Raw genomic sequence first — 54,467 nt, 5'->3', positions numbered from 1 at the left:
CACCATGATCCGCGCCATCCGCGATTACCAAGACCGCACCGGCATCAAGGTCGGCTACAAACCCGCGGGCGGCATTGCCAAGGCCAAAGATGCGCTGCTGTATCTGGCGCTGATGAAAGATGAACTCGGCCACGCTTGGCTGCAACCCGATCTGTTCCGCTTCGGCGCGTCCTCCTTGCTGGGCGATATCGAGCGTCAGCTGGAACACCACCTGACCGGCCAATACTCGGCGTCCAACCGCCACGCGATGGGGTAACCTGATGCCCGCCCTCCCAATTTCATCTTGGCCCAAATATTCCCGCCGGAGGCGCACGCCTGCCGCACCCGCTCCCGCTCAAAGCCTGCCGCCCTGCCAAAGGACAATGCCATGACCACTCCCACCGTCCGCGAGATCTTCGACAGCATGGCATATGGCCCCGCCCCCGAAAGCAATGCCGAGGTGATGGCTTGGCTGACCAAACACCAAAGCTTCGGCCACTGGATCGACGGCGCGTTCACCAAACTCGGCGAGGTGTTTGAGACGAAAAACCCCGCCACCGCGAAACCGCTCGCGCTTGTCACCCAAGGCAGCGCCAGCGATGTCGATGCGGCAGTCAAAGCCGCCCGCCATGCCCAGCCGAAATGGGCGAAACTGCCCGGCCATGCCCGCGCCAAAGCCCTCTACGCCCTCGCCCGGCTGGTGCAGAAACATGCCCGCCTGCTCGCCGTGCTGGAAACCATGGACAACGGCAAACCGATCCGCGAATCGCGCGATATCGACATCCCGCTTGTCGCGCGGCATTTCTACTATCACGCGGGCCTTGCGCAACTGATCGACGCCGAACTGCCCGGCCAAGCGCCCCTCGGTGTGTGCGGAGCCGTCATCCCGTGGAACTTCCCGCTGCTGATGCTGGCATGGAAAGTCGCCCCCGCCCTCGCCGCAGGCAACGCTGTGGTACTGAAACCCGCCGAATACACCCCGCTCACCGCTTTGCTGTTTGCAGAGCTGACCCGTGAGGCTGGTCTGCCGAAGGGCGTTTTGAACATCGTCACCGGCGACGGCGACACCGGGGCTGCCCTCGTCAACCACCCCGATGTGAATAAAATCGCCTTCACCGGATCGACCGTCGTGGGCCGCAAAATCCGCGAGGCCACCGCAGGCTCTGGCAAGGCCCTGACCTTGGAACTTGGTGGAAAATCCCCCTATATCGTGTTCGACGACGCCGATGTGGACAGCGCCATCGAGGGCCTCGTCGATGCGATCTGGTTCAACCAAGGCCAGGTTTGCTGCGCCGGAAGCCGCCTGTTGATCCAGGAAGGCATTGCGGATCGTTTCTACGAAAAGCTGAAACGCCGGATGGATGGGCTGCGCCTTGGTGACCCCTTGGACAAATGCATCGACGTGGGGGCCATCGTCGACCCGGCGCAACTCGCCACGATCAAGAGCATGGTGGACACCAACCAAGACGGCGAAACCTACCACGCCGCCTGCACCGTGCCTGATGGCTGCTTCTACCCGCCCACCCTGATCACCGGGCTTTCCGCCGCTTCCACCCTGATGCAGGAAGAAATCTTCGGCCCCGTGCTGGTCGCCATGACCTTCCGCACCCCGACCGAAGCTGTAGAGCTGGCGAATAACACCAAATACGGTCTCGCCGCGACCATCTGGTCGGAAAACATCAACCTCGCCCTCGACGTGGCCCCGAAGATCAAGGCGGGCGTGGTCTGGGTCAACGCCACCAACCTGTTCGACGCCGCCGCTGGTTTTGGCGGTGTGCGCGAAAGCGGTTTTGGCCGTGAGGGCGGCTGGGAGGGTCTGATGGCCTATCTCAAACCCATCCGCGCGACCAAACCGCTGAGCCCGATCAAAGCCTTTGCGCCCCCCGCCATCATCGAGGCCTCCAGCATCGACCGCACCGCCAAACTCTACATCGCAGGCAAACAAGCCCGCCCCGATGGCGGCTACTCGCTTCCCATTTGGTCGCCGAAAGGCAAGCTCTTGGGCCACGCGGGCCTCGGCAACCGCAAGGACATCCGCAACGCGGTCGAGGCCGCCCATGCCGCGAAATCCTGGGCCAAAACCACCGCCCATGCCCGCGCGCAAATCCTGTTCTACATCGCCGAAAACCTCTCCGCCCGTGCGACAGAGTTCGCGGGCCGCCTTCGCGACCTGACCGGACGCTCCGGCGAGGCCGAGGTTGAGGCTTCCATCGCCCGCCTGTTCAGCTATGCCGCTTGGGCCGATAAATTCGACGGCGCGGTGAAATCCGTGCCCCTGCGCGGCGTGGCGCTGGCGATGAATGAGCCCTGCGGCGTCATTGGCGCGCTCTGCCCCGACGATGCGCCCCTACTTGGTCTGATCTCGCTGATGGCCCCCGCCATCGCGATGGGTAACACCTGCATCCTCGTGCCGTCCGAGCCGTTCCCGCTGGCCGCCACCGATTTCTACCAAGTGCTCGACACCTCAGACCTGCCCGCAGGCGTCGTCAACATCGTCACCGGCGCGCACACCGAACTCGCCAAACCCCTCGCAGGCCACCGCGATATTGACGCCGTATGGAGCTTCTCCGCCAGCAACCTCTCCACCCTGATCGAGAAAGAGTCCGCCGGAAACATCAAGCGCACATGGGTCAACAACGGCCACTCCCGCGATTGGATCACCGAGGGCGAAGGCCGCACTTTCCTGCGCGCCGCGACGGATGTGAAAACAATTTGGGTGCCCTATGGCGCGTAACTGGCAAATCTCCGGTATAAACTGCCGGAATACGGCCATTTTGTTCACTCGGACGGAAAATTCCCCCTGATCGGGTCGAAAAGCTGTGGCATATTGCGTGCGTTACGCGATGTCGCGGGCACCCAATCACGCCGAAACGGCGGAAACAGCCAAGGGAACAGTAAATGATTAACGAATTCAAGACCTTCATCATGAAGGGCAATGTGATGGACCTCGCCGTAGGTATCATCATCGGCGCTGCCTTCACCGCGATTGTCGGCAGCCTTGTGGCAGACATGATCAACCCGATTATCGGCCTGATTTTGGGCAACGTCGATCTGAGTAACATGTACGTGGTGCTTAAGGGCACTGTTCCCGAAGGCGCAAGCCTTGCAGCGGCACGCGATTCAGGCGCTGCTGTGTTGGCTTATGGCTCTTTCATCACCGCTGTAATCAACTTTCTGATCATTGCCTTTGTTGTGTTCATGCTGGTGAAGTCCATGAACAGACTGATGCCGAAGAAGGCAGAGGCCCCGGCGGCTCCGGCTGGCCCGACCGAACTTGACGTGCTGAAAGACATTCTGACTGCTGTGAAAAAGTAAGTCAGCCTCTGGCTGCTGGCAAAAAAGCCGACCACCCCACGCAAAAGGCCCCCGATCTTGTCGGGGGCCTTTTCATCGTGCCATTGTATAAGCAAGCCCGGCAGCGCGTTTGCGGCGGGCTCGATGCCCGCCGCAAACGCACCTGTTTTCAGATTGCCAAAGCCTCGACCCCGGTGATCACCGGCAAGCCCAAAGCCGCCCCGACCGCCGCATAAGTCAGCTTACCGGCATGGACGTTCAACCCGGCCAGCAGGTGTTTGTCCTCGGCGCAAGCCCGCTTCCAGCCTTTGTTCGCCAAGGCCAGCAGGAACGGCATCGTCGCATTGCCCAAAGCCAAAGTCGAAGTCCGCGCCACCGCCCCCGGCATGTTGGCCACGCAGTAATGCATGATGCCATCGACTTCATAGATCGGATCTTGGTGCGTGGTCGCCCGCGAAGTCTCAAAACAGCCGCCCTGATCAATCGCCACATCGACCAGTGCTGCGCCCGGCTTCAACTCGGCCAGTTGCGCGCGTGAGATCAGTTTGGGTGCCGCCGCCCCCGGAATAAGCACCGCGCCGATGATCAGATCAGCTTGCCGCGCCAGCTCAATCGTCGTCGCCGCATCGGCGTAGCCGCATTTGAACTGCCCGCCGAACACATCATCCAGATAGCGCAGCCGATTGACCGAGCGGTCCAGCACCGTCACATCCGCACCCATGCCGGCCGAGATTTTCGCGGCATGGGTGCCCACCACCCCGCCGCCGATCACCAGCACGCGCGCAGGCAACACGCCCGGCACGCCGCCCATCAACACGCCGCGCCCGCCATTGGCCTTCTGCAAGGTCCACGCCCCGACTTGGGGTGCCAGCCGCCCTGCCACTTCCGACATTGGCGCCAGCAGCGGCAACCCACCGCGATCATCCGTCACCGTCTCATAGGCGATGCAAGTGGCACCTGAGGCCAGCAAATCCCGCGTCTGATCCGGGTCTGGGGCCAGATGCAGATAGGTGAACAACATCTGTCCCGCACGCAGCATCGCGCGTTCCACCGGCTGCGGCTCTTTCACCTTCACGATCATATCGGCGGCGGCAAACACTTCCGCTGCCGTGCCGACAATCGCCGCCCCCGCTGCAATATAATCGCCATCGGTAAACCCAGCGCCATTGCCGGCCCCGGTTTCGATCATCACAGCATGACCCGCAAGCACCGCTTCGCGCGCGGCATTCGGCGTCATGCCAACGCGAAATTCTTGCGGTTTGATTTCCTTCGGACATCCGATTTTCATAAGCTCTCTCCCTGATGGACTCTGCGTCCCTGCCCGTCAGCTTGAACCTGATCCGTTGCAAATGCTTTGAAACTTTAATGACGCCCAGCTTGATCCGTGATAGATTCTGCGAAGAAATACCGCTGATAGAAAGATTTCCACCATGGCCACCGATCTGGACGCCACCGACCGCCGCATCCTCGGGGTTTTGCAAAAAGACGGCCGCATTACCAATGCCGATCTGTCGGAACGGGTAAACCTGTCGCCTTCCGCCTGTCACCGCCGCGTGCAGCTGCTGGAGGAAGCGGGCTATATCGACGGCTATGTCGCTTTGCTGAACACCCGCCGCATGGGCAAACCCACCACGGTATTCGTCGAGATCACCCTGCAGTCTCAGGCCGAAGATCTGCTTGATGCCTTCGAGCGCGAAGTCGCCAAAGTCCCCGACATCCTCGAATGTCATCTGATGGCAGGCACCGCAGATTACCTGATCAAGATCATGGCCGAAGATACCGAGGATTTCGCCCGCATCCACCGCCAACACCTGTCGCGCCTGCCCGGTGTGCGCCAGATGCAATCCAGCTTCGCGTTGCGCACTGTGGTGAAAACCACCGCGATCGCGGTCTGACCTGCCGCATTCTTCGCCAAGCTGCGCGCATCACCCGCGCGTTACACGCCCGCGCTAGCCTCAAGTAGCACAGCCAGAGGAATCTCCAGTCATGACCAACACCCCTGAAAATCTGCACAACCGCGCCAGCAACACCCCGATGCGCGATATCATTGCCGACCGCTCCCGCCGCAGCTTTCTGAAAAGCGCCGGAGCCACGCTTGGCGCTGTCGCCGCCCAAGGCTTTGTCGGCTCGCTGTTTTCCACCCAAGCCTATGCGGCGGCGGCACAATCCAGCCTGCAATTCAGCGAACTGACCCGCATCTATGACAAGATGCACCATGTGGCCGAGGGCTATAAGGCCGATGTTGTGGTCGCTTGGGGCGATGCGATGAAGGCCGGGCAAGAGGCTTTTGACCCCACCAAGATCGACGCCGCTTCGCAGGCCGACCGATTCGGCTATAACTGCGATTACATCGCTTTCATGCCGCTGCCGCGCGGCTCGCAAACCTCGGATCACGGGCTTCTTTGTGTGAACAACGAATATGTCTCGCCCAACGTGATGTTTGCGGACATGACCGAAGATGACGCGCGCGCGAAGATGACCGAAGCGCAGGTGGCTTTGTGCAACATGGCGATCGGCCATTCCATCGTCGAAATTATCCGCAAGGATGGCGTCTGGAGTGTGGTGCAAGACAGCCCGCTGAACCGCCGCATCACGCTTGAGACGCCGATGACCATCTCGGGCCCGGCGGCTGGCAATGCGCATCTGAAAACCTCGGCTGACCCCACGGGCACGATGGCCAAGGGCACTACCTACAACTGCTCGGGCGGTGTGACGCCTTGGGGCACCGTGCTGACCTGTGAGGAAGGTGCGTCGGATACCTTTGGCGGATCGACCGAGGGCAATCCCGAAGCCGCTGTGCTGGAGCGCTACGGCTATGACGGCTCGGATTATTACGGTCGCGCGCGCTTCGATACCCGCTTTGATATGAGCAAAGAACCCAACGAGCCGAACCGCTTTGACTGGGTGGTTGAGATCGACCCCTATGATGCCACCTCGACCCCGGTCAAGCGCACCGCTTTGGGCCGGATGTCACACGAAGCCTCGACCGTTGTGCTGAACAAAGACGGACGCGTTGTGGTCTATATGGGCGATGACGATTACTTCGAATACGTCTACCGCTTTGTCACGGAAGCGAAATACGATCCTGCCAACCCGGCCTCTGGCAAGGATTTGCTGGATGCGGGCACGCTTTCGGTTGCGCGTTATGATGCCGATGGCACGCTGACATGGCTGCCACTGACCCATGGCGCGGGCGGGCTGACCGCCGAGGCGGGCTTTGCCGATCAGGCTGATGTGGTGCGCAAGGCCCGGATGGCGGCAGACATTCTGGGGGCGACGCCGATGGACCGCCCGGAAGATATGGAAACCAACCCGGTGACGGGCCGCGTTTATGCTGTGATGACCAAGAACAAGAAAATCACCCAAGACAAGCTGAACGCCGCCAACACCCGCCCGGAAAACCTGTGGGGCCATATTGTCGAGATGATCCCACCGGGCGGCGCTGGCATGGATGCCGACCATACCGCCGAGAAATACGGCTGGGATCTGTTCGTGCTGGCGGGCAACCCGAAAGACCCGGCGACGGGTTCTACCTTCAGCCCGGATACCTCGGAAAACGGCTGGTTCGTGAACCCCGACAACCTGACCTTCGACCCCAAGGGCCGGATGTTTGTGTCGACCGATGGCGCGAATGATTTCGACATCGCCGATGGGGTTTACGGCGTTGATACCGAAGGCCCAGCGCGCGGTCTTCCGAAACTGTTGTTCGCCTGCCCGATTGGGGCCGAAGCCTCTGGCCCCTGCTTCACCCCGGATGGCACAACCTTGTTCATCTCGGTCCAGCATCCGGCTGAGAATGCCGAAACCTTGGACAAAGTCGAAACCCTCTGGCCCGATTTCAAAGACGGCGGGCTGCCGCGCCCCGCAGTTGTGGCGATCCAGCGCAATGACGGTGCCGAAGTCGCAAGCTGACATACCGCCGCCCACCTGCAGTGCGGGTGGGCGGCACTACCTAAGCGTCTAGGCGGGCACTTCCTCCGCCCAAACCGTAAACTTCTGCAACACATGCGGCCCAAACGAGTGGATCAGCGGCACATCCGCCGCATCCCGCCCGTAAGCCACCTCTACCCGGCCAATCCGCGGCACATTGTTGCGCGGATCAAAGGTATGCCAGCCGCCATCCAGATAAACCTGCATCCAAGCCGCGAAATCCATCGGCCCGGTCACTGGCACGCCGATATCCGGGATATAGCCGTTCACATAGCGCGTCGGGATGTTCATGCAGCGGCAGAGCGTAATCGCCAGATGCGCGAAATCGCGGCACACTCCGGTGCCCTCTTGCCAGCCCTCATAAGCCGTCCGCGTCACCCGCGCGTTCATATAATCAAACCGGATGTGGTTATGCACATAATCACAAATCGCCTGCACCTGCGCATAACCGGGCGCGATATGGCCAAACATATCCCAAGCGATCTGGCTCAGCTTATCGGTCTCGCAATAGCGACTGCCGACCAGATAGATCAAAACCTCATCCGGTAGGTCCGCCAGCGGTGTTGGCCGCAACCACGGCTGCACCGGATCGGGCAAGCCGCTGACCTCTATCGTGCAATCGCTGCGCAGAGAGAACAGGCCGGGCTGCGCCACCATCCGCCGGCAGGTGTTGCCGAACAGATCGCTATAGACTGTCGTCGCCACCTCAGGCGTCGTCGCCATCGCGGATTGTACGCGCAACGCTTCCCGCAACTCATCGCGCACCGACATCATACAGATCATCGGCGTCTCATAGGCACAGGACACCGAGATGTCGTAGCCAAACCTCATAAGCATAGACAGCCCTTTCGCTGTGATCGTTTCCAGCTAAACGCCGATGCCCGCTTTCGGTTGCCAGATTGCTGCGAAGACACGCGACTCGGGTTGAATATGCCCAATATGCGCATATCACAGGCGATATGCCTTAAATATAATCGCAATGAAAAACCCCCGACCTGTGAAGGGCGGGGGTCAATCGGGGTGAGGATCGCTCCTCCAGTGTCGCTAACGTTTGGCAATCTTCGGGAACCCGAAAATTACATCCCGCCTTCGCGCTGAAGCTTCTTCCGCGCGAGCTTGCGCGCACGGCGCACGGCTTCGGCGGATTCGCGAGCTTTCTTGACGGAGGGTTTCTCGAAATGTTGCTTAAGCTTCATTTCGCGGAACACGCCTTCGCGCTGGAGCTTTTTCTTGAGGGCGCGAAGCGCTTGCTCAACGTTATTGTCGCGGACGCTGACCTGCATGTGGTTGTCACCACCTTCCTAAGTTAGAGTTGCACTGAATGTGCAGGCTTGGCGCGCATAGCAAAGCCCCGCAGCTTTGTCTACCATATGCAGGGAAGGGGACCGAAATGGACGATAAAAACACCGCGGAACACAGCATGGAAGCCGCTAAAAGCCTTATTCTGCAAGCCGCCCTGCCGCATGCGGCCTTTGATGGCTGGTCAGAAACCACCCTGCACGCCGCCCTGACCGATTCGGGCATAGTCCCAGGCTTGGGCCGCGCCTTGTTCCCGCGCGGCGGTATCGACCTTGCCGTCGCCTATCATCAGCTGGGCGACCATGCGATGACCGAAGCCCTTGCCGCCGCTGATCTGACTGCGTTGCGTTACACGGGCCGCGTCGCGTTGGCGATCAAACTGCGCTTGTCTGGGGCCGATAAAGAACTCGTCCGCCGTGGCACCACGCTGTTCAGCCTGCCGCACCACGCCCCCGAAGGCGCGAAACTGATCTGGGGCACGTCTGATGCAATCTGGAAAGCCTTGGGCGATACCTCGAACGATCTGAACTGGTATTCCAAACGCGCCACGCTTTCGGCGGTCTATTCCACCACCGTGCTGTTCTGGCTCGGCGATCAATCGGATGACAATGCCGATACTTGGGCGTTTCTGGATCGCCGCTTGGCCAATGTCACAACGTTTGAGAAAACCAAGACCGCGATAAACAACAACCCGATCGCCAAAGCCCTGCTGGCTGGCCCGCTGAAACTGCTGGAGAAAATCCGCGCCCCGCAACCACACGATCTTCCCGGCCAAACCAAACAGTAAGAGGCTCCGCCAATGACGCTTTCCACCTCGATGCTGGCAATGGAAATCTCTGCCCCCGGCGGCCCGGATGTGCTGGTGCCCGCCTCATTGCCGGTCCCGGTGCCGGGTCACGGCCAGATCATCATCCATCTCGCCTATGCCGGGGTGAACCGCCCCGACGCCTTGCAACGCGCAGGCTCCTACGCGCCGCCCGCCTCTGCCTCTCCCCTGCCGGGATTGGAAGGCGCAGGCACCGTCGTCGCGATGGGCCCCGGCGTCAGCCGCTGGCAGATCGGTGACAAGGTTTGCGCCCTGTTGCCCGGTGGCGGCTATGCCGAATACGTCGCCTGCAACGAATCCCACGCTTTACCGATCCCCGAGGGCCTGTCTTTGCGCGAAGCCGCCTGCCTGCCGGAAACCTGTTTCACCGTCTGGTCGAACATGGTGATGCGGGGGAGATTAAAAGCAGGCGAGCGTTTCCTTGTCCACGGCGGATCGTCCGGCATCGGCACCACAGCGGTGCAGATCGCCGCCGCTTTAGGGGCCCGCGTCTTCGCCACCGCTGGCAGTGATGAGAAATGCCGCGCGGTTGAGGCTTTGGGCGCAGAAGCGTGCTTCAACTACAAATCCAGCGATTTCAGCGAAGAAGCCAAAAAGCTCGGCGGCTTCGATCTGATCCTCGATATGGTCGGCGGCCCCTATCTGCCCCGCAACGTCCGCGCGCTGTGCGATGATGGCCGCCTCGTGCAGATCGCTTTCCTGCAAGGCCCCAAAGTGGAGCTCAACTTCGCCGAGATGATGATGCGCCGCCTGACCCTGACCGGATCGACCCTGCGCCCGCAATCCGACGCCGCCAAAGCCGCCATCGCGCATCAGGTCGAAACCCACATCTGGCCGATGATCGCAGCGGGCAGCTTCCGCGTGGTGATTGACAGCGAATACGCCCTGACCGAAGCCCCCGCCGCACATTGGCGGATGGAAAGCTCGGGTCACATCGGCAAAATCGTGATGAAAATACCTGACTGACCCCTCATCCGGCCTTACAGCCGTCTTCGCTATGCCACGTCCCAGCGAAGACGGCTGTAAGGCCGGATGAGCGCGCCGTTAGTCGCCCAGTTTGGCATGCACCTCATCCAGATCCACCTCGGCCAAAGGCATCTTGTTGCCCGGATTGTCGAAATCATACTTGAACAACTGGAAATCCCGCTTGTAAATTTCCCAAACCAGATGCCGCGACAGATCGTCAAAGTAATCCTCAACCGGGTGCAGCCGCTTTGGCCCATGGCCTTCGCTCTCGTTGAACTTCGGGATCTTCTTCAGATCAACCTTATGCTTTACCTTGATTTTTTTCAGCACCGCGCCCATGCCCTCATCGAATTTCTCGGTGAAGAAAATCTTGTCATAGCGCCCGCCGTTGACGATATAGGTCGAGACATGGCCCGCCATCGCTGACCAATGAATGTCGGGCTCCATTGGCTTTTTGAACCGGATGGTGTCACGCGCAAACAGCAAAAACCGCCGGAAGCTTTCGATCTGATCGAACGCGCCCTGCCCGTCATCACCGCCGACCTGCACGCCGTATTTCTGCACCAGAAGCGGCACCAGATTGCCGCGATAGCGCTTGCCGTTGCGCTGAATGCCGCAAATCTTATCGAAAAATGACGATAGAATCCGCGTGTAGGGGTTGCGCACGCAAGTAAAGGCGTAAGACTTATGCGTCTTGACGTTGCGCTCTATCAGCGGCTGGCTCGCCTCAATCGCCCATTTGTGCATGCCCCCCGTCGCATCATGGATATCACCATCGAAAAACCTGCCGTGATCCGAGTAAAACATGATCTGCCCGATGGTCGAGCAGGCGCATTTCGGCACCACCCGGTAGACCACCGATTCCGACTCTGTCATCCAAGTTCCGGGGAAACCCATCCGCACTCTCCCAAACGCCCGCGCCTTATCCGGCACAAACTCAATCCAGCACAAAAAAGCAAACAAACTCTGTCTTTTCAATGTGTCTTCAAGGTATTTAGGGAAACAATGACGCGTTCAAGGGTTTAATGTTCACCAAATGGCCAGAATCGCCTACATCCTGCTTTGCCACAAAGATCCCGAGGGGATTATCGCTCAGGCCCAGCGGCTGACAGCGGTCGGTGATTTCGTGGCCATCCATTTCGATGGTCGCGCCAAGCCGTCGGATTTCGATAAAATCCGAAGCGTTCTCACCGCCAACCCCAACGTCACCTTCACCAAACGCCGCGCCAAATGCGGCTGGGGCGAATGGTCGCTGGTCGAAGCCACCCTGATGGCCGTCGAGGCCGCAGTTGAGGCCTTCCCGCGCGCTACCCATTTCTACATGCTGTCGGGCGACTGCATGCCGATCAAATCCGCAGAATTCGCCCATAAATTTCTCGACCGCGAAGAAGTCGATTACATCGAAAGCGTCGATTTCTTCAACTCCGACTGGATCAAGACCGGCATCAAGGAAGAACGCCTGATCTACCGCCATTACTTCAATGAGCGCACCCACAAGGCGCTGTTCTACGCCTCGATGAAGTGGCAAGACAAACTCGGCCTGACCCGCCACGTCCCCGCCGACATCGCCATGCAGATCGGCAGCCAGTGGTGGTGCCTGCGCCGCCGCACCGTGGAATCGGTGCTGGAGTTCACCAAAAAACGCCGCGACGTGATGCGGTTCTTCCGCACCACCTGGATACCCGATGAGACGTTTTTCCAAACCATCGTCCGCCATCTGGTGCCTGAGGCAGAACTGCGCACCCGCACCCTGACCTTCCTGATGTTCACCGATTACGGTATGCCGGTGACCTTCTATAACGACAATTACGACCTGCTGATCAGTCAGGATTACCTGTTCGCCCGCAAAATCAGCCCGGATGCCGCCGATCTGAAAGACCGGCTCGGCAAGCTTTACGCCGCAAAAGGCGTGCGCTTTGCGATCTCAAACGAGGGCCGCAGCCTGTTCAAATTCATCTCGGGCAGGGGTCGCGTCGGCCGCCGTTTCGCGCCAAGGTTCTGGGAAACCGAAAGCTCTCTGGGCCGCCACCGCACGCTGATGATGGTCACCTGCAAGAAATGGCATGTCGCGAAACGCTTGGTCGAACGCGTGCGCCAAGTCACCAACCTGCCCGCGCTGGATTATCTGTTCAATGAGGCCTCGACCCCGCTGCCCGACCTGGGCGGCATCCAATCCACCTTGGAAAAGCGCACCCGCCACCGCCGCGCGCTGATGCGGGTGTTGTTCGATTACTGGCAAACCGATCAGTTGGTGATCTGCATTGACCCCGCCAATGTCGATCTGATGCAGGATTTCTACAACGACAAGGCCAAGGTCCGCCTGCTTGAGATTGAGTGTGACTTCACCGATGACTATCTGATCGGCCATGCGATACGCGTTGGTCTGGCCTCTGACAGCACCCCCAAAGACACCATCGAACGGTTGCTGCCCACCATACGCTATGATGTGAAATTTGAGGGAGACCGCATCCGCGACGCGGGCTTCCCCAATCTGCTGCGCGTCCGCCAAAGTGCCAGCATTGACGAAAACACCGTGCCTCTGGCCGAATTCCTTGATATCTCGCCAGAGAAGGCGCGCGAAATTGCCGCTACCGAATATCTGTTTGTGGATTGACCGATGCAATACGCCTATGACCCGCAAAACATCTTCGCCCGCATCCTGCGCGGCGAAATCCCCAACAAAACCGTGCTGGAAACGCCGCATAGTTTGGCCTTCCACGACATCGCCCCGCATGCTCCGGTGCATGTGCTGGTGATCCCGAAAGGCCCCTACGCTACGTTTGATGACTTCGCGGCCAATGCCAGCGCCGAGGAGATCGTGGATTTCCACCGCGCCTGCGCCAAGGTCTGCGAGATCGTCGGCGTCGCCCCCGGCATGGGCTACCGCGCCATCACCAACGCAGGCCCGCATGGCATGCAAGAGGTGCCGCATTACCACCTGCATATCTTGGGCGGCAAAGTCATGGGTCCGCTGATCGCGCGTTAAGGCGGTTTGGCTTTGCGCTGCAGTCTCATCAAGATCATCAGACTCCGTCCGCTCTGGGGGTCAATTCCGATCAAGGATAAAGCAGATTCCTTAACCGCAGGTTCCGGGTCGCCTGAAACCCCCTCGCAGCGCTATCTGGCCCCATCCTAACCCAGAGGCCCCAAATGATCCGCTTCACCCCGATCCCCACCGAAACCGCTCGCGCCTTTCAAGTCGGCGGCCCAGACGCCAACGGCCAAAAACCCGAGCGCCACATCTCCGACGGCACAGGCAACCCCTGCCGCCATTGCCTGCAGATGATCCCCAAAGGCGCAGGCATGTTGATCCTCGCCCACCGCCCCTTCCCCGCGCCGCAGCCTTATGCCGAACTCGGCCCGATCTTCCTCTGCGCCGAGGCTTGCGCAGCAGGCGGCAGCTCCGACATCCCCGAAATCCTCGCCTCGCCCGATTACATCATAAGGGGCTATTCCACCGAGAACCGCATCGTCTACGGCACCGGCGCCGTCGTCGCCACCGCGACGATTGCTGCCGAGGCCGAGACCCGCCTGAACGATCCGCGCATCGCCTATGTCCACATCCGCTCTGCGCGCAACAACTGCTACCAACTCCGCGTCGAGCGCGCCTGATCGCTTATCGGCCCTGACGGGCGCTCTGCGCTGCCCGCAGCGCAGAGCGCCCGTCAGGAAGCGATAAGCGGCCCCTCGCCCCGCGTCAGTTTTGCGATGAACTCCGCCAGCCGCTTGGCACGGGTTTCCGGGCGCTTCGCCGTGGTCAGCCGATAGTAAATCGCATAGCGCCCCTTCGCATCCAAAGTCGCAAACTGATCCCGCGCTGACTGCGGTGCCGCCGCCAAAGCCTCCAGAAAATCCAGCGGCAAATCAGCGCCTTTGCCTCCCGAATAGGTCGCTTCCCACCGCCCATTGGCTTTCGCCACCGCAACCGCCGCCAACCCCGCCGCCTGCATCCGCCCCTCAGCCATCAACCGCTCTGCATGGGCGCGGTTGATCTGGCTCCACGCCGACCCCGCCTTGCGCGGCGTAAACCGCTGAATCCATTGAGTCTCAGACTGCGTCTTACGCACACCGTCAATCCAGCCCCAAACCAATGCTTCCACCACCGCCTGTTGCCAGTCGATCGAGGCCACGCCCGCGCCCTTTTTGTGATACAAAACCCAAACTTCGCTGGCGTGATCGTGGTTCACCGCCAGCCACGCATGCCACTTCGCAGACGTTGCAAAAGCCAGCAGCGTCATCGCGCATCCCAGTCCTTCAAAAACCGCTTCGGTGCCGCATCGCGCCACTGCTGCAACAGCCGCGCCTGCGCCCAACCCGGATCAATCCGGCCACCCCGCACCAACACAAGGTTATACGGCGCATAATGCGGATGCAGAAAGAACGTTGCAGGCTCTGCCGCCATCAACATCTCGCGTTCATCGCGGCTGGCTTTGAACACCGCCGCGTCTTCGTAATACGACCAATAGCACCACATCTTGCCAAAAGCCTTCAACGCCTCATGCCCCCAAGGCGTCGCCAACGTGATCTCGGGCAAGTCCATGCCCAGAGCAAAAGCCTTCAACTCTGCCCAGTTCTGGATCACCTCGGTCATCCTCTCTGCTCAAATATCCTCGGGGTCTGGGGGGCGAGCCCCCCAGCCTTCACCTAATGCGCCGCAGCCCAAGTAGCACCAACCCCAGCCTCAACAGTCAACGGCACCTTCAGATGCACGGCGGGGTGCGAGGCCCCCTCCATCACATCCTTCGCCACCTTGATCAGCGCCTGCGCCGCGCCTTCTTCAACCTCGAACAGCAATTCGTCATGCACCTGCAACAGCATCGTGGCGGGCAAATCGGCAATCGCCGCCGGCATACGGATCATCGCCCGCCGGATCACATCCGCAGCCGTGCCCTGAATCGGCGCATTGATCGCCGCGCGCTTGGCAAACCCCGCCCCCGGCCCCTTGGCATTGATCTCGGGCGTGTGGATTTTGCGGCCAAACAGAGTCTGCACAAAGCCGTTCTTCTGCGCAAACGCCACGGTTTCTGACATATATTCCTTGATACCCGGAAACCGCTCAAAATACCGATCAATAAATCCCTGCGCTTCCGCCCGTGGGATCCGCAAATTCCGCGCGAGGCCAAACCCCGAAATCCCGTAGATCACCCCAAAGTTGATCGCCTTGGCCCTACGGCGAATATCCGAGGTCATCTGATCAAGCGGCACATTGAACATCTCGCTCGCCGTCAGCGCGTGAATATCAATGCCGTCCTTGAACGCCTGTTGCAGCGCGCCAAGATCCGCCACATGTGCCAAAATCCGCAGCTCGATCTGGCTATAGTCCAGCGAGACCAGTACCTTGCCGTTCGGGGCCACAAACGCTTCCCTGATCCGCCGCCCCTCCTCGGACCGGATCGGAATGTTCTGCAAATTCGGATCGGTCGAGGCCAGACGCCCGGTCACCGCTCCGGTGATCGAATACGAGGTATGCACCCGCCCGGTGTCCGCATTGATATGATCCTGCAACGCATCGGTATAGGTCGATTTCAGCTTGGCCAACTGCCGCCAATCCAGCACCAAGCCCGGCAGCTTATGCTCGGTCGCCAGATCCTCCAACACATCCGCCCCGGTGGCATAAGCCCCGGTCTTGCCCTTCTCGCCACCCGGCAGGCCCAGCTTGTCGAACAGGATCTCGCCCAACTGCTTGGGGGAGCCCACATTAAACGGCTGCCCAGCCACCTGTTGAATCTCCGCCTCCAACCCCGCCATCTTCTGCGCAAAGGCGTTCGACATCCGGCTCAAAGTATCGCGGTCCACCTGAACGCCGGCCATCTCCATCCGCGCCAGCACCGGCACCAAGGGCCGCTCCAAGGTCTCATACACCGTCGTCACCCGCGCCCGATGCAACTGAGGCTTGAACAACGCCCACAGCCGCAAGGTGACATCCGCATCCTCCGCCGCATACTTAACGGCATCGTCGACCGAAACCCGATCAAACGTCACCGCCGACTTGCCCGAGCCGATCAACTGCTTGATCGGAATACAGATATGCCCCAGATACTTCTCGGACAAAGCATCCATGCCATGCCCATTCAGCCCCGCCTGCATTGCCGAACTCATCAGCATGGTGTCGTCAAACGGCCCGACCTCGACGCCATAGCGCTTGAAAATCTTCCAGTCATATTTCATGTTTTGGCCGATTTTCAGGATCGAAGCATCTTCCAATATTGGCTTCAACGCCGCCAGCACCGCCTCAAGCCCCAACTGCCCCGCCACCAGTTCCGACGATCCAAACAGATCGCCGCCGCCCTGCTTATGCCCCAGCGGAATATAGGCAGCCTTCCCGGCATCGACGCACAAAGAAATCCCCACCAGTTCCGCCTTCATCTCATCCAAGCTGGTGGTCTCGGTATCCACCGCCACATGCCCAACCTCAACAATCCGCGCGATCCAAGCGCCCAGCGCCGCCATCGTGTCGATCTTCTCATACCCGGCCACATCGAACGGCAGCTGCACCGCCGCCTCCACCTCAACCGCCTCAGCCAGCGTCACAGGATCAGCGACCGGAGCCGCCACTTTCAAGCGCTCCGACACCCGCTTGGTCAGGGTGGTGAATTCCATCTCTTGCAGGAAGCCCATCACTACCTCGGCCTCAACTGGCTTCACCTCCAATGCGTCAAGGCTAACATCCAGCGGCATATCGCCGTCCAACTGCACCAAGCGTTTGGAAATCCTGATCAGGTCGGCGTTATCCACCAAAGCCTCGCGCCGCTTGGGCTGTTTGATCTCACCCGCGCGCTCCAGCAGAGTTTCCAGATCGCCATATTCCTGGATCAATAAAGCCGCCGTCTTGATGCCAATCCCCGGCGCACCCGGCACGTTGTCGACCGAATCCCCCGCCAAGGCCTGCACATCGACCACGCGATTGGGGGCCACGCCGAACTTTTCAAACACCTCATCCAGCCCAAGCCGCTTGTTTTTCATCGGATCGTGCATATCGACGCCGTCACCGATCAACTGCATCAGGTCTTTGTCTGACGAGATGATCGTCACCGTGCCCCCGGCTTCCCGCGCACGGCGCGCGAAAGTGGCGATGATATCGTCGGCCTCATAGCCGTCCTGTTCGATACAGGCGACGTTGAACGCCTTGGTGGCTTTGCGGGTGTAGATGAATTGCGGGCGCAAATCCTCGGGCAATTCGGGGCGGTTTGCTTTGTATTTGTCATAGATCGCATTGCGGAAAGTGATCGAGCCTGCATCAAAAATCACCGCCAGATGCGTTGGTGCGGCCTCTTTGCGGGTTGAGGTTAACTCGCTCCACAAAAGGTTACAAAACCCCGCCACCGCCCCCACCGGCAGGCCATCCGACTTCCGCGTCAGCGGCGGCAGCGCATGATAAGCCCGGAAAATAAACGCCGAGCCGTCGATCAGATGCAGGTGGTTGCCCTTGCCGAATGTCATGATCTGCCCGCCCCTTTAACCATTACCGGGGCCAGTATTGCCACGAAGCGGCCCGGCGTTCTAGAGCGTGTCAGGTTTTGATAGAAGCCCGCTTATCGAAAAACGCGTTCGAGCGGATGCGAGAGGCAGCGGTTTTCGATTCAATCTAAACCTGACACGCTTAGCCTTGATGCCAACGTAAAGACAGTTCCACCGCTTGCGGCGTCGGTGTCCAAATCCCAAACGGCACCCCCGCCGCGCGCAAAGTCTCGCCCAGCCAAGCATTGCACGGATGCAGGATGTTGAAATCACCTTTCGCCGCGAAAAATGCGTCGTGATCATTGAAATGCGCCGTCAAAGCCAGCGGAGCCCCGGTCTGATCGCGCTGAAAATTCGCCTCCAGACTGGCCAGCAGCGCCTGATATTGCGCATCCGACAGGGTGAAATACTCAATCCCCGCAACCGAGGCGACATCCCCCGCCACATCCAGATGCAACACGGCTTTATCGCCGGTGATCGCGGTAAACACCGCCCCCGGCTGCATATCCGCGTAACTGCCAGCCGTGGTGTAAAACGCTTGCGATCCCCAACCGACCAGCAACCACTCCGCCTCTGGCGCATGGATCGGCACTCCTGCGCTTGCTGCAAAGCCATAGCGCGCGCGCAACTCGGGCGACATCGGCAGCAAAAAATCATAGTGGATCGGCGCGCGGGCAAGCCCGATCAATACATCGGTGCCGGGGGCCAAGTCGGCATGTTTGCCGGGGATCAGCGCGCCAACGAAACCCACCACGAAATACAATAACGGCAGGCAGATCAGCACCGTGATTGCCCGCAACAAAATCCGGGCGCGCAAACGCTTAGACCTCAGTGATCGTCATGCGCATGGGCGCGGTCGATCTCAAAGCGCTTGTCGCAATAGCCACATTCGACAAAGCCGGTAGCTTCCGGGATGGTCAACCAGACCCGCGGATGGCCCAAAGCCGCCTCACCGCCATCGCAGGCGATTTTCCAATGGGTGACAATCTGGGTTTCCGGGGCGTTGATCGACATGGATGCGTCCTTGGCTGGGGTTGCCTGCATTGTAACCGCAACCGCCCCACGGGCAAGGGGCGCTGCGGCTGAAATCGCGGAACGCTCCGCGGGGAGTATTTTTGCCAAGATGAAACTGCTCCAATTTCATCTTGGCCTAAATACTCCCGCCGGAGGCTTCAACATTTGAGTCGGCGCGCGTTAACAAACCACTAACCATAGCCCGTTTGCCTTAATGTTTCCCTTACAAAACAATGGTCCCGAGTTGGGACCGCTCACGAAACCCGCTTCGGCACCTCTCCGCCAAGTGAACGCGAGGGGGGTGCAGGTGCGCCTACGATGCCATATATAGAAGCTATGAAACCGCTTCGCACCCTCCTCGCCCCGCTCGCCCTGATCCTGTCGGTCGTCCCCGCTTGGGCCGATAAAATCCCGTTGAACGATCTTTCCGCCTATCTGAACAGCCTGACGTCGGTGGAAACTCCGTTCACCCAAGTCAACGCGGATGGGTCGATTGCGACGGGAAAGCTGATCATCAAACGCCCCGGTCGGGTCCGCTTTGAATATGCCCCGCCGGATAAATCCTTGGTGCTGGCCTCCAGCGGCAACGTCGCGATTTTTGATGCGAAGTCAAACCAAGCGCCGGAACAGTATCCTTTGAAGCGCACGCCGCTGAACCTGATCCTCGCCGCCAACGTCAATCTCGGCAGCGCCAAAACCGTGGTCGCCCATACCGAGGATAAGAACGCCACCCAGGTCACAGCCCAAGACCCACAGCATCCCGAATACGGCCAGATCGCGCTGGTGTTCACCGCCAACCCGGTCACGCTGCGGCAATGGGTGATCACCGATGATCTTGGCCAGCAAACCACTGTGATCTTGGGCGATCTGAAAACCGGCGGCAATTACAGCGCCAGCCTGTTCAATATCACCGACGAGATCGAACGACGCGGCAAACGCTAGCGGCAGTAGCTCAACTGTTGCTGATACATCGTCGCCCGCCGCCCAATCGCGGCGGCGACATCGACCAGCCAGGGCTTATCCAGATAGGATTGCTTGGCATATCCCGTGCGCCCCTCATGGTAGGCCAGATACTGTGCCTCGGCGTCGCTGCGCGAAATCCCCAGCTTGTCGCTGCTCTCGCTCATGTACCAGCCCATGAAATCCGTCGCATCGCCAATCCGGTCGCGCTTGGCACCATGGCGACGCTGTTCCTTTTGGTATTCTTCCCAAGTGCCATCCAGCGCCTGACTGTAACCATAGGCCGAAGATTGCCGCCCCATCGGGATCACCCCCAGCGCAAACTGGTGTGGGGTGCGCGCATTGCCGATAAACTTCGATTCCTGATAAATCGCAGCCATCTGCACATGCACCGGCACGCCCCATTTCCGCTCGGTCGCCCGCATCGCGCTGAAATACGCCGGACGCTGCCGCACAATCGCGCAGGCGTCATCCATATTTTTCGGCGCCGATGAGTTTCCACCCCCGCAAGATGCAAGGGCCAACAACAGGATCGACGCACGGAGAGTTCTGCTCATTTGCCCCTCGCGTTTTTATTTTGTCGCAAGGATACGAGAAAATCACTTCGGATGAAATGGGCATGTCTGCGTTTTCACATGACAATCCCGTGCTAAACCCGGTTTCGGCGGATTTTCGGTCGGCAAGGCACAGCCAGACTAGGCCGCAGCCCAATACAGACTGTTTCCCCCGCAGCGCGCCTGTGGAATAGACACCGCCTGCGCAACGGATTACTAACTCTTATGGGGGCACATATGCTATGCTGAAGACTGCGGCCAAATATCACATCGGTCAGGTGCTTCGTCATCGCAAGCATCCATTTCGCGGTGTGGTGTTCGATGTGGACGCGATGTTTTCCAACACCGAGGAATGGTATTATGCCATCCCGGAAGACGCCCGCCCCTCGCGCAATCAGCCGTTTTACCACCTGCTGGCCGAGAATGACCAAAGCTATTATGTCGCCTATGTGTCGGAGCAGAATCTCGTGCCCGATGAGACGGGCGAGCCGATCACCCATCCCGATCTGCCCGATCTGTTCGGTGATTTTGAGAATGGTCGCTATCCGCTGCAATTCCAGCTGAATTAATTCCGCTATTACAGCCGCCGCTTACCGATCAGTAACCTCTTGCGCCTAAGCTGAGCCCAGTTTTCCAACAAAGGGGCCAAGCAGATGCAGCTTGTGGCAGAACAACGTGGCGAAATGATTGTGGTCAGCGCTTTGGGCGACCGTATCGACGCCGCAGGCGCGATCCAGTTCAAAGATCGGATGCGCGAACTTACCCAAACGCCGTCGCTGCGGGTGATCCTGGATATGTCGCGGGTGGCGTTTCTGGACAGCAGCGGTCTGGGCGCGGTGGTGGCGGTGATGAAGGCTTTAGGGCCGGATCGGAAGCTAGAGCTTTCCGGTCTGACCGCCACGGTGCAAAAGGTGTTCCGGCTGACCCGGATGGACAGTATTTTCACCATCCATGATCAGCTGCCCGACGGTTTGCGGCAGGTGGGGTAGACCGATGGACGCCAATGCCGTCGAATTCTCCTCCAGCACCCGGTTGACGATTCCGGGGCGGCAAACGGCGGTGCGCGATGGCTTGCGCGCCCTGCTGGACACGCTGTTGCTGCAAAGCCTGCCCGAAGACGGTCGCGGCACCGCCGAAATCGTGCTGGCAGAGGCGTTGAACAACACCGTTGAACATGCCTATGCCCATCATGATGGCGAAATCGAAATCTCGCTGCAACTGCGGCGGAACGAATTGCTGTGCTTGATCTCGGACACCGGTCTGCCGATGCCCGACGGTCAACTGCCCGCAGGTGTGCTTGCCCCGCTTGCGGATTTTGCTGATCTGCCCGAAGGCGGCTTCGGTTGGCATTTGATTCGCAGCCTGTCGAAAGACCTATGCTATCGTCGGGAAGGCGGGCGCAACCTGCTCAGCTTCCGGTTAGACACGCAACAATCGCCCGCTTGATCTGCGATTGTTTCAACTTCGTCAGAACTGCCATCCATTTGCCGAAATTTCCCCCTAATACAGCCGCCGATAATGCCGATACTGGGCCTGTAGCTGCATAAAGCTTCCCTCGGCGCTGCGGATATTGCCCCCGCCCAGTTCGTGGCGCCGAGGTTCATCTCTCTCTTGGAAGTCCTGCAACAACTCCCTAGGTTTGCCGCCAACAGGAGGTTTTTTCATGCGCGATTTTCAGGCTCCGGGCCGCTCGGCGATTTATGCCAGCAATGGCATCTGCGCCACCTCACATCCCTTGGCCGCCAAAGTCGCGGTTGAGGTGCTGGAGGCGGGCGGCAACGCGGTGGATGCCGCCATCGCAGGCGCTATTTTGCTGGGGATATGCGAGCCGCAGATGACCGGCATCGGCGGCGATTGCTTTGCGCTGATCAAGCCCGCTGGCGAAGAACGCATTGTCGCGCTGAACGGCTCTGGTCGCGCGCCGAAAGCCTATTCGGCGCAAGCGATACGCGACCGTGGTCTTAATGCCGTGCCGCTGCGCGGCGTCGATCCGGTCACAGTGCCCGGTGCGATGGACGCGTTTTGCCGGCTGTCCACCGATTGGGGCAAACTGGACCTCGACCGTGTGCTGGCCCCGGCGATTCGCTATGCCGATGAAGGTGTTCCCGTTGCCCCCCGCGTGGCCTTTGACTGGGCTGCGGATGGCCCGGAACTGACAGGCGACGCCCGCAAGTTTTACCTGCTGGATGGTCAGGTGCCAAAAATCGGCCAAGCGTTCCGCGCCCCCGGTCAAGCCGAAGTGCTGCGCCGCATTGCCCGCGAAGGCCGCGCCGGGTTCTACGAAGGCGAAATCGCCGAAGATATGGTGAGCTCTCTGCAAGCCATGGGCGGCAGCCACACTATGGAAGATTTTGCAGCCACCGCTTGCACTTACACCGACCCTATCGCGTGCGAATACAAGGGGGTCGAACTGGTCGAGCATCCGCCAAACGGTCAGGGTGCCACCGCGATCTTGCTGCTGAACATCCTCAAGCACTTTGACCTCGCCGCGATGGACCCGTTCGGCACCCAGCGCGCCCATATTGAGGCCGAGGCCGCCAAGCTGGCCTACGATGCCCGCAACCGCTTTATTGCCGAGGCCACACCGCGTCTTGATCACATGCTGTCGCCAGAAACCGCAGCCAAACTGGCCGCGCTGATCGACCCCAAACGCGCGATGCCAGCGGCGCCCCCGCTGAGCGAAGCTGTCCACAAAGACACCATCTACATCACGGTGGTGGACCGCGACCGCATGGCGGTGTCGCTGATATATTCGATTTTCTGGGGCTTTGGCGCGGGTATCGCATCGCAGAAATTTGGCATCAACTTCCAGAATCGCGGCGCGGGCTTCAGCCTTCAGTCCGGCCATCCGAATGAGGCAGGCGGCGGCAAGCGCCCGATGCACACGATCATTCCGGGCATGTTGCGCAAAAATGGCAAAGTTATCATGCCGTTCGGCGTGATGGGCGGGGCCTACCAACCCTGCGGTCACGCGCGGTTTGTCACCAATATGGTCGATTACGGCTTGCAGGCCCAAGCCGCCATCGACGCGCCACGCTGTTTTTCGGGGGCCGAGGGCATGTTGGTGGAAAGCGGATACTCGGGCCAAGTCCGCACCGAACTGACGCAGATCGGGCATCAGGTGTCGCTGTCGCCCGAGCCGATCGGCGGCGCGCAAAGCATCCTGATCGACGAATCCGGCATCCTGATCGGCGCGTCAGACCCACGCAAAGACGGCTGCGCTTTGGGGTATTGATATGCAAGACGTAACCAACAGCATCCGCGCCCTGACCCATGGTGAAACCGACACCGTGGCGCTGATGGCCACCGTGGCGTGCGAGTTGCACCACGCCCACCCCTTCGCCGATTGGACTGGGTTTTACCGTGTCACTGAACCTAACATGTTGAAAATAGGCCCCTATCAAGGTGGTCACGGTTGCCTTGTCATCCCATTTTCGCGCGGCGTTTGCGGGGCTTGCGCGCGCACAGGGCAGGTACAAAACGTGCCGGATGTCGATGTCTTCCCCGGCCATATCGCCTGCGCCAGCTCGACAAAATCCGAACTGGTGCTGCCGGTCTGGAACGGTGCCGGGCAGCTTTTGGGTGTCTTGGACATCGACAGCAACACCCCTGCCGCCTTCACCAAGGCCGATGAGGATTGGCTGGTGCCACTGTTGGCCGAAGTGTTCAGGCACGCAGAATGAAGGGCGGGTGTCTCTGCGGTCAGGTGCGGTTTGAGGCAGACGCGCCCTTGCGCGATGTGTTCGCCTGCCACTGTTCGCAATGCCGCAAAACCTCGGGGCATTTCTGGGCCGCCACTTCGGTGCCGCTCGACCGCTTCCGGCTAACCGAATCCGCAGGCCTGCGCTGGTTCCAATCCTCGACCCAAGCCCGACGCGGATTTTGTGGCACTTGCGGTTCCAGCCTGTTCTGGGAGCCCGTCGGTGAAGGCCGCATCAGCATCGCCGCTGGTGCGTTAGACGGTGACACGGGGCTCTCTATCACCCAGCATTGGTGCGTCGAGGATAAAGGCGATTACTACGACATTTCAACGCCTTAAGCCGGAGCTGTCATGTGGGATATCATCAACGGCATCGGTCTGCATAACATGCTTGCCTTCATTGGCGGCGGCTTGCTGGTGAACCTGACGCCCGGACAGGATGTGTTTTTCGCCACCGCTTCGGGCATTCAAGGCGGGCCACGCGCGGGCGTGATGGCGGGGCTGGGCGTCGGCCTTGGTGCGTTGTGGCATGTGGCGCTTTCGGCGCTTGGCCTCTCGGCGCTGATTGCCGCCAACCCCGGGGCGCTAAGTGCAATTAAATACACAGGGGCTGGCTATCTGCTTTATATCGCTTGGAAATCTTGGCGCGACAGTGGCGAGATCGCCCCCGGCAAGGGCCAACGCACGGGCTGGACGGCGTTCCGCAAGGGCGCATTCACCAACATGCTGAACCCAAAGCCGATTCTGTTCATGCTGGCCTTTCTGCCGCAATTCGTGAACCCCGGCCTTGGCCCGGTTTGGCAGCAAATCCTGCTACTCGGTACGATCTTCGGCATCACGGGCACGATCATCACCGCCAGTTATGGCTATTTGGCAGGGCGCGCAGGCCATGCTATGGGCGCACGTATGGGCGTGTTGAACAAACTCGCAGCGGTGCTTTTTGCGGGTCTGGCGGCCCGGTTGATCACGGAGTGAATGATGCAGATTACCCTTCTCGATGGCGGCATGGGCCAGGAACTGATCGCGCGCTCGGGCGATGATCCAACGCCGCTGTGGGCCACCCGCGTGATGATCGACCATCCCGGCTTGGTGAAGGCCATCCACGACGATTACTTCGCGGCGGGCGCTTCGGTCGCCACCACCAACACCTATAACATCCTGCATGATCGGCTGGAGGGTGTGGGTCTGGATGTGCTTTACCACGCGCTGCACCTGCGCGCCCTGATGGAAGCGCATGAGGCAAAAGCCCAAGCCGGACGCGGGATGATCGCCGGGTCAATGGGCCCGTTAGGCGAATCCTACCGCCCCGATCTGACGCCGCCTGTATCGGTTTCCGCCCCGCTTTACGCCGAAAAAGCCCGCATCCTCGCGCCACATGTCGACGTGATCCTGCTGGAAACCATGTCATCACTGGACCTTGCGCGCGGCGCGTTACAGGGCGCGCAAGCCGCTGGCCTGCCGGTCTGGCTGTCGGTTTCAGTGCATGACCGTGACGGCAGCCGCTTGCGCTCGGGTGAACCCATCGCTGGCCTGCGCGATCTGATTGCCGAACACCCCACCGCCGCCGTTCTGGCAAACTGCTCGATGCCCGAGGCGATGTTGGCCGCGCTGCACGAACTGTCTACCATGGGCTTGCCCTTCGGCGCCTATGCCAATGGCTTTAGCGAAATCTCCGGCCTGCCTTTGCCCGATGCAGTTGCCGCCCCCGATTACACCCAACGCCATGATCTGTCGCCCGAGAAATACACCGCTTTCGTGATGGAATGGATCGCCCTTGGGGCCACCATCGTCGGCGGTTGCTGCGAGGTTGGCCCCGCCCATATCCGCCACCTTGCCGCCAGCCTGAAAGCCGCAGGCCACAGCATCTTATGATCCCGGACTTTATCTATAATCCACCGGATGTGCCGCTGGATATCCTGTTTCAGGATGCGCAGATCATCGTGGTGAACAAACCTGCGGGCCTGCTGTCGGTGCCGGGCAAGCTGGAAGGGCGCGAGGATTGCCTGACCTCTCGCCTGCAAGCGGCGCATTGGGATACTTTGCTGGTGCATCGTCTGGATTGTGACACCTCTGGCGTGATGATTTTTGCCCGCACCAAACAAGCGCAAGGCTTTCTGGGACAGGAATTTGAAAAACGGCGCGCCAGGAAAACCTACATCGCAGAAGTTTACGGGCAGTTAACGCCGGATCAGGGCCATATCGACTTGCCGCTGTGTACCGATTGGCCAAACCGTCCGCGCCAAATGGTGGATCACACCCACGGTCGCCCTGCCCAAACCGATTGGCAGGTGATCTCGCGCGGCCCTGACACCACCCGGGTCCGCCTGTTTCCCCTCACCGGGCGCAGCCATCAGTTGCGGGTGCACATGCTGGCGCAGGGCTGCCCGATCTTGGGCGATCCGATCTATGCCACGGGAAAGGCGCGTGATTTTCCGCGCCTGATGCTGCATGCCGAAAGCCTGTCGCTGCACCATCCCGAGACCAAAGACTGCATCAGCTTCAGCGCCCCGCTGCCATTTTAATGTGACAAGACTTTGTGACATTCCGGCGTTAACCTGACGGCAATTTATTTGGCGCTAGATGGCGGTCAGAGGGCTGCCCAAAGGATCATGATGCAATTTCTGCGCTATCCGTTCGAGCCTCGCTATTCTGTGATGACGCTGTGTGTGGTGCTTGCCGTGGTTTTTGCCGCCCTCAGCCAACGCTGGCTGGCCTATGCCGACGTGTTGGAACTGCTGAGCGTGGTGATGCTGGGGCTGGTGGCTTTGGGGGTCCATGATCTGCGGCAAACCCGCCACGCCATCTTACGCAATTACCCGATCGTGGCGCATATGCGGTTTCTGCTGGAAGACATCCGCCCCGAATTGCGGCAATATTTCTTTGAGGGCGATAAAGACGGCGCGCCTTTCGCCCGCGACCAACGTGCCATCGTCTATCAACGCGCGAAGAAAGAGCTGGATAAACGCCCGTTCGGCACGATGTATGACGTGTATCAGGAACAATACGAATGGCTGCATCACTCGATAGCTCCCAAACCAGCCGCCGCGATTGACGCGATGCGGGTTGATATCGGCCTTGGCCCGCGCGCCTATTCGGCCTCGCTTTTGAACATTTCCGCGATGAGTTACGGCGCGCTTTCGGCCAATGCGATCCGGTCGCTGAACAAAGGCGCGCGATCTGGCGGCTTTTTTCACGATACGGGCGAGGGTGGGGTTTCGCCCTACCACCGCGAATTTGGCGGCGATCTGGTGTGGGAATTGGGCTCGGGCTATTTCGGCGCGCGCAATCTGGCGGGCGGCTTTGATGCGACCTTGTTCGCCGAGGCCGCTGCCGATCCGCAGATCAAAATGGTCGAATTGAAACTATCGCAGGGCGCAAAACCCGGTCATGGCGGCGTGCTGCCAGCAGCGAAAGTCACCGAAGAAATCTCACGTATTCGCGGCGTACCGATGGGGCAGGATTGCGTCTCGCCCGCAAGTCATAGCGAATTTTCGACCCCTGCGGGCCTGTTGGAGTTTACCGCCCGGATGCGGGAATTGTCGGGCGGCAAGCCTGCCGGATTTAAGCTGTGTATCGGCCATCCGTGGGAGTTTATGGCGATCTGCAAGGCGATGTTGGAAACCGGCATCACCCCGGATTTCATCGTGATTGACGGTAAAGAGGGCGGCACCGGGGCGGCACCGCTGAAGTTTATGGATCATGTCGGCATGCCGTTGCGTGACGGATTATCCTTTGTCCACAATGCTTTGGTGGGTGTCGGTTTGCGTGAGAAAATCAAGATCGGCGCGTCGGGCAAGATCACCTCAGCCTTCGATATGGCCAAGGTGATGGCTTTGGGCGCCGATTGGTGCAACGCCGCGCGCGGCTTCATGTTCGCGGTCGGCTGCATCCAAGCGCAGTCTTGTCATACCGGGCTGTGCCCCACCGGCGTCACCTCGCAAGACCCCGCCCGTCAGCGCGCCATCGTGGTGCCGGATAAGGCGCAAAGGGTGGCGAATTTCCACCACAACACCCTGCACGCTTTGGCCGAACTGGTCGCCGCCGCAGGGCTTTCGCATCCGCAAGAGCTGCGCCCACATCATTTCCAGCGCCGCGCTTCCTCCGACAAAGTGATCTCGTTTGCCGAACAATATGAGCAGCTGAAACCCGGTCAACTGCTCGCCGATCCAGCCTCCTCGCCGCATTTCCGTGACGCTTGGGCGCTGTCTTCGGCCAGTAGCTTTGCGCGGGTTGGTTAAAGCGAAAGCGCCAGCTTGCGGCCTTCGTGAAACGCATAGGCCGCAAGCCGGGGGGCCACGCAATCGCCAATCCGCAGCACCTTCTTGCCCGGAAATGTCTCGGGGAACGGATCAAACGCCCGGTTCGTCGTGGCCATCACCAGACCCGAGGCGGCCATAACCTCCTCGTCTTTGGTCAGCAGGTTCAACACCGTCGCCCCATTGCCATGCCAGCGCGCGATGCAAGCTTCGGTTTTGAACACCACCCCCAGCTTTGCCAACCTGCGCCGCGCCGCGCCATCTGCCGCCGTCCGGGCAATTTCTTTGCCGACAAACGCTTCCGGCGTCACGATCGTCACTTGCTTGCCCGCCTCGGCCAAAGCCCAAGCCGTGCCAACCCCGCGCCAGTTTGACCCCTCATCATAGACGATCACCGCATCGCCCAACCGCGCCTCGCGCCGCATCACCTCCTCCGGCGACCACACGCCGCCCAACTCCAACCCCGGCAGGCTTTCCAGATGCGGCAACCAGCGTTGAAAGGCTTTTTCATCTGGCAAAGATCCCGTCGCCAGCACCACCACATCCGCCGGGTGCGCTGCGATCTCATCCGCATCTAGATAGGTGTTCAACCGCAAGGTCACAGCCAGCTTGGTAAACTGCCGCTCATACCAATCCAACAGATCCAAAATCTGCGCCCGGCGCGGCTGCATCCCGGCCAGCCGGAACTGCCCGCCGACCACCGGCAAAGCCTCTACGATTTCAACGCGGTAGCCACGCTCTGCCGCCCCACGCGCGGCCTCTAACCCAGCCGGACCGGCCCCCACCACCAGCACCGATTTCGGCACGACAGCCGCCCGAAACCGATCCCCGCCCCATTCAAACTCTCGCCCCACCGAAGGGTTAACCAAGCAGGAAATCCAATAATCCCGGCTGCGTCGGCCCCAGCACATCTGATTGCACGAGATACAACCGCGAATATCCTCGGCCCGACCTTCCGTCGCTTTGCGCGCCAAATGTGGATCGGCAATCTGCCCGCGCACGATAGACACCAGATCAGCTTCGCCCGCCGCGATGATCGCCTCGCCGTTTTCCGGTGTCCGCACCCCGGCCTCTGAGGTGATTTTGGCGTGCTTCACCAGCGCTTTAAGCTGTGCTGTCAGCGGCGTCGTCAGTTTTTCACCATGGGTGAACGGCGGAATGATCGCGTCAAATTCCAGATAGCTGCCGGCACCGACGGTGACATAATCCAGATGCCCCGTCGCATCATGCAAGGCGATGATTTCACATAGATTCTCGCCCGATAGCGTCGCAGAATAGGCGGTCGAATAGCTCACCGCCATCCCGACAATAAAATCTTCGCCACAGGCACGGCGGATATTTTCGATCAGAATCCGCGAAAACCGCGTTCGGTTCTCCAGCGAACCGCCCCATTTATCATCCCTCTGGTTCGACCACGGCGTCCAGAATTGATCCAGAAGCGAGTGGTATGCCGCCCAAACCTCGACCCCCTGAAAGCCGGATTTCTGCGCCCGCACCGCCGCCGCCAGATGCGCCGCAAGCAGTTCTTCAATCTCGGCTTCGGTCATTTTATGCGAGCCGTCGCTGTCGTGATACGACGGCCCGCCCGAGGGCGACCAATGCGGCGCAAAGCTGAGGTCGGAATCGCCATGCGCGCCGACATGATAAAGCTGCTGGCAAATCACCGCGCCTGCGTCTTTCACCTTTTCAGTAATACGCTGGAAATGCGGGATAATCTCATCAGAGCCATGCAGCATATTGCCGCGTGTCAGCACCCCGGTGCGATGCACCGGCACAGGTTCGGTCACGATCATGCCTGCACCACCTAAAGCACGTTCCAGGAAATAGCCCTCCATCCGCGCACCCGGCAGACCCTGATCGGCCATATTGTTGGTATGGGCACCGAAGACGATCCGATTGCGCAGGGTCTGGCCCCGCATTTGCAACGGCGAAAGCAAACGGGGATGCGACGTCATGTTGGCTCCTGCTGTGGCTAATCTCAGCAAAACCCGAATCGACATATGTGTCAAGTTTTACCATCGCCGCAGAAACGCAAAACGCCGCCCGGTGAGGGGCGGCGTTCTGGCTATGCGTCAAGCTTAGGCCAGTTCAGAATCCCAGCCCGAGATCGCCTTGGCCTCAAGGAACTCCTCAAGCCCCCAATGGCCGCCCTCACGCGCCCGACCCGAGGCTTTCACGCCACCAAAAGGCGATCCTGCCCCGCGTGACTTGCCGTTCATCTCGACCATGCCAGACCGCAAGCGCCGCGAAAGCCGATTGCGCCGCGCCCCATCACTCGATTGCACATAATTGGCTAAGCCATATGGCGTATCATTGGCGATCCGCACGGCGTCTTCTTCGGTATCGAAAGGAATGATCGACAGCACCGGGCCAAAGATTTCTTCGCGCTCAATCGTCATGCCCGGCACCACATCCGCGAACACCGTCGGCTTCACGTAATAGCCCCGGTTGAAGCCCTCTGGCAGACCCGGACCACCCGCCACCAGCCGTGCCCCCTCGTCGATGCCTTTCTGGATATAGCCCTGAATCTGCTCCCACTGGCGTTTGTTCACCACCGGGCCGATGTGCTTGCCCGCATCATGTGCCGAGCCAACCTGAATGGAATCGGCCACCCGCGCAGCAATCTCAACCGCGCGGTCGTAAATAGGGCGCTCCACCAGCATCCGGCTGGGCGCATTACAGCTTTGCCCCGAATTGTTCATCATATGCCGGACGCCACGCTCCACCGCTTTGTCATCGGCATCGGCGAAAATCAGGTTCGCACCTTTGCCGCCCAATTCCAGCGTCACGCGCTTCAACGTCTGCGCTGCGGCCGCCGAAATCGCCCGGCCAGCCCGAGTCGACCCCGTGAAGGAAATCATCTCAACATCCGGGTGCGCCGACAGCACCGCGCCCACCCCCGGCCCATCGCCATTTACCAAGTTGAACACGCCGGCGGGCACTCCAGCGTCATGGCAGAACTCGGCGAACAACAGTGCGTTCAGCGGGCTTTCTTCAGACGGCTTCAGCACGCATGTGCAGCCCGCCAAAATCGCCGGGATCACCTTCAGCGCGATCTGATTCATCGGCCAATTCCAAGGCGTGATCAGGCCCACCACGCCAATCGGCTCCAGCGCAATCCGGTCGTTCGGCGCATGCGGCCCCAGCGGGCGCACCCATTCCAGCGCATCAAACGCGGTCAGGAAATTCGTCGCATGCCACGGCAGGCAGGGCGCTTGGCTGTTGCGCGCCATATCAATCGGCGCACCCATTTCAACCGCGATGGCATGGGCGAGTTCTTCCAGCCGCAGTTCGTACTGCTGCAATATCTTCACCACAACCTCGCGCCGCACCGCAGGCGGGGTCGCAGCCCAAGCCGGAAATGCCGCCTTCGCCGCAGCCACCGCCGCATTGGTATCGGCTTCCGAGCCCAGCGAGATCACCGCACAGGGTTCTTCGGTGGAAGGATCAATCACCTCGCAATCGCGCGGGATGACGGGGGCGACCCATGTGCCGTTGATGTAAAAATCGCGCTTGATGATCATGCCAGTCTCCTAAGATTTGATCATAATATGGCAGCGGAAACCCATCCGCACAAGGGTGCCCCCGACAGCAAATGTCGCGAAACACCATCCGCAAACCAAGGCAGCTTTCCCGGCGGCGCAGCGCAAACAGAATTTCCTTCCCTTCTGGCGGCAAAGCCTCGCGGCATAGTGAAATTCCGTTCCAAATCGCTTACATAAACTGCATCAGACAGCTGCAGGAGAAAACATGTCTATCCGCATCAACGACATTGCCCCCGATTTCACCGCCGAATCCACCGCTGGCACCATCCATTTTCATGATTGGCTGGCAGGCGGCTATGCGATCATCTTCAGCCATCCGCGCGATTTCACCCCGGTTTGCACCACCGAATTCGGTGCGGTCGCCCAGCTGGCCCCCGAATGGGCCAAGCGCAACACCAAGGTAATCGGCGTTTCGGTGGATTCGGTCGCCGATCATGGCAAATGGAAGCGCGATATTGAGGCGTTTGGCGGTGCCCCTGCCGATTTTCCGATCATCGACGACACCAGCCTGACCGTCGCCAAAGCTTTTGATATGCTGCCCGCCGACTACTACCTGCCGACCGAAGGCCGCACCCCGGCCAACACCGCCACCGTCCGCACCGTCTATATCATCGGCCCGGATAAAAAGGTCCGCCTGTCGATGACCTATCCGATGTCGGTAGGCCGCAACTTCGCCGAAATTCTGCGGGCGTTGGATGCCGTGCAAGCCACCGACGGCGTGCCGATTGCCACCCCGGCCAACTGGCAGCCCGGTCAGGATGTGATTGTCGCCCTCAGCCTGAACAACGAGCAAGCCACCGAGAAATTCGGAGCACTGGATATCAAACTGCCCTATCTGCGGTTTGCGAAACAGCCGAAGTGACCATCGGGGCTATGCCGTCCCATCGTTGGATTTCGGCAAGCATGACCGGATTGCACTGTGGTCCGACTGACTGAATAAAATAGGGGCGGTGCTGTGCAAAGCGCCGCTCTTTCGATTTTTTCAGAAAGGGGAAATTCAGCGGCAGCCACACCGAAGGGTGTAGCAGTAGAATGAATTTGCGGAATTTTGCCGAGTTGATGTAGGCCTCGACCTCCGCACGCCAGCCGGGCTGGCCATGCCGGGCAACCAGCGGGCCGATCACCTCGCCACGTTTTTGTTCCAGTTTCGCCTCCAACTGAAGCACGGCAATCAAATCAGCATCCCCGAGTTGACCCAACGCCTTCTCGACATCCGGGAAATCCCAGCGCGCGCCAATCTTGTAGCCAGCAGAGCGGAAAACAGCGGTCATTTTGCGCTCACAGCGGCGGATGGTCCACTCCCGGTCACTTTGCAGATTTAACCGCTGCCAGTAGCGCTTGAACAAAGCCGTTCCGAACAGTTTACCACTGAACGCAAAGGCATAGGATTGCACATAGCGGTCGCTCACATGACGTTTGCGCTGTGACATGATCGCGCCGTAAAGATCGCAATCGCTGGCAAGAAGGTGCGCCAGAAAATCCTCACCGGGCAAGGTCGGGAACCAGACAGAATCATTCAGCAGCAGCAAGCGCGTCACGGGTCCCGGATTATCCAACAGCCACAGAATACCATCGCGATAGCCGCCAAAATCATAGCCGAAATTCGGGCGTTCGATCATGGCAAAACAATACGGAGCAAGCGCTTGTCGATCCGCTTCCGCAAGCGGCGTGTTCGACACGATCAACGTTGAAAACCCCTTCGCGGCAAGATGCTGGCAGGTTTCAAAGGTTGAGGTCAGCAGAGCGTCTTTCTGATGCAACAGATACAACGCCAGTTGCGCACCACGCGGCTGCAAACCCGGTGTAAAACGGCTGTTCTGGGCTTTGCTGCGGTCATGCAGGTAGCGCTGGATCGGCGCAGCAATGGCATAGAATGGGAATTTCAGATGCCGTGCGCTGCGCGCCAATTCACGTTTGATCACCCATTTCTGTACCATTATAAGTCTCACTTCCCGCATCCGTCCGTGTGCAGGCTTATCGCAATGACGCCAACAGTCCAAGCGCACAGGCATCGCATATGCAAAACGGCGCCAGAAGCCTCTGGCGCCGTTTGATCTGTCACAAAAGCTTACGCTTCAGCTTCTTCTTTGCTTTCAGAGATTTCCAGACCAGTTTCCTGATCCACCATCTTCATGCCCAAACGCACCTTGCCGCGATCGTCAAAGCCCAAAAGCTTGACCTTCACTTCCTGGCCTTCTTTCAGGATTTCGTTCGGATGGTTCAGACGCTTGTTGGCGATTTGGCTGACATGCACCAGACCATCACGCTTGCCGAAGAAGTTCACGAACGCCCCGAAATCGACCAGTTTCACCACTTTGCCAGTGTAAACTTGGCCTTCTTCCGGCTCTGCCACGATCGACCAGATCATGTCATAGGCCTTCTTGATGTTCTCGGCGGAAGACGACGCGATCTTGATGATGCCTTCGTCGTTGATATCAACCTTGGCACCCGACAGCTCGACGATCTCACGGATCACTTTGCCGCCCGAACCGATGACTTCACGGATTTTGTCGGTCGGGATTTTCAGGGTTTCGATTTTCGGCGCGTATTCCGAGAAGCCTTGCGGCGCGGAAAGTGCCTTGTTCATCTCTTCCAGGATGTGCAAACGCCCGTCTTTGGCCTGCGCCAAAGCCTGCGCCATGATCTCCGGCGTGATGCCAGCAACCTTGATATCCATCTGCATCGTGGTGATGCCGTTGGCGGTGCCTGCAACCTTGAAGTCCATATCGCCCAAGTGATCTTCATCACCCAGAATGTCGGTCAGAACAGCAAAGCGGCCATCATCTTCCAGAATCAGACCCATAGCGACGCCAGCCACCGGCGATTTCAGCGGAACGCCCGCATCCATCATCGACAGCGAACCACCGCAAACCGAAGCCATCGACGACGAGCCGTTCGATTCCGTGATCTCGGACACCAAACGGATGGTGTAAGGGAAGTCGGTCGAAGCTGGCAGAACCGCCTGCAACGCGCGCCATGCCAGTTTGCCATGACCAATCTCACGACGGCCCGGCGAGCCCACACGGCCCACTTCGCCGACCGAATAGGGAGGGAAGTTATAGTGCAGCAGGAAGTTCGAGCGCGAGTTGCCATGCAAAGCGTCGATGATTTGCTCATCTTCGCCAGTGCCCAAAGTGGTCACAACCAAGCCTTGGGTTTCGCCGCGGGTGAACAAAGCCGAACCATGGGTACGCGGCAGGATGCCGGTTTCCGACACGATCGGACGCACGGTTTTGTTGTCACGCCCGTCAATCCGCGCGCCACCGTTGATGATATCGCCGCGCAGGATCGAGGCTTCCAGCTTTTTGATCGCCGAACCGAGGTTTGCATCGGCCTTGTCCTCGTCAGACAACACGCCTTTGATCGCCGCAACAGCCGCCGAAATCGCCGAGGTCCGCTCTTGCTTGTCACGAATAGCAAACGCCGCGCGCATCTGCACTTCGCCCGCCGCTTTCACGCGACCATAAAGCTCGGAGTAATCCGGCGCATTGAAGTCGAACGGCTCTTTGGCGCAATCTTCGGCGAAGTCGATGATCAGGTCGATCACCGGCTGCATCGCAGCGTGGCCGAACTTCACAGCGCCCAGCATTTCTTCTTCGGTCAGCTCATAAGCTTCCGATTCCACCATCATCACGGCGTCTTTGGTGCCAGCGATAACCAGATCCAAGCGCTGATCCGGGTTGTTGCGCAGCTGATGCATATCATCAACCGATGGGTTCAGCTTGTATGCACCACCCGAGAAACCAACCCGCGCGGCGCCAATCGGCCCCATGAACGGCACGCCAGAAATCGTCAGCGCCGCCGAAACAGCGATCATCGCAACGATATCCGGGTCATTCTCAAGGTCATGGCTCAGCACAGTTGCCATCACCAGAACTTCGTTCTTGAAGCCTTCAACAAACAGCGGACGGCAAGGACGGTCGATCAGACGCGAGGTCAGCGTCTCTTTCTCGCTGGGCCGTGCTTCGCGTTTGAAAAAGCCGCCCGGAATTTTCCCAGCGGCGTAGTATTTCTCTTGATAATGCACGGTCAGTGGGAAGAAATCCTGCCCCGGTTTCGCCGCGCGCGCATAGGTCACGTTGGCCATGACGCTGGTTTCGCCCAGAGTGGCGATGACCGAGCCGTCAGCCTGACGGGCAACCTTGCCCGATTCCAGCGTCAGCGTATCTTCGCCCCACTGGATTGATTTTTTAGTCACGTTGAACATCTATCGTTCCCTGTATGGAAGCACCCATGGCCCCTGCCACGTCTTCCTTTTGAATCGCGGCCCCATTGCCGCCGCCCCCAATCCTAATGCATGCGGCCGGGGGCAGGCCTCATATCGCAGATTGCGCGCGTCTACAGGAAATTGGGGCGTTTGGGAAGGGGGAGTGGCTGTTTGACATCCTGCGCCAACAACGCCAATCTGATGGAATGGGCACGTTCACTATCCTTATCCGGCTCGATAAAACCTAGATTGAGATGCAGACCTAAAGATAGGCGATTTTCCAATGGCCGCGACTACATGCGCAAGCTGATCCGGTGCCATCAAACCCGGCAAGCGTCTTTGGCCGAGATGCAAGCCATGATCGACGCGGGGTTAGGATCAGGCCCGGCGCAGGCTTTTGATATGCAGGCATTCATCACCGAGCAAAAGTGCGGCGAGCGGCAATGAAATATGATGATGCAAGTTGGCATGCTGGGGGCGACTTTCCTGCAACCTCACCGGAAGAATACGGCGGCACCCATATCGCGCTGTTTATGAAGTGGTGTTTCATCAAAGGGTGGGCAGGCCAACTCCATCTGGATGAGTGGCCAGAAGATGTCGCTCAAGTCATAAATGGCGAAATGCCCGCCACCGAGTTTCTCTTCAAAAATCTGGACGGCAAGTTCACCGATGAAGACCTGACCGAAGAAGGAAATCGCTTTGCCAGTGCTTACTACGGCGAAAAAGCTAACTATCTTACCGATTATGCGGCGGCCTTTGGCCCGCTCTTGTATATGGCTCCAGAAAGCGACCATGACTTTGCACGCTTCTCGCAAATGATGGAAAAACAATAGGTTGCGCTTAACAAGCCGCAACAATCCCAAAGCAAGCCGTGGTGGAAAATCTGGTAAGCCCCCAAAAGCAAAACGCCCGCAGCTTTCACCACGGGCGTTCCAACTACCAAACCGAAAAGCTTAGCGACGCAGGCCGAGGCGTGCGATCAGCGAAGCGTAACGGGACTCATCTTTGCCCTTCAGATAGTCCAACAGCTTACGACGCTGAGCAACCTGCATCAGCAGACCGCGGCGCGAGTGGTTGTCTTTCTTGTGGGTTTTGAAGTGCTCGGTCAGCGTAGCAATACGCGACGACAGAATCGCAACCTGAACTTCCGGCGAGCCGGTGTCGTGTTCTTTGGTCGCATATTCTTTGATAAGACGGGCTTTTTCTTCGACGGTGATCGACATCGGGATCTCCTGTTAAGAGGGTTGCGGCACAAGCCGGGATGTCGTCCAGCAGAGCCAATGACACCGCCATCACTGACGGATGAGCGCAGATAGGGGAATTTTGCGGCAAAGGGAAGCAGAATTACACGCAACCAAAGCCGCTGCCAAAGCGTCGGCAAATCGTTTACCCCGGCAACTCGTTTACCCCACAAATCATTTACCATTACGGCAATAAGCGGCGAAATAGCCAAAACGGCTTTTGATCGGCAGGGGTGTTTGTGCTAACGTGATCTATAAATATCCCATATAACCAAAAGGTTAATGGGAAATATGGTTAACGAAAGGTTAACATCACCGGTTTCGCCGCGTCGGAGGTTGTCGTCATGCTTGGTTTGCTGGGTCTGCTTGGCGCGGTGTTCGCGGGGGCTATGGTCGATTCGTTCGCCGCGCCGGATGACAGCCCGGAAGAGGCCGATGATCACCCCGATGAAGCCCAAGACGACAGCGGCGATGAAAGCAACATCTTCCACATGCTGTCTTCCCGTGATGCCAGTGCGGCGGCACCCGACGATACCCCCAGCGAAGGCGATACCCCCGAACAAGACGGCGTGATCTCCTCCAATGACGTGATCGTCGCCGCCCCGGAAGACCTGTGGCTCAACGGCGATGATCTCGCCAATATGCTCAGCGGCGATGCAGGCGATGACCATATCGCTGGCCAAAGCGGCGATGATGCGCTGGCGGGCTATGCCGGCAATGACACGCTGATTGGTGACGACGGCGATGATGCCATCAATGGCGGTGCGGGTGATGACAGCCTGACGGGCGGCGCGGGGGCCGACCTGCTCCATGGAGAAGCGGGCGACGACAGCCTCGACGGCGGCGCTGATGCCGACACCCTGCAAGGTTGCGACGGCGATGACAGCCTGTCGGGCGGCGATGGTGCCGACAGCCTGATCGGCGGCGACGGCGACGACAGCCTGCAAGGCGATGCAGGCGATGACGCCCTCAATGGCGGCGCGGACAATGACCAACTGACAGGTGGTGCGGGCAGCGACACCCTCGACGGCGGCGCAGGCCATGACACCATTTGGGGCCAGACCGAAAACGACCCTGATCCCGCGCCTGATTTCATCAACGGCCAAGCTGGCGATGACACGCTGATGCTTGGCGCGGGCGACTATGGCAATGGCGGCGAAGGCAGCGATGAATTCCATCTCCTCGACATCGGCGCCAATGATCCGCCGATGCAGATCACCGATTTCAACCCGCAAGAAGATACGCTGGTGGTGATGTATGACGCCGCCGTCCATCCCGACCCGCAGCTGACGATGGAAACCTCTGACTCTGGCACCACCACACTGCTGCTGGATGGTGTCCCCCTGGCAAGCCTGCAATCCGTCGCAGACCTCGATCTCAACAGCATCACGCTACAAGCCGCTTGAGACCCACAATTCCGGCTGCACCTGATAGCCAATATACAACGGATGCTTCGGTGCCCCTGCAAGGGTCAGCCCCAGATGATACAGCGGCAACCCCGTGCCGCGCAGCAATTCCGCCACCGCCAAACCCCGCCCCAAATGCGCGCCATGACTGCCCCAGCCGCAAATCACCTGATCCGCCCACGCCGCACCCTCGGCAATCGCCGGATCATTCAGCGGTCCCACCGGATCAAACTGCGCCCGCATCACCTTCGGGTCGGTCGCGCGATAGGCAAAGATATTGGTCACCCGAAACGCGCCAAACCCCAAAGCCCGCGCGCGGCGCTCACAGCGCTCCACCGTCGGATCGTTCTGCACCTCGGTCGCGGTAGATGGGTTCAGCATTACAAACAATGCTTTACGTCCCCCCGGCTGCCAAACCCGCGTCAAAGCATAACGATACGCCTCGCAAGGCGAATACACCGCCACACTCTCCGCATCGCCCTTCAAATGCCGCCGCGTGATCATAAAGCGCTCCTCATACCCCGCTTGGTGCCGCCCAAACGGCCGCAGCGCGCCGCGCGGGAGTATTTCAAAAAGAGCAACTGCTTCAGGTTTGCTCTTTTCAAAATACTCCCCGCGGAGCGTCCGCATTCACACCCAGCGCACCACCCCAAACCGATTCCCCGGGGGTGCCGCCGCGTGGGCCCTCGATGGGCCCCAAGGCGGCACCCCCGCCTAGGTCAAACACCGGCCTTCAGTTAAACACCCGACTCGGATGCAACTCGCCGGATTTATAAATCCCCACCGCCACAGCCCGGCCCTGATAACTCGCCCAAGCCTCATCGCCGTAGCCAACTGACGAGGTCAAAACCATCCCCGGATTGCCGTTTTTCAAGCGTGCAGCGCCCTCCGGCGTGCAGGGCAGTTCCGGCAAATCCGCCAGCCCCAACTCCAACGGTTTCAAAAACGCATCCAACTCCGCAGTTTTAGCCAAAGCATCAATCTGCTCCAGCGAAATCCCTTCGGCGGCGGTAAACGGCCCCGACCACTCCCGCCGCAGCCACGCCACATGCCCCAGACAGCCCAAAACTGCTCCCAGATCGCGGGCAATCGAGCGCACATAGCCGCCCTTGCCACAGACCATCTCCAACTCCACCCGATCCGCCGAGGGCCGTGAGAGAACCTCCAGCCGCTCTACCCACAAAGGCCGCGCCGCCAGATCCATTGCCTCACCGATCCGCGCCAGATCATAGGCGCGCTCACCGTCCACCTTCACGGCGGAAAACTGCGGCGGCACCTGCTGAATATCGCCGCGAAACGCCGCCAACGCTGCTTCAATCTCGCGATCAGACGGCCGCAACGCCGACTCCGCAATCACCAACCCCTCGGCATCATCCGTCGTGGTCGCCGCCCCGAAATTCACCATGAAGCGGTAGCATTTCAGCGCATCCGTCACATAAGGCACCGTCTTGGTGGCCTCACCCAAAGCAATCGCCAACACCCCGGTCGCCGCCGGGTCCAGCGTGCCAGCATGGCCCGCCTTCTGCGCGTCCATCGCCCATTTCACCTTGTTGACCACGGCGGTCGAGGTGATCCCGGCAGGCTTGTCCACTACCAGCCAGCCCGAAACCGCCCTACCCTTTTTGCCGCGCGCCATTCCGATCTCCTGTTGCAAACCGCCCGATAGCCCCCGCTCAACCCAAGGTCAACGCGCAACCACCACGCCCACCATCGGCCCCATCGGAAAGCCCGCGTCATGCCGCCCAGAGTCATGATCATATAGCCGCGAGATCGAGCCATCAAAATACAGCGCATCCGGCAACCCCAGCCCATCGCGAAACAGCCGTGCGAAGGCGTAGAAATTGACCGGATCATTAGAAATCACAAACACCGCCCGATTGCCATCCGCCGAAACCCCCACGCCATTGCGGATATTCAACGAATCCGAATCGGCCAAAAACTTCGGATGCAGCTTTCCGCCAATCACCAGCATCGGCCCAGACTGCGTTGCATATCGGCACTTGGGCTCCGCCGCCTCAAACGCCAAAGTCTCGATCACCCGCAACGTCTTGCCGATACAAAACACCCCATTCGGCAGCAGCCCAAAATTCCCCGGCCCCGCCCGTGTCACCAAAGGTGCCGCCTGTGCCCCATTTTCCACATACAACCCCACCGGTGCCAAATCGCGATGATACATCCCGGCGTTCATCGCGAAATCCAGACGCAAACCCTGCGGCTTCAACGTCTGATCCACCGCCGAAAAACTGCCCAAAGCCCCCTCAGGCCCCGAATGAAACAGCCGCAGATCGTCAGCAGCGCTCACCTCGCAAACGGAATAAGAAGCGCCTTCAAACGCCATGTCCCGGCAGCCCGCAAAGGCCGCCGCGCCGCAAAAAGCCAGCACAAACGCCAGCCGCCACATGATTATTCCTGCGCCTTATCGTCAGCCGCCGCATCATCCGGCTTGGCAACATCCGCCTGCACGCGTGGGTCGGCAAACAGCCGCCGTGCCTCTTCCAGCCGATCAAACGTATCATCTGGCCGAAAGCGCAACTCCGGCGAATGCCGCAGGGTCATTTCAGCCGACACCCGCTTGCGCAGCTCCCAAGCGTTCTTCGCCAACGACGCAATCGCCTGCTCGACGCTCGCGCCACCCAGCAGCGGCATGACATAAACCGTCGCCACTTTCAGATCAACCGAGACGGAAACCTCGCCCACCGTGATCGACATGTCGTTCAGCACCGGATCATGCACCTCGCCGCGTGCCAAAATCTCCGACAATGTGCGCCGGATCAATTCGCCAACCCGAAGTTGACGCTGCGAAGGCCCCTTGGCCGAATAAGAACGTGTGTTTGCCATGCCGCCCCATACGCCAATCCGCCCCGGCCCGCAACGCCGGGCTTTCACGCCCCCCTGAAAACCGCTAAACCCGGCGAAACTGCGGAGCATCCCATGACCAACACCCCCGGCATCACCGTCACAGGCGCCTCAGGCCGCATGGGTCAAATGCTGGTGCGTGGTATTACCGCCCACCCAAGCGCCACCCTTGTCGGCTGCGTCGAGCGCCCCGGCCATGCGTGGATCGGCCAAGACGTAGGCCTGTGCATGGGTGGCGCAGCCCTTGGCGTCAAAGTCACCGATGATCCGCTTGAAGCCTTCGCGATCTCGCAAGCTGTGATCGACTTCACCGCCCCCGCCGCCACCGTCGCATTTGCGGCGCTGGCCGCCCAAGCCCGTGCCGTCCATGTCGTCGGCACCACCGGGCTGGAGCCTGCGCATCACGCCAAACTCGATCTGGCCGCCCATCACGCCGTGATCATCCAGGCCGGCAACATGAGCCTTGGCGTCAACCTGCTGACACGGCTGACGCAAAAGGTCGCCGCCGCCTTGGATGAAGATTGGGATATCGAGATCATCGAGCAGCATCACCGCATGAAGGTCGATGCCCCCTCTGGCACCGCTTTGATGCTCGGCCATGCCGCAGCGACAGGCCGTGGCATCGACTTCGATCAGGCAAAAGTCTCTGGTCGCGACGGCATCACCGGCGCGCGGCATCGCGGCGACATCGGTTTTTCGGCGATCAGGGGCGGCGATATCATAGGCGAACATGACGTGCTATTTGCCGCTGACGGCGAACGCATCATCCTGCGCCACCTCGCCACCGACCGCACGATTTTCGTGCGCGGCGCGATCAAAGCCGCGCTGTGGGGCCAATCCCAGAAGCCGGGCCGCTACGACATGATGGACGTGCTCGGCATCTAACTCCCTAAAATTTGTCTAAAATTTGCTTTCATACTGGCTTAAATATTCCGGGGGTTTGGGGGCTGGCCCCCAATCCAGCCTTCCAAAAATCACCCCATAACCTGATCCAAACCGCTTTCCCCAGCGTAAACGCACGATACCCCTATAAGGTGTCACCATGCGCAGCCTCGCCGCTTTCCTGCTTCTGACCGCGCCGGCTTTCGCGGAAACCTATCAGCCCATCACCGATCGCACAGCTTTTGTGGACATCATTGCAAAGCACGAGTTGCGTATCGGCCTGTACAATCTCAGCCTCACCATCACGCCCAAAGGCCAAATCACCGGCAGCGCTTTGGGCTGGCAGATCACTGGCGATTGGACATGGAAGGATGGTTACTTCTGTCGCAAGTTGGATTGGAGCGGCACACCGATCCCCTACAACTGCCAGCTTGTTGAAGCCAAAGGCACCGAAAAACTGCGATTTACCACCGACAAAGGTGCCGGAGATTCCGCCGCTTTTGATTTGCGTTGAAAACGGCACAGGCTTTTGTCACTACCAGATTTTGTAGTTAATGGGCGATAGACCACAAGTCTCTCCCAGCGGGGAACAGCCTGCAGCCAAAATCAAAAATCGACCGCCAGCCCCTTCTTCTCCCAATCGCCATAGCGCACAGGCTCTGGCCCGTTGCGGCCACCCAATTCTACAGCCCGCTCAACAACATCCGCCAAACGACGACGCTGCTCGGCTTCGGCCAATGCCCGCAGGGCTGCAGGGGGAAGTTCAGATCTGTTCATCGCGGTTTCCTTGCGGCTTCATCCCACTTGATATACGGCCAACCGACACATTCTCAAGAGGCGGCACATGGCAGAGGCAAACGCAGGTTTAAGCGCACGGGCCGCCACTTTGGCGATCCTCTCGGCGATCATGGAGGAAGGCCAGACCATGGCCGTCGTGCTTGCCAACAAGAACGGTGCGCTGAAAGGCGTCGGCCCACAAGACCGCGCCCGCGCCCAACGCCTTGCTTTGCAAGTCATCCGCCTGCTGGAACCGATTGACCGACTGTTAGAGCCACATCTGCGCAAGGCCCCGCCCTTGGCCGTGATGAACATCCTGCGGCTTGCCGTGACTGAACTCCATGACGGCACCGCTGCGCATGGCGTGGTCAACGCCGCCGTGGAACTCGCCCGCAAGGCTCAGAAAACCAGCCATATGGCGGGCCTGATCAACGCGGTTTTGCGTAAAATCCCCCAAGGCGCGCCACTCACTGGCCCCGCCCAACTGATGCCGCGCTGGCTGCGCCAACCACTGGTTCACGCTTACGGGCGCGAAACAGTCACCGCCATCGAAACGGTCCAAGCCAAAGCCCCGCCGCTTGACATCACCCCACGCGGCGAAACCCTGCCCGAAGGCACGCGGCTTCCCACAGGGTCGATCCGCCTCACAGAACCTGGCCAAGTCTCCACCCTGCCCGGCTACGCCACGGGCGATTGGTGGGTGCAAGATGCTGCTGCCGCTTTGGCTGCCCCGCTGCTCGCCGCCAAACCCGGCGAGAAAGTGCTTGATCTCTGCGCCGCCCCCGGTGGCAAGACCTTGCAACTGGCCAGCACCGGCGCGCATGTCACCGCGTTGGATATTTCCGCCCCCCGGATGGAAAAACTGCGCGAAAACCTGACCCGCACCAAGCTACAAGCCAAAATCGTCATCGCCGACGCCCTGCATTGGCAACCCGAGCATCTGTTCGACGCGGTGCTTTTAGATGCGCCCTGCTCGGCCACTGGCACCATTCGTCGCCACCCGGAACTTCCCTTCCTGAAAGACGGATCGGAACTGGCCGAACTCACTGCGCTGCAAGCGGCGCTGATCGACCGCGCCTTGATGTTCCTGAAACCCGGCGGGCGTTTGGTGTTCTGCACCTGCTCGCTTTTGCCCGATGAGGGCGAGGCGCAGTTAACCGCAGCTTTGGCCCGCCACCCCGGCCTGAACGTGCAACGCCCCAACCTGCCCGGCATCGACCCCGCATGGATCACCCCGGTAGGCGGCCTCAGACTGCGCCCCGATTACTGGCCCGACCTCGGCGGTATGGATGGCTTCTTCATAGCAAGCCTGACGCGGACTTAAGCCTTTTTGCCCGCGAACAAACGGTAATACAGCCAATCCGGCAAAAACTGACTGCCCCGGAACAGCCAAGAAAACACCATAGGAAAACTGCGCTTGAACCGCCCCGACTTCATCAAAGCCAGCATTTCCGCCGCCGCCTGTTCAGGCTCCATCAAAAACGGCATTGAGAAATCATTCTTCGCGGTCAGCCGCGTGCGAATAAACCCCGGATTGCCCAGTTGCACCCGCACGCCCGAGCCGCGCAAATCCGCATACAGGCTTTCCGCCAAAGCCATCACCCCCGCCTTGCTGGCCGCATAACCCAGCGCGCCCGGCAGCCCCCGAAATCCCGACAACGACCCGGTGATCACCAGATGCCCCGACCCGCGCGCGATCATTTCAGGCAACACTGCGCCCACCACCCGCGCAAGGCCGGTAAGGTTCACATCGCACATCGCCTCTAGCTGCCCGGCATCCACCGCCTGCGCGGTCATCGGCCAGTAAACCCCGGCCACAAACACCATGCCATCGACCGCGCCCACCTCTGCCACCGCAGCAGCAACCGAAGTCCTATCAGCCACATCCACCGTCACCGCCCGTGCGCCCGGCACCTTGTCGCAAGCCTTCGCCAGCCGCGCCGGATCGCGCGCCGACAAAATCACCTGCGCGCCCTCGGCAGCCAACGCTTGCGCCAATGCCAAGCCCAAACCCTCGCTTGCCCCGACCAACCAATACCGCTTGCCTGAAAACGACATCATAATCCCTACCGAGAAATTTCATCATGTGGCGGGGCAGGCGGGTTGCGAAACTGTGCGCCTTTCCAGCGCAGCTTCAGTGCCTGCCAATAGGTCAAAGCCAGCACGCGACGCGATCCAAATGGCCGCCGCAAACATGCCAAAAGGATCGTCCGATTGCTCAGCGGCACCCGCTGCCCGGTTAATGTGGCGATCAAACCGCCATTCCCCGCCGAATAGTCGATCCAGATGCCAATCTTTTCTGGCGTGATGTCAAACCGAAAGCGGTAACTGCCCTCGACGGGCTGAAACGGCGAGACATAGAAAATCTTCTGCGCGCTCACGGTATCGTCGCGGGTCAGCGCCGCCACATCATCGCGGTGGCACAAATAGCAGTGCCGCTGACCAAAGGTGTTCGAAACCTCGGCGATCACCACGCGCAAACCGGTGGAATCGCTGCATAACCAAAACGACACCGGATTAAACACATGCCCCAACACCCGTGGCTGGGCCAAAAGCAAAATCTCGGATGCCTCTGGCAAACCCGCTTCCGCCAACACCTGCCGCACCCAGGCCACCCCACGCCCGGCTTTTGGCGCGCCACCATGATCGACATCATGCAGCGACGTCAGATTGCCACGGTTGCGCGAAAACAACCAAGGCCCGCGTGCAGTTTCCAGATTGAGCAACACATAATCAACACCGTAAGCGAAACGGTTTTTTATACTGCCGCGCCGACCGTGAAAGGTCGTACCCGCGATATAGTCTACGTCACTCATCCAGCCAGAACCCGCGTCGCGTTCGGTTGTGCGCGCATCACCTGCACCACATCGACCGCGCTGGCAAAGCCATCCTCATGGAAGCCATTGCGCATCCACGCGCCGCAGAACCAAGTGTTATGCGCACCGTTCATCGCCCGAATATCCTTCTGCGCCCGCAATGCCGCCCCATCATAGACCGGATGCCGGAACGTCACCTGATCATAGATCAATTCCTGCCGAATCGGTTGATTGGCGTTCAGCGTCACAAACAGCGGATCATCCTGCGGGATTGGCTGCAACGAGTTCATCCAATAGGTCAGATCAATCTTGTCTGGCCGCGCCCCCTTCGGCTCGGTGTAAACCCAAGACGACCAGCACTTGCGAAGACTTGGCATCACATTGGCGTCGGCGTGCAGAATAGCATGGTTCGGCTGATAGCGGATCGCAGAGAGGGCGGTGGTTTCGGACTCGGTCGGATCAGACAACAACCGCAACGCATCATCGGAATGGGTGGCAAGGATCAGATCATCAAACAACTCCCATTCCCCGCCCTTCGCGCGCACCAGCACACCATCAGGCAGGCGCTTGATGCCACTGATGGGGGTAGCCAGCCGCAACTCGACCCCATGGCGTTGCAGATTGGCGGACAGGCGATTGACGTATTGGACAGAGCCGCCCTGAACCGTAAACCATTGGTGTTGGTTCGATATTTGCATCAACGCATGGTTTTGGAAGAACGAAATCAACGCCTGCGCCGGGAAGTTCAGGATGTCTTGCGGCGGGGTGGACCAGATCGCGCCCGACAGCGGCAGGATGTAGTAATCGCGGAAATACGGGCCGGTGCGCAGCGCCTTAAGCAAACCACCAATGGTCATCTCGGGGTCGTCGGCAAGCCCTGCGGCGTGTGTGTTGAAATGCGTGATGTCGCGGCACATGCGCAGGAAGGCGGGACTTAACAGATTACCGCGCTGCGCAAATAAACTGTCCAGATCGCGCAGAGCATACTGCAGCCGACCGCCGTTGATTGAAGCGCCAAAGCTCATGTTGCTGGGGGCGATGGGGACGTTGAGGCTTTCGAACATTTTCAGCAGGTGCGGATAGTTGACCTTGTTGAACACGATAAAGCCGGTATCGACGGGTTGGTCGCCGCGTTTCCCGGCCAGCACGGTGCGGGCATGACCGCCTAAGCGCGGCTCGGCTTCAAACAGCACCACGGCGTTGTCGGGCGCCAGGTGATGTGCGGCTGCCATGCCAGAGACGCCGCCCCCGACGATGGCAATCCGGCGGGGCGCTTGGCCGAAAGTCTCGAAGGGCATGGGGCGTCCTGTGTTGCTAGTGTGATTGATACGCGGATGCGCGCGCGATGGATCATCTTTAGTTGTGATCCAGATACGCAACCCCTGCGTAAAAGTTTCATGTTGCTTGACCTTGCCCTTCATGCGCCCATCTATGGGTCAATGCCGCCGCCGATGCGGGTGGTTTTGCGTGGAATGGGTAATACCGTGATTGAGATCGTGACCGAAACCGACTTTACGGCGCTTATGATCGCTGTGCGGGATCGTCAGGATAAGGCTGCCTTCGCGGCGCTGTTCCAGCATTTCGCGCCACGGGTGAAGGGATTCTTGATGAAATCCGGCACCGATGCGGCTTTGGCCGAAGATTGTGCGCAGGATGTGATGGCGGTGCTGTGGCAAAAGGCAGCGCTTTATGATCCGGCGCGGGCGTCGGTGGCGACATGGGTGTTCACCATCGCCCGCAACCGCCGCATTGATGTCGCCCGCAAGGCGCGCAGGCCAGAGCCTGAGGCGTTGGATTGGGGGTCGGATGTCGAGCCTGATCAGGCCGATATCTATGAGGCCGGGCAAGAGACCGCGCGGCTTGTGGCTGCAATGCGCGATCTGCCCGAAAAGCAACGCGCGCTGATCCAACGGGCGTTTTATGGTGATCTGTCACATTCCGAAATCGCGGCCGAGACGGGTCTGCCCTTGGGCACGATCAAATCTCGGATCCGGCTGGCGCTGGACCGTCTGCGCCAGAACCTAAGCTGAGGCATCTATATGAGTATCCGTCACCACCTGTCTGACCCTTTGCTGATGGCCTACGCGGCGGGAAACCTGCCCGAGGCGTTCAGCCTTGTGGTCGCAACCCATGTGTCGATGTGCGACAGCTGCCGCGCGCAGCTGGCCGCGTTTGAGGCTGTGGGCGGCGCCGTTTTGGAAGGTACGGTGTTGGAAGGCGCAGTGTTGGAAGGCGATGCGGTGGCTATGGCGGATGGCGCTTTAGAATCGCTGCTGGCGCGACTGAGCGTGCCAGATACAGCCAAACCGTTGGCAAAACGTGGTGATTTTCCGGCACCTTTGCTGGATTATATCGGCGGTGGTCTGGCAGAAGTGAAATGGCGCAGCTTGGGGATGGGGGTGCGGCAAGCGATTTTGCCCACTGCCAAAGGTGCAACCGCGCGGCTTTTGTATATCCCGGCGGGACAAGCCGTACCCGATCACGGTCATCGCGGCACCGAGCTGACGCTGGTTCTGCGCGGTGCCTTCCGCGATGCCGCTGACCGCTTCGGGCCGGGCGACGTTGAGGTTGCCAATGAAGATTTGCAGCACACGCCCGTAGCCGAGGCGGGCGAGGCTTGCATTTGTCTGGCAGCCACCGACGCGCCCTTGCGGTTCAGCGCCTTGATCCCACGCCTGTTACAGCCGTTGTTTCGGATTTGATGCAGCGTTTGGTGCGTGCGTAACGCAGCCTACCGATACAACCTGACCGCGATGACTTGCCCGCCTAAGGCGCAAGGTTGATCTGTAAGGATCAGATCGTAGCGTGCCATCGCCATCCCGTTCGCAGTAGCTTCACTCAAAGCGAAAACCGCCAGCATATTGCCACCAGCAAGCTGCGCAGCCCCAGTGATAACCGCCACTTCGGGCCGCGCCAAATGCCGCGCGGTCATCACGTTGAAATCATCCGATGCCGCGCTGACGCTTTCGGCACGGATCGGAATATCCCCCGCAAAGGCCACCGGAACCAACGGCTTGGCGACAAGATGCAGCCCGCCGCCCACCAGATCAAAACCCGGCCCGGTGATCACAGTCAGGTTGCGCTCGATCCCCGGAAAAAGTGAAAAATCGCCATTCTCCACCACCGAAGCCCGCGAAAGCCGCCACAGCAAGCCGCCTTCTTCAACGCGCAGCATCTCCACCGTCACGCCTTTGCCATTGGCCCAAGGCATGGTTTTGTAATCGGCGGGGGTCAGGTGGCGGATCATAGGCGGATACTCTGCTAGGGTTATTCTGCGGCCTGCGGCCCTGAAAGCGGCGTCGGATCGCTCGCTTTCACGTCGACCGGGGCAAGTTCCTCAAAATCGAAATTATCCAACCGCGCCGCACGTTTGCCTGCGCGCTCGGCTGCGGTTGAGATGCCATCCAGATCGGCACGGGCCTGGTTGAAATGCGTCGATAATTTCTCAACCCGCTCTACCACCAGTTCCACATCGCGGTGCAACTGCCGCAAAGTCATGCGGATCGCCCCCGCCTGTTCGCGCATCCGCGCATCTTTCAGCACCGCCCGCATGGTGTTCAGCGTCGCCATGCAGGTGGTGGGCGAGACGATCCAGACCCGAGCCGTAAAGCCATCGCGCACCACTTCGGGGAAGTTGGCGTGCAACTCGGCGTACACGGCTTCCGAGGGGAGGAACATCAGCGCCCCATCAGCGGTTTCGCCGTCGAGGATGTATTTCTCGGAAATCGCCTTGATATGCACCCGCACCGCCGCGCGCAGTTGCGCTTGGGCTTCGGTCACAGCACGCGGATTGTCGGCGCGGCGCAAAGCCTCATACGCCTCTAGCGGAAACTTGGCGTCGATCACGATCGGGCCGGGTGGGTTGGGCAGGTGGATCAGACAATCGGCGCGCTTGCCGTTACTAAGGGTCGCCTGCATCGTATAAGCGTCCGAGGGCAGCGCCTTTTGCACGATGTCATTCAACTGGATTTCGCCAAACGCCCCGCGCGCTTGCTTGTTCGCAAGAATGTCTTGCAGGTTCAGCACATTGCCCGACAGTTTCTCGATATTGGCTTGGGCTTTGTCGATGGTCAGCAGGCGTTGCTGCAACTCGCCCAGGCTGTGCGCGGTGCGGGTCGCGGTGCCGTGCAGGCTTTCGCCCATCGCGCGCTGCACTTCGGCCAGACGCTTTTCCATCAGTTGCAGCATGGCGGTTTGGGCGTTGGTTTGGGTTTCGCTGACATGATGCAAGCCCCCCGCAAGCCGTTCCTGCCCCTCGCCCAAAGCCTGCACCCGGCTGCCCAACCAACCCATTTCACGCATTAAAGGTGCGGCCATCGTGGCAGAACGGCCAGCGGCACGCAGGATCAGGATGAGAAGCAGCGCAAGCGTCAGAACAGCCCCGCCAATCAGCAGAACCTCGGGCGCGTTCCACGCATAGGTTTGGCCAAAAAGCGTGATCATCTGCGCCCGAAAAGCCTTTCGATATCATGGAGTTTTAACTCCACATAGGTTGGCCTGCCATGGTTGCACTGGCCGGAATGCGGGGTCGCCTCCATCTCGCGCAGCAGGGCGTTCATCTCCTCGGCGCGCATTTGGCGGCCCGAGCGGATCGAGCCGTGGCAGGCCATGCGGGACAGGATCGCCTCCATTTTGGTTTGCACCGATTGGCTTTGGCCAAGGTCGCTGAGTTCGTCCAGCACATCGCGCAGCAAGGCCGCCGCCGAGACATTGCCCAGAATAGCCGGGGTTTCACGCACGGCGATGGCCGAGCCGCCGAAGGGCTCAACGGTAAGGCCGAGGGCAGCGAGGTCTTGGGCTATGTCGAGCAAACGGGTGGCGTCGGAGGGGGAAAGCTCTACGATTTCGGGGATCAGCAGGGCTTGGGCCTTGATGCCGGTTTCCGCCATCTGACGTTTCAGCCGCTCGTAAACCAGCCGCTCATGCGCCGCGTGTTGATCGACGATCACCATGCCGGTGGCGGTTTGGGCGATGATGTAGTTCTCATGCACCTGCGCACGCGCGGCACCAAGCGGCGCGTTGATGGGGTCTTGCAGGACGGGCTCAAAGCGCGCGGAGGGCGTTTCGGCGAAACCCGAAGCCTCAAGTTTTTGCGGCTCTGGCGCTTGATAGGCGTAGGCGCGGCCCAGGCTAGCGGGGCTGGGGCGGTCCATTTGGTAGATGCGCGGATAATTCAGGCTGGTTTGGGCCACTGCCTCGGGGCGCATCGCGGCCAAAGTGGCATCGGCCACCGTCGTGCTGGCGCGGTGGCCTGCCCCGCTTAAAGCCGTGCGCAACCCGGTGATGATCAGGCTGCGGGCGGCTTCGGGCTCGCGAAAACGCACCTCGGATTTGGTGGGGTGGACGTTCACATCCACCCGCTCGGGGTCGCAGATCAGGTTGAGGACGGCTGCGGGATGGCGATCCCGGCTGAGGAAGTCGTAATAAGCGACGCGGAGAGCGCCCAGCAAAACGCGGTCAAGCACCGGGCGACCATTGACGCAGACGAATTGCTGCACCGACGAGCCGCGCGAATAGGTCGGCAGGGCTGCGTATCCGGTCAGGCGCAGACCGTCACGCTCGACGTCGATTTTCAGGGCATTGTCGATGAAATCGCGCCCCAAAACATCGGCAAGGCGGCTGTGCAGTGCGTCGAAGAAATCCCCCGATTGGGGGTCGGCGCGGAAGATGGTGCGAGGGCCATTGCCTTCGGTGATTTCCGTCAGGGTGAAGCCAACCTGCGGCTCTGCCATCGCAAGGCGTTTGATCACCTCGGCGATGGCTTGGGCTTCGCTGCGGTCGGTGCGCAGGAATTTCAGGCGGGCCGGGGTGGCGTAGAACAGGTCGCGCAGTTCAACGCTGGTGCCACGGGAGGCTGCGGCGGGACGGATTTCGGCTTGGCGACCGCCTGCGACGGTAAGGCTTGCGCCCTCAAAGCCCTCGGCGCGCGAGGTCAGGGTGAGTCGCCCGACGGAGCCCAGGCTAGCCAGCGCCTCGCCCCGGAAGCCGAAAGAGCGGATGTTCAGCAAGTCTGATCCGTCGATTTTCGAGGTGGCATGGCGGGCGATGGCGAGGGGGAGGTCTTCCGGCGTCATGCCGCAGCCGTCGTCGCTGACCCGGATCAACATTTTGCCGCCTGCGGAATATTCGACCGCTATGCGCTTAGCACCTGCGTCTAAAGCGTTTTCGACCAGTTCTTTCACGGCAGAGGCCGGGCGTTCCACCACTTCGCCCGCCGCGATGCGGTTGATGGCGGCTTCATCCAAAGCGCGAATGATGGGGCGTATGTTGGGGGCACGCAGCGTCATGCCCCCAGTTCTAGCAGGCTGTGCGGAAAACCTCCACAGATTCGCTATTCGTTCTGAACGCCTGTCGGTTGGCCCACCACGATGAAATGCAGATCCTCGGGTTTGATCAGGCGGGCGGCGACACGCTTGACGTCCGCCAGCGTGACCGCTTCAACGCGCGCGTTGCGGGTTTTCGGATAGTCGGGCGGCAGGCCGAGATCCTGCATCCCCACCAAGATCGACGCAATCGTGTCGTTGCCGTCGAACCGCAGCGGATAGGCCCCGGTCATATAGGTTTTGGCGTTGGCAAGCTCATCCGCCGTGACGCCATCCTTGGCCACCTTTGCCCATTCAGCCCGGATCACCTTGATCGCCTCGGCCACCTTTTCATTGCTGGCCTGAAACTGGCCCACCAGCACTTCGGCATGGTCATAGGCGGCCAAGCTGGTGCTGACGCCATAGGTGAGGCCACGTTTTTCGCGCACTTCGGTCATCAGGCGGGCTGAAAATCGACCGCCGCCGAGGATTTCGTTCAGCAGGCTGGCGGCGAAATAGTCGGGGTCCGAGAACTTCATGCCACCTTGACCAAAGATCACCATCGACTGCGGACCGGGGAAATCTTGCACGGTGATGCCGCCCTTAAGCTGCAACGTCGCGGGTCCGGGTTGTGGCGCACCTGTGGCGGGCAGATCGGCCAGCAGTTTATCCAATAGCACGCCCAGATCGGTGGCAGAAATGTCCCCTGCAGCGGCGACGGTGATGCGGTCACGCGCGATAGCGTCTTTGAAGGCTTGCAGGATGTCGTCGCGGCTCAGCGCGGTGACGCTTTCAATCGCGCCGGAACCGTCCGAGCCATAGGGATGGTCACCAAAACTGCGGGCGCGTCCGAGATTTCCAGCAATCGCGCCGGGGTCTTTGGCGTCCGAGCGCAGGCCAGACAGTACCTGTTCACGCACCCGGTCCACCGCATCTTGGTCAAAGCGCGGCTTGGTCAAGGCATCATGCAGCAGGGCCGAGGCCTGATCCCGGTTCTCGGTCAGGAAATGGCTGGAGACCGAAACGCCATCCTGATCGCTGCTGAAATGGAAGCTGGCGGCAAGGCCATCGCGGGCGGCTGCAAAGCCTTGGCTGTCAAGATCGCCCGCACCTTCTTCGATCAGCGCCGTCATCAGGTTGACCGCGCCACGCTTGCCCGGCGCATCCAGCGAGGTGCCACCCTTGAAGCGAATTTCCAGCGCGGTGAAGGGGATACCATGGTCTTCGACCAGCCATGCCTTGATGCCACCCGGAGAGGTGACGGGCTGGATATTCACCTCGGCGTGCAGGGGCGAGGCCAAGGCCAGCAGCACGGCGGCAGCGCGCCAGAGCATAGGGATATTCATTGTGCGGCCTCCTTGGTGGTCAACCAGCCGGTCACGGCCTGATCGCGGTTGAAGACCAGCTTGGCTGCGGCCATCACATCTTCGGGTGTCACGGCTTGCAACACATCGGGCCAATCCTGCACATCCTTGACCGAAAGCCCAACGGCGAGGGCTTCGCCATAGCTGCGGGCCAATCCACCTGCATCGTCGCGGGCATAGATCTGGCCCGCACGGATTTGGGTTTTGATGCGGGCGAAATCATCGGGGTTGACGCCATCTTTCATGAATTTCGCGATCACCTTGTCCATCGCAGCCTCGGCATCCGCCAAACTGACGCCCTCGGCAGGCACCACAACAAGGCCGAAGGTTTGCGGATCAACCGAAACACCATCGTAATAGGCCGAGGAATAAACCGCGGTTTGGCTGTCAAACTGCAAGGCTTTGGTCAGCACCGAAGTGGTGCCAGAGCCGCCGAGAAGATCGGCCAGCACGGCCAAAGCAGCGGCTTGTTTCTGATCGCCGGGGTTGCGCTCGGGGGCGAGATAGCTGCGCGCGACATAGGGTTGCGCCACCCGCTCATCCGCCAGCACCATGCGACGTTCGGCGAGTTGCGGCGGCTCTTCAGGGCGGTGGCGCGGCTTGATTTTGTCCGAAGGCGGCAGCGGGCCGTAGTATTTCTTGGCCAAAGCCAGCACAGCGTCCGGCTTTACATCACCCGCCACGATCAGGATGGCGTTGTTGGGGGCGTAATACGCGCGATAAAAGTTGATCGCATCATCCCGGGTCAGGCCCGCGATTTCTGCGCGCCAGCCGATCACCGGGATGCCGTAAGGGTGGTTGAGGTATTGCGCCGCCGACATCTGCTCTTGCAGCA

The 54,467-nt window shown here is 60.1% G+C and carries 58 protein-coding genes (2 of these 58 cut by a window edge); 30 read left to right on the top strand and 28 right to left on the bottom strand.

Annotated elements, in window-relative coordinates; translation table 11 throughout:
• The 3 genes from deoC to mscL form a co-directional block, all read left to right on the top strand.
• On the top strand, positions 1-256 hold the 3' portion of the coding sequence (deoC, locus tag ACP7AP_RS08870; RefSeq protein ID WP_426033843.1) for a deoxyribose-phosphate aldolase. The gene continues 731 nt to the left of window position 1, outside the view; the window shows 256 of its 987 coding nt (coding positions 732-987); the start codon falls outside the window, past its left edge; its stop codon occupies positions 254-256.
• A gap of 111 nt (positions 257-367) precedes the next feature.
• A complete protein-coding gene (locus tag ACP7AP_RS08865; RefSeq protein WP_426033842.1) occupies positions 368-2,713 on the top strand; it encodes an aldehyde dehydrogenase family protein in 2,346 nt (781 codons plus the stop codon).
• Between the two features lie 164 nt (positions 2,714-2,877).
• Positions 2,878-3,294 (top strand): large conductance mechanosensitive channel protein MscL, encoded by a 417-nt coding sequence (mscL, locus tag ACP7AP_RS08860; RefSeq protein ID WP_426033841.1) that lies wholly within the window; start codon positions 2,878-2,880, stop codon positions 3,292-3,294.
• 148 nt (positions 3,295-3,442) lie between these two features.
• Here the strand turns inward: mscL and ald are convergent, their stop codons facing one another.
• Complete coding sequence (gene ald / locus ACP7AP_RS08855; RefSeq protein ID WP_426033840.1) at positions 3,443-4,561, bottom strand: alanine dehydrogenase; 1,119 nt, start codon at positions 4,559-4,561, stop codon at positions 3,443-3,445.
• Between the two features lie 142 nt (positions 4,562-4,703).
• Between ald and ACP7AP_RS08850 the strand changes: the two genes are divergently transcribed.
• Positions 4,704-5,168, top strand: coding sequence for an Lrp/AsnC family transcriptional regulator (locus ACP7AP_RS08850; protein WP_426033839.1), 465 nt, complete (start codon positions 4,704-4,706; stop codon positions 5,166-5,168).
• A gap of 91 nt (positions 5,169-5,259) precedes the next feature.
• Positions 5,260-7,185 (top strand): PhoX family protein, encoded by a 1,926-nt coding sequence (locus ACP7AP_RS08845; protein ID WP_426033838.1) that lies wholly within the window; start codon positions 5,260-5,262, stop codon positions 7,183-7,185.
• Positions 7,186-7,233: 48 nt separating this feature from the next.
• Here the strand turns inward: ACP7AP_RS08845 and ACP7AP_RS08840 are convergent, their stop codons facing one another.
• Positions 7,234-8,040, bottom strand: coding sequence for a transglutaminase-like domain-containing protein (locus ACP7AP_RS08840; RefSeq protein ID WP_426033837.1), 807 nt, complete (start codon positions 8,038-8,040; stop codon positions 7,234-7,236).
• Positions 8,041-8,279: 239 nt separating this feature from the next.
• Positions 8,280-8,486 carry a 30S ribosomal protein S21 gene (gene rpsU, locus ACP7AP_RS08835; protein WP_054008279.1) on the bottom strand — a complete coding sequence of 69 codons (207 nt, stop codon included), beginning with the start codon at positions 8,484-8,486 and terminating at the stop codon, positions 8,280-8,282.
• A 107-nt stretch (positions 8,487-8,593) separates the two neighbouring features.
• Here rpsU and ACP7AP_RS08830 point away from each other — a divergent pair, with 107 nt between their 5' ends.
• Positions 8,594-9,289: a COQ9 family protein gene (locus ACP7AP_RS08830; protein ID WP_426033836.1), complete on the top strand. Its 696-nt coding sequence runs from the start codon at positions 8,594-8,596 to the stop codon at positions 9,287-9,289.
• 12 nt (positions 9,290-9,301) lie between these two features.
• On the top strand, positions 9,302-10,294 hold the full coding sequence (locus ACP7AP_RS08825; protein ID WP_426033835.1) for an NAD(P)H-quinone oxidoreductase: 993 nt from the start codon (positions 9,302-9,304) through the stop codon (positions 10,292-10,294).
• A 78-nt stretch (positions 10,295-10,372) separates the two neighbouring features.
• Here the strand turns inward: ACP7AP_RS08825 and ACP7AP_RS08820 are convergent, their stop codons facing one another.
• On the bottom strand, positions 10,373-11,191 hold the full coding sequence (locus ACP7AP_RS08820) for a sulfotransferase family protein (protein WP_426033834.1): 819 nt from the start codon (positions 11,189-11,191) through the stop codon (positions 10,373-10,375).
• 139 nt (positions 11,192-11,330) lie between these two features.
• Between ACP7AP_RS08820 and ACP7AP_RS08815 the strand changes: the two genes are divergently transcribed.
• The 3 genes from ACP7AP_RS08815 to ACP7AP_RS08805 all read left to right on the top strand — a co-directional run bounded on the left by ACP7AP_RS08815 (position 11,331) and on the right by ACP7AP_RS08805 (position 13,906).
• Positions 11,331-12,908 carry a DUF5928 domain-containing protein gene (locus ACP7AP_RS08815; RefSeq protein ID WP_426033833.1) on the top strand — a complete coding sequence of 526 codons (1,578 nt, stop codon included), beginning with the start codon at positions 11,331-11,333 and terminating at the stop codon, positions 12,906-12,908.
• Between the two features lie 3 nt (positions 12,909-12,911).
• Entirely contained in the window at positions 12,912-13,280 is a 369-nt protein-coding gene (locus ACP7AP_RS08810; protein WP_426033832.1) for an HIT domain-containing protein, read from the top strand.
• A gap of 164 nt (positions 13,281-13,444) precedes the next feature.
• A complete protein-coding gene (locus ACP7AP_RS08805; protein WP_426033831.1) occupies positions 13,445-13,906 on the top strand; it encodes a DUF1203 domain-containing protein in 462 nt (153 codons plus the stop codon).
• Positions 13,907-13,959: 53 nt separating this feature from the next.
• Here ACP7AP_RS08805 and ACP7AP_RS08800 read toward each other — a convergent pair whose 3' ends face one another.
• The 5 genes from ACP7AP_RS08800 to ACP7AP_RS08780 all read right to left on the bottom strand — a co-directional run bounded on the left by ACP7AP_RS08800 (position 13,960) and on the right by ACP7AP_RS08780 (position 18,766).
• Positions 13,960-14,532, bottom strand: coding sequence for a YdeI/OmpD-associated family protein (locus ACP7AP_RS08800; RefSeq protein ID WP_426033830.1), 573 nt, complete (start codon positions 14,530-14,532; stop codon positions 13,960-13,962).
• Complete coding sequence (locus ACP7AP_RS08795) at positions 14,529-14,885, bottom strand: MmcQ/YjbR family DNA-binding protein (protein ID WP_426033829.1); 357 nt, start codon at positions 14,883-14,885, stop codon at positions 14,529-14,531. The genes ACP7AP_RS08800 and ACP7AP_RS08795 overlap by 4 nt, the downstream gene beginning before the upstream one ends.
• Before the next feature lie 53 nt (positions 14,886-14,938).
• Positions 14,939-17,734: a DNA polymerase I gene (gene polA, locus ACP7AP_RS08790; protein WP_426033828.1), complete on the bottom strand. Its 2,796-nt coding sequence runs from the start codon at positions 17,732-17,734 to the stop codon at positions 14,939-14,941.
• A gap of 160 nt (positions 17,735-17,894) precedes the next feature.
• Positions 17,895-18,569: a TIGR02117 family protein gene (locus ACP7AP_RS08785; protein WP_426033827.1), complete on the bottom strand. Its 675-nt coding sequence runs from the start codon at positions 18,567-18,569 to the stop codon at positions 17,895-17,897.
• A gap of 11 nt (positions 18,570-18,580) precedes the next feature.
• The gene (locus ACP7AP_RS08780; protein ID WP_304926599.1) at positions 18,581-18,766 is read right to left on the bottom strand and encodes a zinc-finger domain-containing protein; all 186 of its coding nucleotides are present in this window, start codon (positions 18,764-18,766) and stop codon (positions 18,581-18,583) included.
• Positions 18,767-19,102: 336 nt separating this feature from the next.
• Here ACP7AP_RS08780 and ACP7AP_RS08775 point away from each other — a divergent pair, with 336 nt between their 5' ends.
• Positions 19,103-19,708 carry a LolA family protein gene (locus ACP7AP_RS08775; RefSeq protein ID WP_426033826.1) on the top strand — a complete coding sequence of 202 codons (606 nt, stop codon included), beginning with the start codon at positions 19,103-19,105 and terminating at the stop codon, positions 19,706-19,708.
• On the opposite strand, the gene ACP7AP_RS08770 is transcribed toward ACP7AP_RS08775, so the two are convergent.
• Positions 19,705-20,283, bottom strand: a complete 579-nt coding sequence (locus ACP7AP_RS08770; RefSeq protein WP_426033825.1) for a lytic transglycosylase — start codon at positions 20,281-20,283, stop codon at positions 19,705-19,707. The two genes, ACP7AP_RS08775 and ACP7AP_RS08770, sit on opposite strands and share 4 nt — an antisense overlap.
• Positions 20,284-20,522: 239 nt before the next feature.
• Between ACP7AP_RS08770 and hspQ the strand changes: the two genes are divergently transcribed.
• The 10 genes from hspQ (at position 20,523) to ACP7AP_RS08720 (ending at position 28,218) form a co-directional block, all read left to right on the top strand.
• Positions 20,523-20,849 carry a heat shock protein HspQ gene (hspQ, locus tag ACP7AP_RS08765; protein ID WP_426033824.1) on the top strand — a complete coding sequence of 109 codons (327 nt, stop codon included), beginning with the start codon at positions 20,523-20,525 and terminating at the stop codon, positions 20,847-20,849.
• Positions 20,850-20,933: 84 nt separating this feature from the next.
• Positions 20,934-21,269, top strand: a complete 336-nt coding sequence (locus ACP7AP_RS08760) for an STAS domain-containing protein (RefSeq protein WP_426033823.1) — start codon at positions 20,934-20,936, stop codon at positions 21,267-21,269.
• Between the two features lie 4 nt (positions 21,270-21,273).
• On the top strand, positions 21,274-21,726 hold the full coding sequence (locus ACP7AP_RS08755) for an ATP-binding protein (protein WP_426033822.1): 453 nt from the start codon (positions 21,274-21,276) through the stop codon (positions 21,724-21,726).
• Positions 21,727-21,943: 217 nt separating this feature from the next.
• Positions 21,944-23,515 (top strand): gamma-glutamyltransferase family protein, encoded by a 1,572-nt coding sequence (locus tag ACP7AP_RS08750; protein WP_426033821.1) that lies wholly within the window; start codon positions 21,944-21,946, stop codon positions 23,513-23,515.
• A 1-nt stretch (position 23,516) separates the two neighbouring features.
• Complete coding sequence (locus ACP7AP_RS08745) at positions 23,517-23,963, top strand: GAF domain-containing protein (protein WP_426033820.1); 447 nt, start codon at positions 23,517-23,519, stop codon at positions 23,961-23,963.
• On the top strand, positions 23,960-24,319 hold the full coding sequence (locus tag ACP7AP_RS08740; protein ID WP_426033819.1) for a GFA family protein: 360 nt from the start codon (positions 23,960-23,962) through the stop codon (positions 24,317-24,319). Before ACP7AP_RS08745 ends, ACP7AP_RS08740 begins: the two co-directional genes overlap by 4 nt.
• A 12-nt stretch (positions 24,320-24,331) precedes the next feature.
• The gene (locus ACP7AP_RS08735) at positions 24,332-24,955 is read left to right on the top strand and encodes a LysE family translocator (protein WP_426033818.1); all 624 of its coding nucleotides are present in this window, start codon (positions 24,332-24,334) and stop codon (positions 24,953-24,955) included.
• Positions 24,956-24,958: 3 nt separating this feature from the next.
• On the top strand, positions 24,959-25,852 hold the full coding sequence (locus tag ACP7AP_RS08730; RefSeq protein ID WP_426033817.1) for a homocysteine S-methyltransferase family protein: 894 nt from the start codon (positions 24,959-24,961) through the stop codon (positions 25,850-25,852).
• Positions 25,849-26,502, top strand: a complete 654-nt coding sequence (locus ACP7AP_RS08725) for an RluA family pseudouridine synthase (RefSeq protein ID WP_426033816.1) — start codon at positions 25,849-25,851, stop codon at positions 26,500-26,502. Before ACP7AP_RS08730 ends, ACP7AP_RS08725 begins: the two co-directional genes overlap by 4 nt.
• 87 nt (positions 26,503-26,589) lie before the next feature.
• A complete protein-coding gene (locus ACP7AP_RS08720) occupies positions 26,590-28,218 on the top strand; it encodes an FMN-binding glutamate synthase family protein (RefSeq protein WP_426033815.1) in 1,629 nt (542 codons plus the stop codon).
• Here ACP7AP_RS08720 and ACP7AP_RS08715 read toward each other — a convergent pair.
• Entirely contained in the window at positions 28,215-30,191 is a 1,977-nt protein-coding gene (locus ACP7AP_RS08715; protein WP_426033814.1) for an FAD-dependent oxidoreductase, read from the bottom strand. The genes ACP7AP_RS08720 and ACP7AP_RS08715 overlap by 4 nt on opposite strands.
• 123 nt (positions 30,192-30,314) lie before the next feature.
• Entirely contained in the window at positions 30,315-31,760 is a 1,446-nt protein-coding gene (locus tag ACP7AP_RS08710) for an aldehyde dehydrogenase family protein (protein WP_426033813.1), read from the bottom strand.
• 226 nt (positions 31,761-31,986) lie between these two features.
• Between ACP7AP_RS08710 and ACP7AP_RS08705 the strand changes: the two genes are divergently transcribed.
• A complete protein-coding gene (locus ACP7AP_RS08705) occupies positions 31,987-32,643 on the top strand; it encodes a peroxiredoxin (RefSeq protein WP_426033812.1) in 657 nt (218 codons plus the stop codon).
• Here ACP7AP_RS08705 and ACP7AP_RS08700 read toward each other — a convergent pair.
• The gene (locus tag ACP7AP_RS08700) at positions 32,603-33,718 is read right to left on the bottom strand and encodes a rhamnan synthesis F family protein (RefSeq protein ID WP_426033811.1); all 1,116 of its coding nucleotides are present in this window, start codon (positions 33,716-33,718) and stop codon (positions 32,603-32,605) included. The two genes, ACP7AP_RS08705 and ACP7AP_RS08700, sit on opposite strands and share 41 nt — an antisense overlap.
• Before the next feature lie 131 nt (positions 33,719-33,849).
• Positions 33,850-35,988 carry a polyribonucleotide nucleotidyltransferase gene (pnp, locus tag ACP7AP_RS08695; protein ID WP_426033810.1) on the bottom strand — a complete coding sequence of 713 codons (2,139 nt, stop codon included), beginning with the start codon at positions 35,986-35,988 and terminating at the stop codon, positions 33,850-33,852.
• Between the two features lie 297 nt (positions 35,989-36,285).
• Here pnp and ACP7AP_RS08690 point away from each other — a divergent pair, with 297 nt between their 5' ends.
• Complete coding sequence (locus ACP7AP_RS08690) at positions 36,286-36,435, top strand: hypothetical protein (RefSeq protein ID WP_426033809.1); 150 nt, start codon at positions 36,286-36,288, stop codon at positions 36,433-36,435.
• Entirely contained in the window at positions 36,432-36,821 is a 390-nt protein-coding gene (locus ACP7AP_RS08685) for a hypothetical protein (RefSeq protein ID WP_426033808.1), read from the top strand. Before ACP7AP_RS08690 ends, ACP7AP_RS08685 begins: the two co-directional genes overlap by 4 nt.
• A gap of 120 nt (positions 36,822-36,941) precedes the next feature.
• On the opposite strand, the gene rpsO is transcribed toward ACP7AP_RS08685, so the two are convergent.
• Positions 36,942-37,211, bottom strand: a complete 270-nt coding sequence (gene rpsO / locus ACP7AP_RS08680; RefSeq protein WP_426033807.1) for a 30S ribosomal protein S15 — start codon at positions 37,209-37,211, stop codon at positions 36,942-36,944.
• Between the two features lie 362 nt (positions 37,212-37,573).
• On the opposite strand from rpsO, the gene ACP7AP_RS08675 reads away from it, so the two are divergent.
• On the top strand, positions 37,574-38,635 hold the full coding sequence (locus ACP7AP_RS08675) for a calcium-binding protein (protein WP_426033806.1): 1,062 nt from the start codon (positions 37,574-37,576) through the stop codon (positions 38,633-38,635).
• Here the strand turns inward: ACP7AP_RS08675 and ACP7AP_RS08670 are convergent.
• The 4 genes from ACP7AP_RS08670 to rbfA form a co-directional block, all read right to left on the bottom strand.
• The gene (locus ACP7AP_RS08670; RefSeq protein WP_426033805.1) at positions 38,621-39,139 is read right to left on the bottom strand and encodes a DUF1643 domain-containing protein; all 519 of its coding nucleotides are present in this window, start codon (positions 39,137-39,139) and stop codon (positions 38,621-38,623) included. The genes ACP7AP_RS08675 and ACP7AP_RS08670 overlap by 15 nt on opposite strands.
• 229 nt (positions 39,140-39,368) lie before the next feature.
• Positions 39,369-40,271: a tRNA pseudouridine(55) synthase TruB gene (gene truB / locus ACP7AP_RS08665; RefSeq protein WP_426033804.1), complete on the bottom strand. Its 903-nt coding sequence runs from the start codon at positions 40,269-40,271 to the stop codon at positions 39,369-39,371.
• A 48-nt stretch (positions 40,272-40,319) separates the two neighbouring features.
• Complete coding sequence (locus ACP7AP_RS08660; protein ID WP_426033803.1) at positions 40,320-41,036, bottom strand: phosphodiester glycosidase family protein; 717 nt, start codon at positions 41,034-41,036, stop codon at positions 40,320-40,322.
• A gap of 2 nt (positions 41,037-41,038) precedes the next feature.
• Positions 41,039-41,473, bottom strand: a complete 435-nt coding sequence (gene rbfA / locus ACP7AP_RS08655) for a 30S ribosome-binding factor RbfA (RefSeq protein WP_426033802.1) — start codon at positions 41,471-41,473, stop codon at positions 41,039-41,041.
• Between the two features lie 93 nt (positions 41,474-41,566).
• On the opposite strand from rbfA, the gene dapB reads away from it, so the two are divergent.
• Together dapB and ACP7AP_RS08645 are read left to right on the top strand one after the other, a co-directional pair.
• On the top strand, positions 41,567-42,376 hold the full coding sequence (gene dapB / locus ACP7AP_RS08650; RefSeq protein WP_426033801.1) for a 4-hydroxy-tetrahydrodipicolinate reductase: 810 nt from the start codon (positions 41,567-41,569) through the stop codon (positions 42,374-42,376).
• 157 nt (positions 42,377-42,533) lie between these two features.
• On the top strand, positions 42,534-42,887 hold the full coding sequence (locus ACP7AP_RS08645; RefSeq protein WP_426033800.1) for a dihydrodipicolinate reductase: 354 nt from the start codon (positions 42,534-42,536) through the stop codon (positions 42,885-42,887).
• 92 nt (positions 42,888-42,979) lie between these two features.
• On the opposite strand, the gene ACP7AP_RS08640 is transcribed toward ACP7AP_RS08645, so the two are convergent.
• Positions 42,980-43,150: a DUF1674 domain-containing protein gene (locus ACP7AP_RS08640; protein ID WP_426033799.1), complete on the bottom strand. Its 171-nt coding sequence runs from the start codon at positions 43,148-43,150 to the stop codon at positions 42,980-42,982.
• A 67-nt stretch (positions 43,151-43,217) separates the two neighbouring features.
• Between ACP7AP_RS08640 and ACP7AP_RS08635 the strand changes: the two genes are divergently transcribed.
• Positions 43,218-44,474 carry an RsmB/NOP family class I SAM-dependent RNA methyltransferase gene (locus ACP7AP_RS08635; protein WP_426033798.1) on the top strand — a complete coding sequence of 419 codons (1,257 nt, stop codon included), beginning with the start codon at positions 43,218-43,220 and terminating at the stop codon, positions 44,472-44,474.
• Here ACP7AP_RS08635 and ACP7AP_RS08630 read toward each other — a convergent pair.
• From ACP7AP_RS08630 to ACP7AP_RS08620, 3 genes are read right to left on the bottom strand one after another with little or no spacing between them, the layout of a single operon-like run.
• The gene (locus tag ACP7AP_RS08630; protein WP_426033797.1) at positions 44,471-45,211 is read right to left on the bottom strand and encodes an SDR family NAD(P)-dependent oxidoreductase; all 741 of its coding nucleotides are present in this window, start codon (positions 45,209-45,211) and stop codon (positions 44,471-44,473) included. The two genes, ACP7AP_RS08635 and ACP7AP_RS08630, sit on opposite strands and share 4 nt — an antisense overlap.
• A 5-nt stretch (positions 45,212-45,216) precedes the next feature.
• A complete protein-coding gene (locus tag ACP7AP_RS08625) occupies positions 45,217-45,966 on the bottom strand; it encodes a DUF1365 domain-containing protein (protein ID WP_426033796.1) in 750 nt (249 codons plus the stop codon).
• On the bottom strand, positions 45,963-47,264 hold the full coding sequence (locus tag ACP7AP_RS08620) for an NAD(P)/FAD-dependent oxidoreductase (protein WP_426033795.1): 1,302 nt from the start codon (positions 47,262-47,264) through the stop codon (positions 45,963-45,965). Before ACP7AP_RS08620 ends, ACP7AP_RS08625 begins: the two co-directional genes overlap by 4 nt.
• Before the next feature lie 174 nt (positions 47,265-47,438).
• Here ACP7AP_RS08620 and ACP7AP_RS08615 point away from each other — a divergent pair, with 174 nt between their 5' ends.
• On the top strand, positions 47,439-47,996 hold the full coding sequence (locus ACP7AP_RS08615; protein WP_426033875.1) for a sigma-70 family RNA polymerase sigma factor: 558 nt from the start codon (positions 47,439-47,441) through the stop codon (positions 47,994-47,996).
• A gap of 9 nt (positions 47,997-48,005) precedes the next feature.
• The gene (locus ACP7AP_RS08610; RefSeq protein ID WP_426033794.1) at positions 48,006-48,668 is read left to right on the top strand and encodes a ChrR family anti-sigma-E factor; all 663 of its coding nucleotides are present in this window, start codon (positions 48,006-48,008) and stop codon (positions 48,666-48,668) included.
• Between the two features lie 29 nt (positions 48,669-48,697).
• Here the strand turns inward: ACP7AP_RS08610 and ACP7AP_RS08605 are convergent, their stop codons facing one another.
• The 5 genes in view from ACP7AP_RS08605 to ACP7AP_RS08585 are tightly spaced (at most 44 nt apart) and all read right to left on the bottom strand, a layout consistent with a single transcriptional unit that may run on beyond the window.
• Positions 48,698-49,213 carry a HutD/Ves family protein gene (locus tag ACP7AP_RS08605; RefSeq protein ID WP_426033793.1) on the bottom strand — a complete coding sequence of 172 codons (516 nt, stop codon included), beginning with the start codon at positions 49,211-49,213 and terminating at the stop codon, positions 48,698-48,700.
• Positions 49,214-49,233: 20 nt separating this feature from the next.
• Positions 49,234-50,409, bottom strand: coding sequence for a DNA recombination protein RmuC (locus ACP7AP_RS08600; RefSeq protein WP_426033792.1), 1,176 nt, complete (start codon positions 50,407-50,409; stop codon positions 49,234-49,236).
• Entirely contained in the window at positions 50,406-52,253 is a 1,848-nt protein-coding gene (gene mutL, locus ACP7AP_RS08595; RefSeq protein ID WP_426033791.1) for a DNA mismatch repair endonuclease MutL, read from the bottom strand. The genes ACP7AP_RS08600 and mutL overlap by 4 nt, the downstream gene beginning before the upstream one ends.
• A 44-nt stretch (positions 52,254-52,297) precedes the next feature.
• On the bottom strand, positions 52,298-53,602 hold the full coding sequence (locus ACP7AP_RS08590) for a M16 family metallopeptidase (protein ID WP_426033874.1): 1,305 nt from the start codon (positions 53,600-53,602) through the stop codon (positions 52,298-52,300).
• 8 nt (positions 53,603-53,610) lie between these two features.
• A protein-coding gene (locus ACP7AP_RS08585; RefSeq protein ID WP_426033790.1) for a M16 family metallopeptidase crosses the window boundary here: on the bottom strand, positions 53,611-54,467 show its 3' portion. 493 nt of this gene lie beyond the right edge of the window; only the last 857 of its 1,350 coding nucleotides appear in the window; its start codon lies off the right edge, out of view; the stop codon is at positions 53,611-53,613.

This window comes from Cypionkella sp. TWP1-2-1b2 (assembly GCF_049896245.1).
Lineage (GTDB): Bacteria > Pseudomonadota > Alphaproteobacteria > Rhodobacterales > Rhodobacteraceae > Cypionkella.
The sequence above is the reverse complement of the archived record's forward strand: the minus strand, read 5'-3'. Positions and strand labels throughout refer to the sequence as shown.

Bases quoted from the DNA above. Each gene is read 5' to 3' on its own strand.
- truB (WP_426033804.1), bottom strand. From the start codon at position 40,271: ATGGCGCGCGGCAAAAAGGGTAGGGCGGTTTCGGGCTGGCTGGTAGTG.
- ACP7AP_RS08820 (WP_426033834.1), bottom strand. From the start codon at position 11,191: ATGGGTTTCCCCGGAACTTGGATGACAGAGTCGGAATCGGTGGTCTAC.
- ACP7AP_RS08745 (WP_426033820.1), top strand. From the start codon at position 23,517: ATGCAAGACGTAACCAACAGCATCCGCGCCCTGACCCATGGTGAAACC.
- ACP7AP_RS08840 (WP_426033837.1), bottom strand. From the start codon at position 8,040: ATGCTTATGAGGTTTGGCTACGACATCTCGGTGTCCTGTGCCTATGAG.
- ACP7AP_RS08640 (WP_426033799.1), bottom strand. From the start codon at position 43,150: ATGAACAGATCTGAACTTCCCCCTGCAGCCCTGCGGGCATTGGCCGAA.
- ACP7AP_RS08735 (WP_426033818.1), top strand. From the start codon at position 24,332: ATGTGGGATATCATCAACGGCATCGGTCTGCATAACATGCTTGCCTTC.
- ACP7AP_RS08815 (WP_426033833.1), top strand. From the start codon at position 11,331: ATGGCCAGAATCGCCTACATCCTGCTTTGCCACAAAGATCCCGAGGGG.
- ACP7AP_RS08645 (WP_426033800.1), top strand. From the start codon at position 42,534: ATGCGCAGCCTCGCCGCTTTCCTGCTTCTGACCGCGCCGGCTTTCGCG.
- ald (WP_426033840.1), bottom strand. From the start codon at position 4,561: ATGAAAATCGGATGTCCGAAGGAAATCAAACCGCAAGAATTTCGCGTT.
- ACP7AP_RS08825 (WP_426033835.1), top strand. From the start codon at position 9,302: ATGACGCTTTCCACCTCGATGCTGGCAATGGAAATCTCTGCCCCCGGC.
- ACP7AP_RS08690 (WP_426033809.1), top strand. From the start codon at position 36,286: ATGCGCAAGCTGATCCGGTGCCATCAAACCCGGCAAGCGTCTTTGGCC.
- ACP7AP_RS08720 (WP_426033815.1), top strand. From the start codon at position 26,590: ATGATGCAATTTCTGCGCTATCCGTTCGAGCCTCGCTATTCTGTGATG.
- ACP7AP_RS08605 (WP_426033793.1), bottom strand. From the start codon at position 49,213: ATGATCCGCCACCTGACCCCCGCCGATTACAAAACCATGCCTTGGGCC.
- hspQ (WP_426033824.1), top strand. From the start codon at position 20,523: ATGCTGAAGACTGCGGCCAAATATCACATCGGTCAGGTGCTTCGTCAT.
- ACP7AP_RS08590 (WP_426033874.1), bottom strand. From the start codon at position 53,602: ATGCTCTGGCGCGCTGCCGCCGTGCTGCTGGCCTTGGCCTCGCCCCTG.
- ACP7AP_RS08630 (WP_426033797.1), bottom strand. From the start codon at position 45,211: ATGATGTCGTTTTCAGGCAAGCGGTATTGGTTGGTCGGGGCAAGCGAG.
- ACP7AP_RS08635 (WP_426033798.1), top strand. From the start codon at position 43,218: ATGGCAGAGGCAAACGCAGGTTTAAGCGCACGGGCCGCCACTTTGGCG.
- ACP7AP_RS08610 (WP_426033794.1), top strand. From the start codon at position 48,006: ATGAGTATCCGTCACCACCTGTCTGACCCTTTGCTGATGGCCTACGCG.
- ACP7AP_RS08615 (WP_426033875.1), top strand. From the start codon at position 47,439: ATGGGTAATACCGTGATTGAGATCGTGACCGAAACCGACTTTACGGCG.
- ACP7AP_RS08775 (WP_426033826.1), top strand. From the start codon at position 19,103: ATGAAACCGCTTCGCACCCTCCTCGCCCCGCTCGCCCTGATCCTGTCG.
- ACP7AP_RS08715 (WP_426033814.1), bottom strand. From the start codon at position 30,191: ATGACGTCGCATCCCCGTTTGCTTTCGCCGTTGCAAATGCGGGGCCAG.
- ACP7AP_RS08620 (WP_426033795.1), bottom strand. From the start codon at position 47,264: ATGCCCTTCGAGACTTTCGGCCAAGCGCCCCGCCGGATTGCCATCGTC.
- rbfA (WP_426033802.1), bottom strand. From the start codon at position 41,473: ATGGCAAACACACGTTCTTATTCGGCCAAGGGGCCTTCGCAGCGTCAA.
- ACP7AP_RS08795 (WP_426033829.1), bottom strand. From the start codon at position 14,885: ATGACCGAGGTGATCCAGAACTGGGCAGAGTTGAAGGCTTTTGCTCTG.
- ACP7AP_RS08600 (WP_426033792.1), bottom strand. From the start codon at position 50,409: ATGATCACGCTTTTTGGCCAAACCTATGCGTGGAACGCGCCCGAGGTT.
- pnp (WP_426033810.1), bottom strand. From the start codon at position 35,988: ATGTTCAACGTGACTAAAAAATCAATCCAGTGGGGCGAAGATACGCTG.
- ACP7AP_RS08760 (WP_426033823.1), top strand. From the start codon at position 20,934: ATGCAGCTTGTGGCAGAACAACGTGGCGAAATGATTGTGGTCAGCGCT.
- rpsO (WP_426033807.1), bottom strand. From the start codon at position 37,211: ATGTCGATCACCGTCGAAGAAAAAGCCCGTCTTATCAAAGAATATGCG.
- ACP7AP_RS08660 (WP_426033803.1), bottom strand. From the start codon at position 41,036: ATGTGGCGGCTGGCGTTTGTGCTGGCTTTTTGCGGCGCGGCGGCCTTT.
- polA (WP_426033828.1), bottom strand. From the start codon at position 17,734: ATGACATTCGGCAAGGGCAACCACCTGCATCTGATCGACGGCTCGGCG.
- ACP7AP_RS08755 (WP_426033822.1), top strand. From the start codon at position 21,274: ATGGACGCCAATGCCGTCGAATTCTCCTCCAGCACCCGGTTGACGATT.
- ACP7AP_RS08800 (WP_426033830.1), bottom strand. From the start codon at position 14,532: ATGACGCTGCTGGCTTTTGCAACGTCTGCGAAGTGGCATGCGTGGCTG.
- ACP7AP_RS08730 (WP_426033817.1), top strand. From the start codon at position 24,959: ATGCAGATTACCCTTCTCGATGGCGGCATGGGCCAGGAACTGATCGCG.
- ACP7AP_RS08770 (WP_426033825.1), bottom strand. From the start codon at position 20,283: ATGAGCAGAACTCTCCGTGCGTCGATCCTGTTGTTGGCCCTTGCATCT.
- ACP7AP_RS08865 (WP_426033842.1), top strand. From the start codon at position 368: ATGACCACTCCCACCGTCCGCGAGATCTTCGACAGCATGGCATATGGC.
- ACP7AP_RS08850 (WP_426033839.1), top strand. From the start codon at position 4,704: ATGGCCACCGATCTGGACGCCACCGACCGCCGCATCCTCGGGGTTTTG.
- rpsU (WP_054008279.1), bottom strand. From the start codon at position 8,486: ATGCAGGTCAGCGTCCGCGACAATAACGTTGAGCAAGCGCTTCGCGCC.
- ACP7AP_RS08710 (WP_426033813.1), bottom strand. From the start codon at position 31,760: ATGATCATCAAGCGCGATTTTTACATCAACGGCACATGGGTCGCCCCC.
- ACP7AP_RS08725 (WP_426033816.1), top strand. From the start codon at position 25,849: ATGATCCCGGACTTTATCTATAATCCACCGGATGTGCCGCTGGATATC.
- ACP7AP_RS08740 (WP_426033819.1), top strand. From the start codon at position 23,960: ATGAAGGGCGGGTGTCTCTGCGGTCAGGTGCGGTTTGAGGCAGACGCG.
- ACP7AP_RS08625 (WP_426033796.1), bottom strand. From the start codon at position 45,966: ATGAGTGACGTAGACTATATCGCGGGTACGACCTTTCACGGTCGGCGC.
- dapB (WP_426033801.1), top strand. From the start codon at position 41,567: ATGACCAACACCCCCGGCATCACCGTCACAGGCGCCTCAGGCCGCATG.
- ACP7AP_RS08845 (WP_426033838.1), top strand. From the start codon at position 5,260: ATGACCAACACCCCTGAAAATCTGCACAACCGCGCCAGCAACACCCCG.
- ACP7AP_RS08685 (WP_426033808.1), top strand. From the start codon at position 36,432: ATGAAATATGATGATGCAAGTTGGCATGCTGGGGGCGACTTTCCTGCA.
- ACP7AP_RS08830 (WP_426033836.1), top strand. From the start codon at position 8,594: ATGGACGATAAAAACACCGCGGAACACAGCATGGAAGCCGCTAAAAGC.
- ACP7AP_RS08805 (WP_426033831.1), top strand. From the start codon at position 13,445: ATGATCCGCTTCACCCCGATCCCCACCGAAACCGCTCGCGCCTTTCAA.
- mscL (WP_426033841.1), top strand. From the start codon at position 2,878: ATGATTAACGAATTCAAGACCTTCATCATGAAGGGCAATGTGATGGAC.
- ACP7AP_RS08810 (WP_426033832.1), top strand. From the start codon at position 12,912: ATGCAATACGCCTATGACCCGCAAAACATCTTCGCCCGCATCCTGCGC.
- ACP7AP_RS08780 (WP_304926599.1), bottom strand. From the start codon at position 18,766: ATGTCGATCAACGCCCCGGAAACCCAGATTGTCACCCATTGGAAAATC.
- ACP7AP_RS08705 (WP_426033812.1), top strand. From the start codon at position 31,987: ATGTCTATCCGCATCAACGACATTGCCCCCGATTTCACCGCCGAATCC.
- ACP7AP_RS08700 (WP_426033811.1), bottom strand. From the start codon at position 33,718: ATGGTACAGAAATGGGTGATCAAACGTGAATTGGCGCGCAGCGCACGG.
- ACP7AP_RS08670 (WP_426033805.1), bottom strand. From the start codon at position 39,139: ATGATCACGCGGCGGCATTTGAAGGGCGATGCGGAGAGTGTGGCGGTG.
- mutL (WP_426033791.1), bottom strand. From the start codon at position 52,253: ATGACGCTGCGTGCCCCCAACATACGCCCCATCATTCGCGCTTTGGAT.
- ACP7AP_RS08675 (WP_426033806.1), top strand. From the start codon at position 37,574: ATGCTTGGTTTGCTGGGTCTGCTTGGCGCGGTGTTCGCGGGGGCTATG.
- ACP7AP_RS08750 (WP_426033821.1), top strand. From the start codon at position 21,944: ATGCGCGATTTTCAGGCTCCGGGCCGCTCGGCGATTTATGCCAGCAAT.